The 57,671-nt window shown below is 41.2% G+C and carries 60 protein-coding genes, 1 tRNA gene, 1 other RNA gene and 1 pseudogene (1 of these 63 running past the window's edge); 32 read left to right on the forward strand and 31 right to left on the reverse strand.

Translation table 11 applies throughout. The annotated features are described in order from the left end of the window. The 9 genes and pseudogenes from PR834_RS06890 to PR834_RS06930 form a co-directional block, all read right to left on the reverse strand. Positions 1-212: pseudogene (locus tag PR834_RS06890) on the reverse strand (hypothetical protein); the annotation flags it as partial. A gap of 85 nt (positions 213-297) precedes the next feature. Next, the gene (locus tag PR834_RS06895; RefSeq protein ID WP_272536546.1) at positions 298-798 is read right to left on the reverse strand and encodes a hypothetical protein; all 501 of its coding nucleotides are present in this window, start codon (positions 796-798) and stop codon (positions 298-300) included. A 204-nt stretch (positions 799-1,002) separates the two neighbouring features. Next, positions 1,003-1,335, reverse strand: a complete 333-nt coding sequence (locus tag PR834_RS06900; RefSeq protein WP_180312120.1) for a hypothetical protein — start codon at positions 1,333-1,335, stop codon at positions 1,003-1,005. A 111-nt stretch (positions 1,336-1,446) separates the two neighbouring features. Next, a complete protein-coding gene (locus PR834_RS06905) occupies positions 1,447-1,773 on the reverse strand; it encodes a hypothetical protein (protein WP_272536547.1) in 327 nt (108 codons plus the stop codon). Continuing rightward, complete coding sequence (locus tag PR834_RS06910) at positions 1,766-3,535, reverse strand: S-type pyocin domain-containing protein (protein WP_272536548.1); 1,770 nt, start codon at positions 3,533-3,535, stop codon at positions 1,766-1,768. The genes PR834_RS06905 and PR834_RS06910 overlap by 8 nt, the downstream gene beginning before the upstream one ends. After that, positions 3,532-4,338 carry a DUF4123 domain-containing protein gene (locus PR834_RS06915; RefSeq protein ID WP_272536549.1) on the reverse strand — a complete coding sequence of 269 codons (807 nt, stop codon included), beginning with the start codon at positions 4,336-4,338 and terminating at the stop codon, positions 3,532-3,534. Before PR834_RS06915 ends, PR834_RS06910 begins: the two co-directional genes overlap by 4 nt. Beyond that, positions 4,335-6,464: a type VI secretion system Vgr family protein gene (locus PR834_RS06920; RefSeq protein ID WP_272536550.1), complete on the reverse strand. Its 2,130-nt coding sequence runs from the start codon at positions 6,462-6,464 to the stop codon at positions 4,335-4,337. Before PR834_RS06920 ends, PR834_RS06915 begins: the two co-directional genes overlap by 4 nt. 69 nt (positions 6,465-6,533) lie before the next feature. Further along, entirely contained in the window at positions 6,534-7,052 is a 519-nt protein-coding gene (locus tag PR834_RS06925) for an Hcp family type VI secretion system effector (RefSeq protein WP_004258066.1), read from the reverse strand. Positions 7,053-7,835: 783 nt separating this feature from the next. Then, positions 7,836-7,912 (reverse strand) — tRNA-Ile (locus tag PR834_RS06930). 411 nt (positions 7,913-8,323) lie between these two features. On the opposite strand from PR834_RS06930, the gene PR834_RS06935 reads away from it, so the two are divergent. Then, on the forward strand, positions 8,324-8,605 hold the full coding sequence (locus tag PR834_RS06935) for a hypothetical protein (protein ID WP_231136047.1): 282 nt from the start codon (positions 8,324-8,326) through the stop codon (positions 8,603-8,605). Here PR834_RS06935 and PR834_RS06940 read toward each other — a convergent pair. After that, the gene (locus PR834_RS06940) at positions 8,541-9,137 is read right to left on the reverse strand and encodes a GNAT family N-acetyltransferase (RefSeq protein WP_206277541.1); all 597 of its coding nucleotides are present in this window, start codon (positions 9,135-9,137) and stop codon (positions 8,541-8,543) included. The two genes, PR834_RS06935 and PR834_RS06940, sit on opposite strands and share 65 nt — an antisense overlap. 224 nt (positions 9,138-9,361) lie before the next feature. On the opposite strand from PR834_RS06940, the gene PR834_RS06945 reads away from it, so the two are divergent. The 3 genes from PR834_RS06945 to PR834_RS06955 all read left to right on the forward strand — a co-directional run bounded on the left by PR834_RS06945 (position 9,362) and on the right by PR834_RS06955 (position 13,002). Next, a complete protein-coding gene (locus PR834_RS06945; protein WP_187710060.1) occupies positions 9,362-11,383 on the forward strand; it encodes an NADPH-dependent 2,4-dienoyl-CoA reductase in 2,022 nt (673 codons plus the stop codon). A 151-nt stretch (positions 11,384-11,534) separates the two neighbouring features. Continuing rightward, positions 11,535-12,452, forward strand: coding sequence for a GTP cyclohydrolase FolE2 (gene folE2, locus PR834_RS06950; protein WP_272536551.1), 918 nt, complete (start codon positions 11,535-11,537; stop codon positions 12,450-12,452). Then, the gene (locus tag PR834_RS06955) at positions 12,442-13,002 is read left to right on the forward strand and encodes a carbonate dehydratase (protein ID WP_004258097.1); all 561 of its coding nucleotides are present in this window, start codon (positions 12,442-12,444) and stop codon (positions 13,000-13,002) included. Before folE2 ends, PR834_RS06955 begins: the two co-directional genes overlap by 11 nt. 75 nt (positions 13,003-13,077) lie before the next feature. Here PR834_RS06955 and sstT read toward each other — a convergent pair whose 3' ends face one another. Both sstT and PR834_RS06965 read right to left on the reverse strand, forming a co-directional pair. Beyond that, positions 13,078-14,331, reverse strand: a complete 1,254-nt coding sequence (sstT, locus tag PR834_RS06960; protein WP_004258100.1) for a serine/threonine transporter SstT — start codon at positions 14,329-14,331, stop codon at positions 13,078-13,080. Between the two features lie 263 nt (positions 14,332-14,594). Further along, complete coding sequence (locus PR834_RS06965; RefSeq protein ID WP_004258103.1) at positions 14,595-15,554, reverse strand: TerC family protein; 960 nt, start codon at positions 15,552-15,554, stop codon at positions 14,595-14,597. A gap of 614 nt (positions 15,555-16,168) precedes the next feature. On the opposite strand from PR834_RS06965, the gene PR834_RS06970 reads away from it, so the two are divergent. The 5 genes from PR834_RS06970 (at position 16,169) to PR834_RS06990 (ending at position 18,712) form a co-directional block, all read left to right on the forward strand. After that, positions 16,169-16,837 carry a DedA family protein gene (locus PR834_RS06970; RefSeq protein WP_004258110.1) on the forward strand — a complete coding sequence of 223 codons (669 nt, stop codon included), beginning with the start codon at positions 16,169-16,171 and terminating at the stop codon, positions 16,835-16,837. Positions 16,838-17,073: 236 nt separating this feature from the next. Next, positions 17,074-17,379 carry a DUF883 family protein gene (locus tag PR834_RS06975; protein WP_004258145.1) on the forward strand — a complete coding sequence of 102 codons (306 nt, stop codon included), beginning with the start codon at positions 17,074-17,076 and terminating at the stop codon, positions 17,377-17,379. A gap of 6 nt (positions 17,380-17,385) precedes the next feature. Further along, entirely contained in the window at positions 17,386-17,793 is a 408-nt protein-coding gene (locus tag PR834_RS06980) for a phage holin family protein (RefSeq protein WP_004258148.1), read from the forward strand. Further along, the gene (locus PR834_RS06985; protein ID WP_004258151.1) at positions 17,780-18,079 is read left to right on the forward strand and encodes a YqjK-like family protein; all 300 of its coding nucleotides are present in this window, start codon (positions 17,780-17,782) and stop codon (positions 18,077-18,079) included. The genes PR834_RS06980 and PR834_RS06985 overlap by 14 nt, the downstream gene beginning before the upstream one ends. 237 nt (positions 18,080-18,316) lie before the next feature. Further along, positions 18,317-18,712, forward strand: a complete 396-nt coding sequence (locus PR834_RS06990; protein ID WP_004258158.1) for a DoxX family protein — start codon at positions 18,317-18,319, stop codon at positions 18,710-18,712. A gap of 244 nt (positions 18,713-18,956) precedes the next feature. Here the strand turns inward: PR834_RS06990 and PR834_RS06995 are convergent, their stop codons facing one another. Then, the gene (locus PR834_RS06995; RefSeq protein ID WP_004258161.1) at positions 18,957-19,850 is read right to left on the reverse strand and encodes a LysR family transcriptional regulator; all 894 of its coding nucleotides are present in this window, start codon (positions 19,848-19,850) and stop codon (positions 18,957-18,959) included. 123 nt (positions 19,851-19,973) lie between these two features. On the opposite strand from PR834_RS06995, the gene PR834_RS07000 reads away from it, so the two are divergent. The 10 genes from PR834_RS07000 to dagF all read left to right on the forward strand — a co-directional run bounded on the left by PR834_RS07000 (position 19,974) and on the right by dagF (position 29,177). After that, entirely contained in the window at positions 19,974-20,681 is a 708-nt protein-coding gene (locus PR834_RS07000) for a pirin family protein (RefSeq protein ID WP_094961527.1), read from the forward strand. A 135-nt stretch (positions 20,682-20,816) separates the two neighbouring features. Then, positions 20,817-22,787, forward strand: a complete 1,971-nt coding sequence (locus PR834_RS07005; protein ID WP_004258168.1) for a BglG family transcription antiterminator — start codon at positions 20,817-20,819, stop codon at positions 22,785-22,787. A 482-nt stretch (positions 22,788-23,269) separates the two neighbouring features. Then, positions 23,270-23,608, forward strand: coding sequence for a transcriptional antiterminator (locus tag PR834_RS07010; protein WP_004258172.1), 339 nt, complete (start codon positions 23,270-23,272; stop codon positions 23,606-23,608). Between the two features lie 32 nt (positions 23,609-23,640). Continuing rightward, complete coding sequence (locus tag PR834_RS07015) at positions 23,641-24,006, forward strand: SFCGS family glycine-rich protein (protein ID WP_004258177.1); 366 nt, start codon at positions 23,641-23,643, stop codon at positions 24,004-24,006. Further along, positions 24,006-24,302 (forward strand): DUF4312 family protein, encoded by a 297-nt coding sequence (locus PR834_RS07020; protein ID WP_004258180.1) that lies wholly within the window; start codon positions 24,006-24,008, stop codon positions 24,300-24,302. The genes PR834_RS07015 and PR834_RS07020 overlap by 1 nt, the downstream gene beginning before the upstream one ends. Positions 24,303-24,328: 26 nt before the next feature. Then, positions 24,329-25,120: a DUF4311 domain-containing protein gene (locus PR834_RS07025; protein ID WP_004258184.1), complete on the forward strand. Its 792-nt coding sequence runs from the start codon at positions 24,329-24,331 to the stop codon at positions 25,118-25,120. 2 nt (positions 25,121-25,122) lie between these two features. Then, on the forward strand, positions 25,123-25,773 hold the full coding sequence (locus PR834_RS07030) for a DUF4310 family protein (protein ID WP_004258187.1): 651 nt from the start codon (positions 25,123-25,125) through the stop codon (positions 25,771-25,773). 426 nt (positions 25,774-26,199) lie between these two features. Continuing rightward, positions 26,200-27,339: an amidohydrolase/deacetylase family metallohydrolase gene (locus PR834_RS07035; protein WP_094961526.1), complete on the forward strand. Its 1,140-nt coding sequence runs from the start codon at positions 26,200-26,202 to the stop codon at positions 27,337-27,339. After that, complete coding sequence (locus PR834_RS07040) at positions 27,323-28,435, forward strand: DgaE family pyridoxal phosphate-dependent ammonia lyase (protein ID WP_196725309.1); 1,113 nt, start codon at positions 27,323-27,325, stop codon at positions 28,433-28,435. The genes PR834_RS07035 and PR834_RS07040 overlap by 17 nt, the downstream gene beginning before the upstream one ends. 1 nt (position 28,436) lies before the next feature. Continuing rightward, a complete protein-coding gene (dagF, locus tag PR834_RS07045; protein WP_196725310.1) occupies positions 28,437-29,177 on the forward strand; it encodes a 2-dehydro-3-deoxy-phosphogluconate aldolase in 741 nt (246 codons plus the stop codon). Positions 29,178-29,312: 135 nt separating this feature from the next. On the opposite strand, the gene PR834_RS07050 is transcribed toward dagF, so the two are convergent. From PR834_RS07050 to rsmI, 3 genes are all read right to left on the reverse strand, one after another. Then, on the reverse strand, positions 29,313-30,389 hold the full coding sequence (locus PR834_RS07050) for a 4Fe-4S binding protein (protein ID WP_262960762.1): 1,077 nt from the start codon (positions 30,387-30,389) through the stop codon (positions 29,313-29,315). Between the two features lie 311 nt (positions 30,390-30,700). Beyond that, an RNA gene (gene rnpB / locus PR834_RS07055) (RNase P RNA component class A) lies at positions 30,701-31,074 on the reverse strand. Between the two features lie 95 nt (positions 31,075-31,169). Then, complete coding sequence (rsmI, locus tag PR834_RS07060) at positions 31,170-32,042, reverse strand: 16S rRNA (cytidine(1402)-2'-O)-methyltransferase (protein WP_004258206.1); 873 nt, start codon at positions 32,040-32,042, stop codon at positions 31,170-31,172. A gap of 61 nt (positions 32,043-32,103) precedes the next feature. Here rsmI and PR834_RS07065 point away from each other — a divergent pair, with 61 nt between their 5' ends. From PR834_RS07065 to dolP, 4 genes are all read left to right on the forward strand, one after another. After that, the gene (locus PR834_RS07065; RefSeq protein ID WP_262960763.1) at positions 32,104-33,804 is read left to right on the forward strand and encodes a penicillin-binding protein activator; all 1,701 of its coding nucleotides are present in this window, start codon (positions 32,104-32,106) and stop codon (positions 33,802-33,804) included. A gap of 39 nt (positions 33,805-33,843) precedes the next feature. Then, entirely contained in the window at positions 33,844-34,224 is a 381-nt protein-coding gene (locus tag PR834_RS07070; RefSeq protein ID WP_004258211.1) for a YraN family protein, read from the forward strand. A 116-nt stretch (positions 34,225-34,340) separates the two neighbouring features. Next, positions 34,341-34,931, forward strand: a complete 591-nt coding sequence (gene diaA, locus PR834_RS07075; protein ID WP_004908326.1) for a DnaA initiator-associating protein DiaA — start codon at positions 34,341-34,343, stop codon at positions 34,929-34,931. A 9-nt stretch (positions 34,932-34,940) separates the two neighbouring features. Next, positions 34,941-35,516: a division/outer membrane stress-associated lipid-binding lipoprotein gene (gene dolP / locus PR834_RS07080; protein ID WP_272536552.1), complete on the forward strand. Its 576-nt coding sequence runs from the start codon at positions 34,941-34,943 to the stop codon at positions 35,514-35,516. Positions 35,517-35,579: 63 nt separating this feature from the next. Here dolP and mtgA read toward each other — a convergent pair whose 3' ends face one another. The 3 genes from mtgA to arcB form a co-directional block, all read right to left on the reverse strand. Beyond that, positions 35,580-36,302, reverse strand: coding sequence for a monofunctional biosynthetic peptidoglycan transglycosylase (gene mtgA / locus PR834_RS07085; protein ID WP_036958022.1), 723 nt, complete (start codon positions 36,300-36,302; stop codon positions 35,580-35,582). 8 nt (positions 36,303-36,310) lie between these two features. Continuing rightward, on the reverse strand, positions 36,311-36,961 hold the full coding sequence (elbB, locus tag PR834_RS07090) for an isoprenoid biosynthesis glyoxalase ElbB (protein WP_094961520.1): 651 nt from the start codon (positions 36,959-36,961) through the stop codon (positions 36,311-36,313). A gap of 232 nt (positions 36,962-37,193) precedes the next feature. Continuing rightward, positions 37,194-39,539, reverse strand: coding sequence for an aerobic respiration two-component sensor histidine kinase ArcB (gene arcB / locus PR834_RS07095; protein ID WP_165879525.1), 2,346 nt, complete (start codon positions 39,537-39,539; stop codon positions 37,194-37,196). 300 nt (positions 39,540-39,839) lie between these two features. On the opposite strand from arcB, the gene PR834_RS07100 reads away from it, so the two are divergent. Next, a complete protein-coding gene (locus tag PR834_RS07100; RefSeq protein ID WP_036958024.1) occupies positions 39,840-41,246 on the forward strand; it encodes an FAD-dependent oxidoreductase in 1,407 nt (468 codons plus the stop codon). Positions 41,247-41,318: 72 nt separating this feature from the next. On the opposite strand, the gene sspB is transcribed toward PR834_RS07100, so the two are convergent. The 5 genes from sspB to zapE all read right to left on the reverse strand — a co-directional run bounded on the left by sspB (position 41,319) and on the right by zapE (position 45,278). Next, the gene (sspB, locus tag PR834_RS07105) at positions 41,319-41,810 is read right to left on the reverse strand and encodes a ClpXP protease specificity-enhancing factor (RefSeq protein WP_172412237.1); all 492 of its coding nucleotides are present in this window, start codon (positions 41,808-41,810) and stop codon (positions 41,319-41,321) included. Between the two features lie 7 nt (positions 41,811-41,817). Continuing rightward, on the reverse strand, positions 41,818-42,459 hold the full coding sequence (sspA, locus tag PR834_RS07110; protein WP_004258227.1) for a stringent starvation protein SspA: 642 nt from the start codon (positions 42,457-42,459) through the stop codon (positions 41,818-41,820). 545 nt (positions 42,460-43,004) lie between these two features. Further along, a complete protein-coding gene (gene rpsI / locus PR834_RS07115) occupies positions 43,005-43,397 on the reverse strand; it encodes a 30S ribosomal protein S9 (protein ID WP_004258235.1) in 393 nt (130 codons plus the stop codon). Positions 43,398-43,411: 14 nt separating this feature from the next. Further along, entirely contained in the window at positions 43,412-43,840 is a 429-nt protein-coding gene (rplM, locus tag PR834_RS07120; RefSeq protein ID WP_004258237.1) for a 50S ribosomal protein L13, read from the reverse strand. A gap of 307 nt (positions 43,841-44,147) precedes the next feature. Then, positions 44,148-45,278 carry a cell division protein ZapE gene (gene zapE, locus PR834_RS07125; protein ID WP_136134914.1) on the reverse strand — a complete coding sequence of 377 codons (1,131 nt, stop codon included), beginning with the start codon at positions 45,276-45,278 and terminating at the stop codon, positions 44,148-44,150. Between the two features lie 346 nt (positions 45,279-45,624). On the opposite strand from zapE, the gene zapG reads away from it, so the two are divergent. The 3 genes from zapG to degS all read left to right on the forward strand — a co-directional run bounded on the left by zapG (position 45,625) and on the right by degS (position 48,990). Further along, positions 45,625-46,029 (forward strand): Z-ring associated protein ZapG, encoded by a 405-nt coding sequence (gene zapG / locus PR834_RS07130; RefSeq protein ID WP_004258244.1) that lies wholly within the window; start codon positions 45,625-45,627, stop codon positions 46,027-46,029. A 386-nt stretch (positions 46,030-46,415) separates the two neighbouring features. Further along, entirely contained in the window at positions 46,416-47,810 is a 1,395-nt protein-coding gene (locus PR834_RS07135; RefSeq protein WP_036958026.1) for a Do family serine endopeptidase, read from the forward strand. A 115-nt stretch (positions 47,811-47,925) separates the two neighbouring features. Next, positions 47,926-48,990, forward strand: a complete 1,065-nt coding sequence (degS, locus tag PR834_RS07140; RefSeq protein ID WP_004258255.1) for an outer membrane-stress sensor serine endopeptidase DegS — start codon at positions 47,926-47,928, stop codon at positions 48,988-48,990. Positions 48,991-49,088: 98 nt separating this feature from the next. On the opposite strand, the gene murA is transcribed toward degS, so the two are convergent. The 7 genes from murA to mlaF form a co-directional block, all read right to left on the reverse strand. After that, entirely contained in the window at positions 49,089-50,351 is a 1,263-nt protein-coding gene (gene murA, locus PR834_RS07145) for a UDP-N-acetylglucosamine 1-carboxyvinyltransferase (protein WP_096864408.1), read from the reverse strand. Between the two features lie 52 nt (positions 50,352-50,403). After that, on the reverse strand, positions 50,404-50,658 hold the full coding sequence (gene ibaG, locus PR834_RS07150) for a BolA family iron metabolism protein IbaG (protein WP_004258269.1): 255 nt from the start codon (positions 50,656-50,658) through the stop codon (positions 50,404-50,406). Between the two features lie 222 nt (positions 50,659-50,880). Then, positions 50,881-51,171, reverse strand: a complete 291-nt coding sequence (gene mlaB, locus PR834_RS07155) for a lipid asymmetry maintenance protein MlaB (RefSeq protein ID WP_094961515.1) — start codon at positions 51,169-51,171, stop codon at positions 50,881-50,883. A gap of 1 nt (position 51,172) precedes the next feature. Further along, positions 51,173-51,802 carry a phospholipid-binding protein MlaC gene (gene mlaC / locus PR834_RS07160; protein ID WP_004258271.1) on the reverse strand — a complete coding sequence of 210 codons (630 nt, stop codon included), beginning with the start codon at positions 51,800-51,802 and terminating at the stop codon, positions 51,173-51,175. Between the two features lie 35 nt (positions 51,803-51,837). Further along, positions 51,838-52,341: an outer membrane lipid asymmetry maintenance protein MlaD gene (mlaD, locus tag PR834_RS07165; protein WP_004258272.1), complete on the reverse strand. Its 504-nt coding sequence runs from the start codon at positions 52,339-52,341 to the stop codon at positions 51,838-51,840. Between the two features lie 3 nt (positions 52,342-52,344). Then, a complete protein-coding gene (gene mlaE / locus PR834_RS07170; RefSeq protein ID WP_004258277.1) occupies positions 52,345-53,127 on the reverse strand; it encodes a lipid asymmetry maintenance ABC transporter permease subunit MlaE in 783 nt (260 codons plus the stop codon). Positions 53,128-53,133: 6 nt separating this feature from the next. Next, the gene (gene mlaF / locus PR834_RS07175; protein ID WP_262960765.1) at positions 53,134-53,937 is read right to left on the reverse strand and encodes a phospholipid ABC transporter ATP-binding protein MlaF; all 804 of its coding nucleotides are present in this window, start codon (positions 53,935-53,937) and stop codon (positions 53,134-53,136) included. Positions 53,938-54,414: 477 nt separating this feature from the next. Here mlaF and kdsD point away from each other — a divergent pair, with 477 nt between their 5' ends. The 5 genes in view from kdsD to lptB are tightly spaced (at most 16 nt apart) and all read left to right on the forward strand, a layout consistent with a single transcriptional unit that may run on beyond the window. Beyond that, positions 54,415-55,383, forward strand: a complete 969-nt coding sequence (gene kdsD / locus PR834_RS07180; RefSeq protein ID WP_036958027.1) for an arabinose-5-phosphate isomerase KdsD — start codon at positions 54,415-54,417, stop codon at positions 55,381-55,383. Between the two features lie 14 nt (positions 55,384-55,397). After that, positions 55,398-55,958: a 3-deoxy-manno-octulosonate-8-phosphatase KdsC gene (kdsC, locus tag PR834_RS07185; RefSeq protein WP_004258291.1), complete on the forward strand. Its 561-nt coding sequence runs from the start codon at positions 55,398-55,400 to the stop codon at positions 55,956-55,958. A gap of 16 nt (positions 55,959-55,974) precedes the next feature. Beyond that, entirely contained in the window at positions 55,975-56,550 is a 576-nt protein-coding gene (gene lptC / locus PR834_RS07190) for an LPS export ABC transporter periplasmic protein LptC (RefSeq protein WP_262960766.1), read from the forward strand. Position 56,551: 1 nt separating this feature from the next. Then, positions 56,552-57,112: a lipopolysaccharide ABC transporter substrate-binding protein LptA gene (gene lptA / locus PR834_RS07195; protein ID WP_004908264.1), complete on the forward strand. Its 561-nt coding sequence runs from the start codon at positions 56,552-56,554 to the stop codon at positions 57,110-57,112. Between the two features lie 5 nt (positions 57,113-57,117). Beyond that, positions 57,118-57,671: the 5' portion of an LPS export ABC transporter ATP-binding protein gene (lptB, locus tag PR834_RS07200; protein WP_004908261.1), read on the forward strand. It continues 172 nt past the right edge of the window; only the first 554 of its 726 coding nucleotides appear in the window; its start codon is at positions 57,118-57,120; its stop codon lies off the right edge, out of view.

Below are 57,671 nucleotides of genomic sequence, written 5' to 3' on the forward strand. Positions count from 1 at the left end.
CCGGTAGGGGCTTGATACGCTTTTCCTTTAATTGCATCGATTGTCGCTTTTTTTATACTACTTACCTTTTCATGAACAATCTGCTCTAACTTAGGTTTGGATTGGACGTATTCACGCTCAACGCTTTGATTAGCAAGTATTACAAGAATACTAAAAGCTCCAATGATGATAGCAATTAAACTAAATCGATTATGAACCATAGACATAGTCATTAATATTCTCTATTAAACCATCCCCAATATAACATCCTAAATAATATTCATTTATTGCTAGTTTACATTATCCCCCTCATTCAGCTTATGAGTGACGCTTTAAAGATAAATAATGTTTTTCTAAATACTTATCGACATGCTTAGCAAGATTAATTAAATCCGCGTAGGCTACAGGCCCTAATTCTGGCATTTGTTCAGCTAGATATTTTTTAGTTGTTAGGCTTAATTTTTTCGATTCATCAATCACGCGCGGGTCTCGAAGTATTGCAGGCTCTACTCCCCAGTTATATTCTGGTGTATTCGTTTTTTGTCTTCCGGCTAAAACCCAATCAATTTTTCCGTGATAAGATTCAACAACCGCTTTTAAGATAGCAATAAAATCTTGATGATTGCGTTCATCTATGGGACGAAAAATTGTGGATGGCAACTCATTAATAGTATCAGCAACATAAAGCTCGCCATCAATAAAGTTAGTGGGGTCAATATACTTTTTCACAAAACGTCGGCTCGTTCTGTTCCACTCAATATCAATATATTTTCTGATAACAAGTATCAATTCACCGCCTTGGTTATTTTCAAGTGTCATTATTTTAATCCTGTAGGCTTGTTAGTAATCGTTAGCTTTCCGTCATTAATACCTTTGATGTGTTTCTCCCAATCCCCTTTAGGAAGAGCCTCAGTTGAAACTCTTGGATCATGTACATACACGTTCTTCTTCAAAGATGACCTATTAAAACAGATTCTGAGCATTTTTTAACTCAGAATCAGCTTAACATTTTAATATAATGTCTTAAAAATAAAAAAAGACTCCTGTTTTTTTATCTAGTGCAGTATTAACTAATAATAATATTGAATTAATTATACTCTCATTGTCTTTATTTGACACATTGTTTAAAATATCTCTTAAATTCTCTATTTTACTCATATCTTGCAAACTCTCATCCTCATAATCATCTATATTTAAGCCTAAATTAGAATTAATTAATTCAAATAAATTAACTTTATTTAATAGATACAATTGGTTATCATTTAAATCTAACTCTAGTAAATCTCCATCAACAGACTCATTGTAATCTAACCTATACATTGCTTCTTTAGAAAGAGGGATAGTGATTATTTTCATTGAGCCTCTTTTATTAGATGAGATTTAATCTTGGTAGACTATGTCTTGTTTGAAATATTTCACTTTATAAACCAACACACGCTAATACCATTAGCGTGTGTTGGTAATTATTTATGAGATTACATCTTCAAGACATTTGGCATTTCTATATATTATTATTCCAGAAAGGCCTACACTTGAGTCTATATAACATAGTAAATTATTTAATGGTAATGCTTTTTTTATTCCAAATTCTTCTTTAATCCACAAAGGAACTTCTTGATACTGCTTAATATCAAATATTATATTTTGTTTTTCAAACTCCGAAAAATCCCAATGTATAACTTGTTCAAATCGTAATTTTTTATTATTAGATAATAATAATTCAAGAACTTCCTCTTCTTCGATATAAAATATACCATGTATATTTACATCATGAAAATTAATGTTATTAATCATTGATTGTCTCTCCAGATTGAAGTGGTCTCCCTGCTGACCTTACTTTGTTTGGTGCAGAATTTGATGGGTATTTCCACTCATGGACATGTGGATCCCCTGCACCATGGTCATGACCATAATCTATATCTTTTACTGGTTTACCTTCTGAGTCATATTTCCTTACTTGAATTAATTCATTCGTTTCTGGATTTCTTTTTTCTAATATATCATCACTAGGGCCTAAATCTCCATTTTTACCTTCTGGTAGCCTATTCTTAGTTCTTTTCCCTTTAACTTGCATATAAACATAAATCACCGGTAATGATGGTATCGGGGTGATTAGAATATAGTCACGTAAATCTTTCGCATCCGGAACCGGTGTAATGTATATCTGTGGCTCACCTTCATGAATTGGAAAACCACCCGCAGAGGTTATATCCGCAGGCTCTGGGATCTGATTGCCACCTGTATGCGGTCTAATATCTAAAGGCGGTGACGGTGGATGTCCCGTATGAATTCGGCTTTCTCCCTCATGGATTTTCGATTGAACGCCCACAAAGTTACCGTTTTTCGCATAACTGATAAAAACATCATCCCCATCATCAGTCGTAAATTTGTACACCTCTGCTGTACTGCCTGCATATCGTAAGCCTTCTGATGCTTGATAGGCCGCCAATGAACGGACTTTTTGCGTCTCCGCTTCTGAAGCGAGTTCCATCATCCTAACAGGAACTTGGTCTTGCCCACTTTCCGTAGATGTATGATAGCCGACCACTTGGTCATCTTCATCGATACCCATGCGTATTCGTGTAGTCGCGGTTCCCTTAGCGAGAGCCTTTTCTTTTAAATCCTCATAAGTCAGCAAATCACTCGAGTCACTCGATTCTGTACGTGTAAATACCCCCGCATAGCCCATACCCACAAGGATACTCAGTGCTGATAGTGTTGAAGGAACGTTCACTTTTATTGAAGGTGGCTTATGAGATGTTGAGTAATCATCATAAAACTCATCCGAAGATTGCCAAGTATCTTGACTCTGAGCCGCACCAGCAGATATAGCCATTTGCTCTAACATCAATTTCTGCATGGTTATTGATATTAGAGGGTTCGCTTCAGCAGTCGAAATACCAAATAAAGACGCAATCGAAAATTCAGACGGTTTTGCTTGTTCAGATTGAATGAGCTTCGGCTGCATTTGATAAACAGATGTGGAACCAAAGTAGTTACTGATTTCAGGATGTTCGCCCGCATCCGTATTACCCTCACCACGCAACACCGATTTGGCAAACACCGGCTCTGCAATGCGTTTAATCGCAATCACGCGACGATGGTCATACGGGAACAACAGAGGATAGCCCTTATCACGTTGCTGATAGTGGGTAGAACGGCTTATTTGCCCCGCCGTCATGCGGTGGACGGTAGTGGGTACATTGAGGTTAAACGCCCCTGCGCGGTTATTTTCACTCAGGAGATACCCTTGCTCACGGCAATAATCACTCAGTGACTTATCGTTGCCTTGAATCGCTGCCGGAGGCGACAGCGTTGTCAGGGCATCGGCTAAGGGTTGCGGTTCAAGGCTCAGTGTATACGGACGAGCCGTTAAGCCTTCCGCTTTAATCAAGCCCTGTGGGTCGCTGCTGCCTTGCAACGTACGGCCTGTGCCTCGCTCGGCGAGCGAATAGGACACGTTGGCTAAGGGTTGTCCTTTATCATCAACCAATTGCAACTCTAACCAAAATCGATAGTTTTCACAGATAATGCACGATTCGACTTTCTGACTCATGACGGCTCCGTTGTCGTGGTTAGCCAGCCTTGTTGCTGGGCATAGTCCGTAAACTGTGTGGCGGTACGGGTATGGATATCCCCCGCTAGTGAGGGATGCAGGTGTAACCAATCCACTAAACGTCGGTGAAGTTGACCTTCCGGTGTGTCGAGGGATAGAGCGACCTCTGCGTGATTTTCCCACAGTTCACACGCCAGGTTTTCCGCTAACAGCTCGATAAACTGTGCAGAGTTTTCCCACGCAGCCTGTAAGTGTTCCCCCATGATGAACGGACGGGCTTGCAGTTCTGGAATAGGCAAAGGGTTATGGCGGGTAGGCGATTCAAAAAAAGCAGGGTCACTGGGTGTCTCCAACATCACCTCATGAACAGGGGTCATCAGCACAGACCAATCCACCGCACGCATTTTGGGAATAAGCACATTCGCAATACGTGTGTCCATTAAACGCAGCACCACGAGCTCTTCATTCAGCTCCACCCATTGGCGGTTTTGCCAATGACGTAACTGGTATTGCCAATCCAGCGAGCTGCGATACGCCCAGCCCCATGTGTTATCACTTAAGCCTTTACGGTCAAGCAGTTGCCCCAATGGGGCATACGCACTCGATTTTAACTTCACAAGCCACGGGCTCTGACCGATTAAATGGGCCAGTGCAGTGCCATTGTAAATAGGAAATGCCTGTTCAACCCAATCGTTGGCAAACAATAAGTCTGTCGGGTTGGGTGTGGCTAACGTATTAAGCAGTAAATAGATAGGGTCCGTATTGGATGCCGTTAACCATGTTGTCCAAGGGGTGAGTCTCATTGATTTCCCCCATTAGGCTTAATCACCCAACTGCCCGTCGCTTGGGCTTGCATCGCGCAATAGGGTTTAATCGGATAAGGCGGTGTCGCAAACGGGTCAACGCCATCCGGCAATTGAATGTCTACCGCTTGCCCTGAGCCTCCGGCACTGTCGCCAATCGCCACATTGCCTGACGTAAACACATTGCCCGGTGTCACTCGCACAAAACTGCCGCCCACTTTTAAGGTAATTTCCGTCGCCGCATCAATCACCACTTTCCCTTGGCTGGTGATGTGGGTCTCTTGACCACTTTCACTCACCAGTGCACCGTTAATTTGTTGGTGATAACTGCCAAGCACCTGTTCAGAGATATCACCTTCTATTTGAGCCTTGTGCGTCCCTTTAATGTGAAGGTGGTCATCCCCTTGAATGTCAGTAAAACGGTGTTGGTCAATGCGCTGTTTGACATCGTGTTGAACATGGGTGTGGCTATCATGTTGAATATGCACATTCATGTCACGCTGGGCATGAATATATACTTCTTCTTGTCCTGCTTGGTCTTCGAAACGTAATTCGTTAAAACCTTCCCCTTTATGAGTGCACGTTTTAAAGGTGGTGCGTGTTTTTTGGGTCGGTAAATCTAACGGAGGGGCATTGCGACCGTTGTACATGCATCCCGTAATGACGGGGCGGTCAATGTCGCCATTCAGATAACTGATTAAAACCTGCTGCCCAATATGGGGAATACTCATAAACCCATAGCCATTTCCGCTCCAGCCATGCATTACAGGTACCCAGCAAGAAGCACTGTGGTCAGGAATGCCACGCCTGTCCCAATGAAAATAGACGGTCACTTCCCCTTTGCTGTTCGTGTAAATTTCTTCCCCTTTTGGGCCTACGACTGTCGCAACTTCATCCCCATCGGCAAGCGGCTTATATCGGTAAGGCGGTCGCCACTCTTGAGTACTGGGGATAAAGGACAGCTGGTTGCTCAATTGAGTGCCTTCACCGCCACTGTTATCGGCAAGAGGTTGCACGCCATGATGAGAGACACTCACCACCTGCCATGTCGTATTCATTCGAGGGCTAGGATGGTTAGACAAAGTAAAAATACGCCCCGGTGCTAACTCAATGCAGTTCGTCGTGGCTGACCCCACTTGACGCTGGTTTTGCGATTGCTCGTAACGAATTTGATTTAAGGGTTTACCTTCTGCATCTTCTTGAAAGCGACCATAACTTTCAAACACTTCATGTTGTTGATGGACTTCGCCAGTAACTTGGTGGCTCAGTGGGTAAGAGGGGCGAAGTTGATTATAATCTTTATCCACGCGGATATCGCTGCACAACTGCTCGGCATAGCGCCATGTGGTGGCGGTACTGTCGGTGATATCGGTTTCAGATTGCGGATTATAGGTGAGCGATATCCCCGCTTTCATGCCTAAATGACGGTCACTGTAAAACAGTTGTGGGCCTTCTTCGAACCAGTAATTAATCCCTTCTTCGGCAGCGAGGCGGCACCAGAACTCATACATCGTTTCACGCTTTTGGGTGATATACTCGCGTTTTAGATGCTCTTCAGGGTGGTAAAACTGCTTATCAAATTTGATGTGAGACTCGCTTAATAGCGTCTCAAGAATGTTCGGCACCGTCATATTTTGGAAAATGCGGCTGTCTTGCTTAAGCGTCATCACCCACATTTCAGGGCGTATCACAAAGTGATACCAGGTTTTAACCCCATCGGTATTCCCTTGTTCAGCCCCCGCTAAAATCCCTTGTACCGTGCGAAGAATTTTTCCATCTCGCTTTACAGTCAACGAAGAGGCCACACCCAGTACCGTTTGAAAATCAATCTCGGGTAACGAGCTGACCGCCTGAATCGACAGTGAAAAGAGCTGGGAAAGCCCTTCTTGCAAATCAAACTGGGTCACTTGAAAGGTGTTTTCAGGTAACCCACCAATGGTACAGGTGAATACTAATCCCGTCCCCATTTCGCCATTCATAATACGCTCTAGCAGTTGCCCATGGGCTTCTTGCAAGGCTTGGTCTTGTGCATAGGTTCTGCCGCCGGTGTATCCGCCACCATGAATAAGCGGGTTATTTTCGGGGCTGCCAAGTCGTTTGTTTTTATTGGGGGCTGTCCAAGACATGGGAATTTCCTCTACGGGAGAAAAAGCTAAAAACGCAAACGAGCCTCTAAAGGCTCGCTAAATTTGAACTTACGCTTCGAGCGGCGCGCGCCAGTCATCGGCACCGGATGTGCCTGCAACGGTGTGTTCCCAGTCGATTTGACGGTAAGACAGAGACACTTCGATTAACTGCGTGAAATCGGCTTTCGCCGGGTCTTGGCAGTGTGGCATTTGGCAATCGATATTCACGATGGTTGCATCGGTCAGGGTAGTGGTGAAGAAATGCTCTTGCTTGCCTTCAACCGATGTGCGGTACCATTTCAGTTCCACTTTCGGCAACATTTCACCGGAGGCTAAGGCGTTATACAGCAGCGGAACCGCTTTATTTAACGCCACGGTAAAACGGAAGGGCTTGTGCGCACGTTGGCCTGAAGGCTGGCCGGATTGTGGGTCGGTCGGCACAGTCACGACGTGAGAAAACTCTTGCACTAACATTTGGTCTTCATGACCTTGCACATAGATGTTACCCACTGAATCGGCAGTAAATGCACCGGCAGTGATGTTGCCTTGGGTTTTTCCTTCAATGGAAATATAACATGGAGTTGGCATAGCGATATCCTTTATCCAGAATGACAAATTGGGTTAGGTCGACATAATTATCGATTAATTTCCGTCATCTCAGCCAGTGCGCACGGTAAGATTTACTTGAAGGATAATAAAATCTGATGAATGATATGTAAACCTGAGGGCTGGTTTGTATCTCTCTAGGATAAGTGACTTAGCGTAAACTGGTTGAAATATCGCTATATAACTCCAGAAAAACACCAAAAATGAATCATTATCGAATAATCATCGAGCAAAAAATAGACCAAACTGCGGTAAGCCCAGTAAGTTCTAATGTACATAGAAATAAACTATGTAACCAAATATTTCAAACAGAAAAAATGAAATAACCCATTGATTAATAAAAATAAAAACACACTATTAGATTAACATTTAATTCCACAGGGATTAACCGCCTTGGTCGTGTAGTGTAATATTCTTTAAGTGCATATTTAAAATATATTTTATTCCAGCACTTAGTATCTTATCGAATTAATATATAAAAAACATTTTTTATGTCCGTTTTCCATTTTTTTAGAATTTTTGTCGCCATTTACGTTATACACTCTTTATTCTTTCCCATTGCGGATAAAGTAGGATGGATAAAGGAAGAATACGTTGAACGGCAAAAACAATTTCACTGTTTTTCTAACGATAAGTGTTGAAATTGATTTTTAAAATGTTAAAACCGAAGGCTCACAGCCAGTTAGATTGTGAGTTAAACACTCACGATAATGAGGTGAAAACAAAAAGGAGTTAGATGATTAACATCTAACTCCTTGATAAATTTGGTGGCCCCTACTGGACTTGAACCAGTGACCAATCGATTATGAGTCGACTGCTCTAACCAACTGAGCTAAGGGGCCAAAGTGGGAAGGATTATACGTGTAGTTTTCGCTTAGGTCTAGTGTTTCGAAACCGTATGCTGAAATTGTGTTCAACTCAATCACTCTTCTTATAATTCAATGCGATAGCATAAGCAATTGCTATCATTTGAAAGTCGTTTTCTGCAATTTTAATGAGCCCTACTATTTTTTATTTAAATCAGTTTCTCACACCTTATCTATATTTAACTTTTACCAATATCAAATTAATAATAAAAACAACATCATAATGGCAACTAAATTTATTAAAAATTACTCATTCAAGCACTTGATGTAAAACAATATTTTTACATTACTGTTTTACTGCATAGTTTATAGATAATTCTCATATAGAACAAAAATGATGAAAAAAGTACATGCAGTTCAATATGGTTTTGGAAAAATAAGTAATTTTTGATCCGTTACTTGCAAGAACATGGTGCTGAAGTTGTGGCGGCTTTTGAAATCAATAAAGCGGTTATTGGCAAAAATATAGGCGAAATCACAGGAACGAGGCCAACAGAAGTAAAAGTACAAGCGCTACATAAAGCAGATAAAACCCTCGAAACGTTAAAGCTTGATGTTGGCATCATCGCCCACCTTTCGGTGGGCGACTTACCTACAGCTAACCTTAGCGCGGTTTCACCATCTGCCATTCTAAGTGGTGTTTTACTGACGGCCACTCTGACTCAATAATGCTATATATACAGCTATCACGCAGTTCACCCGTTTTAGTTTTCATATGATTACGCAAGATACCATCGAGCTTAGCCCCTAACCGTTCAATGGCTCGACGACTTTGGCTATTTAAAAAATGTGTACGAAACTCCACTGCAACGCAATTTAATTCCTCAAAAGCATGCTTTAAGAGCAAATATTTAGCTTCTGTATTTAATGCGGTGCGTTGTACTTCTATTCCATACCAAGTGGCTCCGATTTCAACCCGCCTTACTGCATGGTCCACACGATTGTAAGAAGTAATACCAACTGGTTTACCGCTTCGTTTATCGATCACCACAAAAGGTAAGCATTCCTTTTTCTGGAAATTTTCCAGGCGCTTTTCCACATCTTGAGAGAAATGCTCAGGCTCAGGAACTAAGGCATACCACAAATTATTCAACCCATCTCGTCGAATGATATCTGCCAATTCGACATCATATTGGTGGGATAGAGGTTCAAGGCGAACGTATTCACCTTCTAAAGTAATAGCTTGGCAAATCTCTTTCATCATGGTTTCCCCTATATCGTTCTTTATGCTGTGTGTCTCTTTTTTTAATCTCTGTTTATGACATAAAAATAAAAAAACACCTATTTTTTTATGACACTCAGCTATTTAACCGAAAACATATGATAAAAATCACAAAATTTTAACATCTTTACCAAATTTCAGCTTCATTACGCTACAGTTAACTCATCTGACCTGTTAATGAAATCCCGAATGGGAGTATAATAATGAGCAATTTTACACACCTTTTTACCCCGCTAGATTTAGGCCATACCGTGCTAAAAAACCGTATTTTGATGGGTTCAATGCATACTGGGCTTGAAGAGCACCCGCAAGGCAGCGAGCGGCTAGCGCATTTTTATCGCCTACGCGCTGAAAATGGTGTCAGTCTGATCATTACCGGTGGGATCGCCCCCAATCCAGAAGGGGCGCTTACCGCTCATGGCGCAGTATTAAACGATAAAAACCAGCTTTCATTTCATCAACAAATCACGGATGCCGTCCACCAAGCTGACGGTAAAATCGCCTTACAAATCTTACATGCAGGGCGTTATGGCTTGCATCCTAAATTAGTTGCACCAAGTCCTATTCAAGCAGAGATTATTCCATTCGCCCCCCGAGAACTCTCAACTGATGAAGTTGAAAAAACGATTGATGACTTCGTGACAACAGCCAAGCTAGCTCAACAAGCTGGCTATGATGGTGTCGAAATTATGGGATCCGAAGGTTATTTAATTAACCAATTTATCACCAAACGTACCAACCATAGAACCGATGAATGGGGTGGAAGTTACACAAACCGAATTCGTTTTCCCATTAAAATCGTACGGCGAATACGGGAAGCCGTTGGCGCTAACTTTATTATTATTTACCGGCTTTCCATGCTGGATTTAGTTGAAGATGGCTCAACGTGGGAAGAGATTGAATTACTTGCCAAACAAATTGAAAACGCGGGTGCGAGTATGATCAACACCGGTATTGGTTGGCACGAAGCTCGAGTACCGACGATAGCAACGCAAGTTCCTCGCAGTGCATTTAGTTGGGTTACGCAAAAATTAATGGGGAAAGTGAATATTCCACTGATAACCACTAACCGCATCAATGACCCTTTTGTTGCAGAACATATTATTGCCAATCACCAAGCGGATATGGTTTCAATGGCTCGGCCATTTCTAGCTGATGAAGCGTTTGTTCGTAAAGCCGCAGAAAATCGAGCAGATGAAATTAACACTTGCATTGGTTGCAACCAAGCCTGTCTCGACCTGATTTTTAGTGGAAAACTGGCCAGTTGTTTAGTTAACCCACAAGCTGTTAGGGAAATGGATTATCCCAACGAAAAAGCCGCACTGAGTAAATCCGTTGCGATTGTTGGTGCTGGGCCCGCTGGGTTATCTTGTGCAATTTATGCGGCAAAGCGTGGGCATCGTGTCACTTTGTTTGAAAAATCTAACCATATAGGTGGCCAATTTAACCTCGCTAAACAGATACCTGGCAAAGAAGAATTCCATGAAACCATCCGTTACTTTTGCCGCCAATTACAATTATTGAATGTTGATGTACGCCTTGAACAACAAGCCGATGTTGACTGTTTATCGGGGTTTGATGAAGTCATTATTGCAACGGGTGTCATCCCACGAAAAATCCAGCTCGAAGGGGTTGAGCACCATAAAGTCATTTCCTATATCGATGTCATCACCAAACAACGCTCTGTTGGAAAAAGTGTCGCTATTATTGGCGCTGGAGGGATTGGCTTTGATGTTGCTGAATTGCTAACCCAAGAAGGGAAAAGCAGCAGTTTAGATAATTCACTCTTTAATAAAGAGTGGAATATTGATACCACAATTCATTCTAAAGGTGGTGTATTCCCCCCACAAAAAGTCCCTATGGCATCAGCTCGTCAATTGTATTTATTACAGCGGAAAAACAGTAAAGTGGGAGCAGGCCTCGGTAAAACAACCGGTTGGGTACATCGTTTATCACTAATGAAACGCGGTGTTCAAATGCTAAATGGCGTGGAATACATGCGAGTTGATGACGAAGGGCTCCATATTCGCTATCAAGATAAAACACAGTGCCTGCCTGTTGATAATGTCATTTTGTGTGCAGGGCAAGAGCCTTACCGCCCATTAAAAACACAACTAGCAGAACACGGGATCAACGCCCATGTGATTGGCGGTGCAGATGTTGCTGCAGAACTGGATGCCCGCCGAGCAATTGAGCAAGGGATGAAAACCGCATATCAGATTTAGCCTCTTCATATCCCCCTAAGGTGAGCCTTTTATCTGAGGGGGAACTGCACTCCTTAACCTAACTGATATTTATACCTCTTTTTCTTCACCCTAAACAATTGTTATGTTATAACATAACCACTATTTGTAAATTAAGAATGGCTGAGGGGTTATGACAGTATCAACTGAATTACGTTGTTCATCTTTACCGGATGCGCAAAAGGAAAATGATATTTATAGCAATATCAAGCTAGACTGGGTCGGTATGACAGGGATTGCTTTACCTATTGAGATAGCGGGTCGTCCAATCAACGCACTTGTTGATGTCGGTACTGATTTACAAGGACAGAAAGGAATACACATGTCCCGGCTGTATCAGGCCTTAGATGGACTCACACAGCATGAACTAACCCCCAATTTGATTCAACAGGCTCTAGAGCAGATTTTAATATCCCATAGCCATGTATCATCGAAGTCATCTCTTCGACTTTATGGCGATATTTTATTATCTCGCCCTTCTTTAGTTTCTCACCAGCATGGATGGAAAGCATATCCATTTGAAATAAATGCAAATTTCAACAAATCATTTATTATCTGTTTAAAAGTTGGGGTTCCTTATTCATCGACATGTCCTAGTGCCACGGCACTCAGTACCCAAGTAATTCAACAACAATTTGCTATTGAATTTGAGGACGAGACACAACCATTATATCCCCCTCAAGTTTTCAACTGGCTAGCTAAAAATGGGTTACCCGCTACACCACATAGCCAACGCAGCTGGGCATGGGTAACCATAGCGTTGAAAGCTAGTCATAAAATATTTCCCATCATTGAATTAATTAATCAAATTGAAAACGTGCTTTCAACACCTGTACAAACTGTTGTTAAACGTAATGATGAACAAGCTTTCGCTATCGCAAATGCCCAAAACCTGATGTTTTGTGAAGATGCAGCGAGAAAACTAGTCATGGCTTTTCGTCATCAATGTCACTATGACGAAGTGAACATTAATATAGAGCATCAAGAAAGTTTACATGCACATAATGCAGTTGTTCACACGCACTGGAAACGGAGTACTCATGCTGCGTAAAAATCCATCAGGACACTCCCCTGTTATTTCAGAAAAAGCCTATATCGACCCTACCGCAATTATTTGTGGCAAAGTCATTGTTGAAGATTACGTGTATATCGGCCCATATGCAGTCATCCGAGCTGATGAACTCAATGAAGAGGGGGATATGTCACCGATAGTAATAGGCCCACATTCAAATATTCAAGATGGTGTTGTTATCCATTCTAAAAGTGGGGCTGGAGTACAAATTGGCTCACATACTTCAATAGCACATCGTGCCATTGTCCATGGCCCTTGTAATATTGCTACACGAGTATTTATTGGTTTTAATAGCGTTCTATTTAATTGCAAAATTGGGGAAAACTGTGTTGTTCGCTATAACGCTGTTGTTGATGGTTTAACGCTACCCCCTGCTTTATATATTCCATCCTGCGTACATGTAAATGCCCACAGTGATTTATCTCAGTTTAAGCAAGTTGACCGCGCCTCTTTGCAATTTTCAGAAGAAGTTGCCGCAACTAATGTGCAGTTAGTCGAAGGTTATCGCCGCTTACGTAATGAGTTTTAACTCAATAACCCACTAAAATAAGGGCAGAGTTCACTTTCGCTGTCTCTGCCCTTTCAAAATATATTTAATTAACAATTAATCACGATGAGATAGCCGCGCTTCAGCGTTAGCCAGTTTCTCATCTTCCGCTAAGCACACCGCTGCCGTAAATAACACGTCAGTTGAAGAGTTAAGCGCCGTTTCTGCTGAATCCTGTAATACGCCAATCATCACACCAACCGCGACCACTTGCATCGCAATTTCATTTGAAATACCGAACATGTTACAAGCTAATGGGATCAGTAATAGTGAACCGCCGGCAACGCCTGATGCGCCACATGCACACACCGCAGCAACCACACTTAATAACAGTGCCGTTGGGATATCAACTGGAATACCTAGAGTATGTACGGCGGCTAACGTCAGTACTGTAATCGTTACCGCTGCACCAGCCATATTAATGGTTGCACCTAATGGGATAGAAACAGAGTAAGTATCTTCATGTAGATTCATGCGGCGACACATCCCCATATTCACAGGGATATTTGCTGCTGAACTACGTGTAAAGAATGCTGTTACCCCGCTTTCACGTAAGCAAGCGAGAACTAATGGGTATGGGTTACGTTTCATTTTCCAGTAAACAATCAATGGGTTAACAATGAAAGCAACAATCAGCATACAGCCAATCAATACTGCGAGAACGTGAATATAGCCTTTTAAGGTTGCAAAGCCTGTCGTTGCGATAGTGGAAGCAACCAAGCCAAAAATCCCTAAAGGCGCTAAACGGATCACAACACGTACTAGTTGTGTTACTGCATTAGAAAAATCATGAACTAAAGTTTTTGTGGTTTCATTTGCATGGCGCAGTGCAATACCCAGCCCGATCGCCCACGCTAAAATACCAATATAATTGCCCTTAATCAGTGCGTCGATAGGGTTCGCAAATATATTGATTAGCAAGCCTTTTAACACTTCAGCAATATTACCCGGTGGATTTAGCTGTGTATCACCTACCGCTAAGACTAAATTTGATGGAAACAGGAAAGAACCAATAACGGCGACAACCGCGGCAAAAAATGTTCCTAAAATATACAACACCAGTATAGGTTTGATATTGGTTTTTTGCCCTTGGCGGTGGTTAGCAATGGATGACATTACTAACACCCAAACCAGTACAGGAGCAACAGCTTTTAACGCACTAACGAATAAATCCCCTAACAACCCGACATTTTTTGCAGCAGATGGCCATAACCATGCAAGCAAAATACCCGCTATCAAGCCAACCAGTATCTGTTTGACTAGACTACCTTGGCTAATAACTCGCCATAACCCTGTTTTATTTGTATCCATAATAGACCTATATTATTTATCTTTATTAGGAATTAAATGTGTTTGCACAGCAAGTATAAGGAATAATAGTCGCCTGAAAAGGCAATTATTCAAAATATACACAATGATTGACTTTGTTTAACAAACATTTTACATAACTGTGATCTCAATAGAGTTTTGTTTCTTATAGTAGAATGGGATAAACAAAATGGTTGAGCGTTTTCAGGGGGTTAAAAAAAATCCCCTGCTTTTACAGCAGAGGATTTAAAAATAAAAAAGATAAATTAACTTTTTGCTTCGTTGCGTTTATTAACAATTGCATTAATGATTAACGTCACGACTAAAATTGACGCAATCACACCCAACGAAATCGGTGTTGGGATATGGAAAATATCAATCAATAGCATTTTTATACCGATAAAGCTTAAAATTACCGCTAAACCGTATTTTAGCATTGAGAACTTTTCAGCAACCCCTGACAACAAGAAATACATGGCACGTAGGCCTAAAATTGCAAATAAATTCGATGTTAAAACAATGAATGGGTCAGTCGTCACCGCAAAAATAGCGGGTATACTGTCCACCGCAAATATCACGTCACTAATTTCAACTAAAATCAGCACTAAAATAAGTGGGGTCGCAAATAGGACGCCATTACGTTTAATAAAGAATTTTTCACCATGTAATTCATCCGTCATACGTAAATGAGAACGAACCCATTTTACTAGCGGTTTATCCGTTATTGGCGAGTCATCTTCTTTGGCAAAAGCCATTTTCAAACCAGTAAATAGCAAGAACAAGCCAAATACATACAAAATCCAGCTAAATTGTGTGACTAACCAACTACCTGCAAAAATCATAATCGTACGAAGTACGATAGCGCCTAATACTCCATAAACCAACACACGACGCTGTAAAGTTGCAGGAATGGCAAAATAACTAAATAACATCAACCAAACGAATACGTTATCAACAGCTAATGCTTTTTCTAATAAATAACCCGTTAAGAACGCCATGGTTTGGCTATCAGCAAACTCACGCCCTACGTTCTCATTAAGATACCACCAAAAACCCGCTGCAAAGAGAAGCGAAAGCGTTACCCACACGATACTCCAAGCCGCAGCTTGTTTCATCGACATTGCTTGGCCTTTGTGTTTCCCTTGCCAGAACAAATCAATGAGTAACATAAGTAAAATAATAACGGCAAAACTACCCCATAAAATCGGGTTACCAACTGAGTGCATTTTCCTTTCCCTTAAAAAACAAAAAACGGCTGATATCCAGAAGACATCAGCCGCTTAAAATTCGTTAACCACAAGCTATTTCTTTTGGTTGTAAATTATGAGCAAACCTCGCCTTCTGGCAAGGTCTCACTTACAACACAAATAACCTAAAAATAGGTAACTGTGGTGCTCGGCTACCGGGTGTAATGTGTACACCGTAATGACGATAAACCGACAAGAAGAAGTTACTCCCCTTTGCTATGGCGATAAGATACGGTAAATAGTCTTAAAATGCAATAATTAGCCTTTATTGTTTTATCGTTATTTTTTTACATTAAAAGATAAATTAACAAGTATATTTCGCATACTCTCGGTAAAAAGCGGGTTAAACGCCATTTTTAAGCACTTTACATCGTTCCATGCCGCGCAATAAATCGTAAAAATCGGCCAAAACTTAAATGAATTCTAAAAATAAGCTTAAAATTTACTGTTTAGTTATTTTCTGTTTTGTTAAAGTGAGCGTGCTTTACACTAACAGCCTGAGGAAACACTACTTTCACTTTGGCATTCACTTAATCCATTTCTCCCTGCCCAACAACAAGTTTGTTGCTGTTATTGCCGTTTAGGAAACATTAATGGAATTAGTTAAAGAACTTTTTTTCGCCCTTTGGCACCAAGATTATGTCACCCTATCTAACCCATCGTTAGTGTGGTCGATTTACTTCATGCTGTTCGCTATCTTGTTTCTTGAAAACGGGGTGTTGCCTGCAGCGTTTTTACCTGGCGATAGCTTATTGATTTTAGTTGGTGTTCTCATCGCTAAAGGCACATTAAGTTATCCGCTCACTATTGTAATTTTAACCGCTGGCGCCAGTTTAGGCTGTTGGGTTGGTTATATACAAGGGCGATGGCTGGGGAACACACGAATAGTTAAAGGCTGGCTTGAGCACTTACCTGAACACTACCACCAACGCGCTTATGGCTTGTTCCACCGTCATGGCCTCGCAGCCTTGTTAATTGGTCGTTTTTTAGCTTTTGTCAGAACACTACTTCCAACAATAGCAGGGCTAGCTGGCTTGCAAAACGGTCGTTTCCAAGTATTCAATTGGTTAAGTGGCCTACTGTGGGTGTTAATTTTGACTGCAATTGGTTATGGCTTTGGTAAAAGCCCGATTTTCCTACAATATGAACATCATATTATGAACATTTTGATGTTGATCCCTGTAGGGCTACTGATCCTTGGCTTAATTGGTAGCATTGCTGTTGTCGTTAAGAAAAAATTCTCAAATAAAAAAGCGAATTAATTCTCCATGCGGGAACTCTCAGTTCTCGCATTTTCATTTTTACTTAATTTTACGTCTTAGTATCCCCACTCCCCGCAATTAAATTAACCAACTGATATTTATAGAATTTTTATAAATACTGTTTTTTACATTTTTTCTTAACCCCTAATTTATTATTGAATAACTCATTGCACTTAATGCAAAAACAGTTATTGTTAATACAGTGAAGTTTCTTTTCTATTGATAGGAGGTTCTATATGTCATCAAATCATTCATCAGAAGACCTACGCGCAGAACTAAAAGCGTTAGCAGATTCTCTTGAAGCCGTATTGAATGATACAGGCGAGAAGTCGAAAGAAGAGATTGAAAGCTTGAAATCCAAAGCGAAAGATGTACTTTACTCATCTCGCGCTAAACTCGGTCAAACCACCGAAAGGATCACTGAGCAAACTAAAGAAATTGCGGGCCGTGCAGACAACTATGTCAAAGAAAACCCATGGACTGGTATCGGTATCGGTGCTGCTGTTGGTGTGGTTCTTGGCGTACTTCTCGCGAAACGTTAATTGCTTATGGAACAAAATCAACAACGTCAGGGCCCCGGTAAAGGGGTCCTTGAAATACTGCAACGCATTGCCAGTATTACCGTTAATATTGTTGAAACTCGCCTTCAACTCATTGCCGTTGAGCTCGAAGAAGAGAAAGTTAATTTTATCCAGTTGTTATTGTTAGTTGGACTAGCGCTTCTTTTTACTGCTTTTGGCCTAATGTGTTTAATTGGTCTTATTTTTTGGTCTGTTGACCCTGTTTATCGTTATCAAGCACTTGCTATAACAACAGGGTGCTTAGTCCTACTCGCCATTACCTTTGCTATTTGGGCTCTCAAAAAAGCAAAGCAGTCTACCTTATTGAGCTCCACACGGGAGCAATTAAGCCAAGACGCGAATGCATTAGCAGGTAAAGATAATGACCAGAAATAAACGCCAATTACTTGCCGCAAAAAAACAACGGTTACTCAACAGAATTGAGCAGCAACGGAGCGACCTTGCTGCAAGTTCTGAAGATTGGCTACGAGTGACCGCTCCTTATGACCGTACATGGAAAACCTTCGTTACCTTCCGTCCTTTATTTATTGCGGCAACAGGCCTGCTTTCGATTTATTCACTGAAAAAACCCAAACGCATACTTCAATTAGGGAAAAAAGCCTTCACAATGTGGGGTATAGCAAGGACAATTCAAAGTACGATCAATGCAGGAAAGAAGTAATTTCAATTAAAATCAATATGCTAAATTAAGCCTCTTCACTTTAGCTAGCTCCCCTTCATCACCATTCAATTTTTTTGACTATCTTTGTTAATAAGCTTTGCTTTTTATTGAATAAGCAAATGACTATTATAAGCCCATCAAATGTTTTCTTACCTATTTGTGCTGAAAACAACATTACAAAGCGACACATATCGCAAATACTTTATATTTAATGGCTTATTAGTCTGGAGAATCTTAATGAAAAATTTAGAAAATGGTGCGGTATTGTTAGCTCGTATTATGATGCCAATTCTGTTCATTGTTGCTGGGTATGGAAAACTGGGAGATGCATACGCAGGAACACAACAATACATGCAAGCAATGGGTGTTCCAGGCTTTTTATTACCTTTAACCATTTTATTAGAACTTGGTGGCGGTTTAGCCATTCTATTTGGTTTCTTAACACGAACTGTAGCCCTATTTACTGCAGGCTTTACCGTATTAACGGCGCTACTGTTCCATATCGACTTTAGCGTTGCACCAAATAGTTTAATGTTTATGAAGAACTTTACTATCGCAGGCGGTTTCTTACTATTAGCAGTAACCGGCCCAGGGAAATTTAGTATTGACCATTTATTAAATAAAAAATGGTAATTCCGATTTCATTATCACCCTTATTACCTTATTGACTTTATTTGTTTGTCCAACTTATACCTCCCTTGGGAGGTATTTTTTTATTTAAATCTTTTGAATCGCTACCAGCAAACCCTACTCGTAAACTCTAAATAGTTTAAGTTGTAGGTAGGCGGCAAATTGAGTCATCCCGTGAGCATACATAAGTATGTGACTCGGGTGACTCAATGAAGCCAACACCCCTACGGCTCAAAATATAACGAGTTTACACTCTAAATAATTTGGGGATTTCTCGGAGACACCACGACTTAGCCTCCCCCATACTATCCCGCCGCCACGCCATAATAATATTCGTCTCATGGCTAAACTCTGCGCCAACCACCTTTAAACGCCCTTCGCGAATATCTTGTTCAACCATTGGGTACGGCATCGTCGCAACACCAAGGCCGGCCAACAAGGCTCTGTGTTTATCCTCAATCGTTGACACCGTCAATCGTTGTTGTTTATCCAACAACTGCACCGTGATCACAGGCCGCTCACGAGCGGTATCAGCCACTGCAATTCCACGGTATTTCACTCGAGTCGCATCAGATAACGGCTCAGGTTCTTGGTGAATGGGATGATCCGGGCTCGCTACATAAATATGATTAACGGTATATAACGATTTAGAGTTAATTTCTGAAGAGGATCGAAAATGCATATCAGGAGCAATGACTATATCCGCTTTACCGCTTTCAAGACGTTCCCATGCTCCCGCCAATACTTCAGTAATTAACGATAACTGTGTTTCTGATTTTTCCGCCAATCGTTCCACCAGCGGAAAAAGTGAATGAACAGGAACTAAAGCCTCACACACGATGGTTAAATGCGTTTCCCATCCTTTTGCAAGCGCTTCCGCATCAGATGTTAGCTTATCAGCGGCTTCAAGTAGGATCCTTCCTCTATCAAGTAGCATCCTACCGACATTGGTAAACTTAGTTCTATGCCCTGAACGGTCAAATAAAATGACATCGAGCTCTTCTTCTAATTTTTGCATGGTATAACTCAGCGCAGATGGGACTCGCCCCAACTCTTCAGCGGCTGCAGCAAAACTACCACGGCGGTCGATTGCATCCATAACCCTTAATGACTCAAGCGTTAATGCTCTCTCTTTACTCATGAAGTTTCTCTTTCAGGAAATTTGAACAAAGGAAACAGATTAACTGGCTAACAATTCAACGTCCAGCTATTTATTATAACAATAGATTATTAACTTATTTATTTTCAATGAGGGTTAACCATTATGATGACATTAAGACCCGCTAACCATTGCGGAAAAGCTGATTATGGTTGGCTACAAGCGCGTTATTCCTTTTCATTCGGCCATTATTTTGACCCAGACTTTATGGGTTTTAAAACTCTCAGAGTGCTGAACCAAGAAGTTATCGCACCACAAAATGCACTACAGCCAAGAACCTATCCACATGTCGATATCTTAAATATCATCCTAAAAGGGCATGCAGAATATCGAGATAGCCTAGGTAACACCATCCAAGCAGATGAAGGTGAGTGTGTGCGTTTTTCACCGCGCCCAGACCTAAGCTACAGCGAACAAAATGTGTGCCCAAAAACACCGTTGACACGTTTACAGCTCTGGCTAAATGCTTGCCCACAGCAAGAATCTTTGCCTTTGCAAAAAATAGCCATTAGTGAAAATGAGAACAAACTTATCGCATCTCCTGACGGGGAAAGTCAAAGCATTCAGTTACGTCAACAAATTTGGATCACCCAAATTCATTTGGCAACTAATGAGTCAACAGCGATCACGCTAAAAGGAAAAAACTCATTCCTTCAGTCTATACATGGTGGAGCGACATTGCGTACACCAAAAGGCGAGCAGTTAGAAATGAATTGCAATGATGGGGCTTTTATCCAAGACGACAATCAAGTCATCATTAGTGTAAATAAACCGTTTAGAGGGCTATTAATCGATCTTGGAGAGCAAAGCTAGCCCTTTTCCTGCTATAGCAGAGTGAATTTTGCGAACGGATTCGCAAATTTTATGATTTACATATCCTACATATTGACATGCTTGTGTTAGAGTCCTGCCATTAGCGAGCAAAAAACAAGTCATTTTCTTGCTCAAATGCTTTTTCGTTTTGATTTTAAAGGTGTTTCCGTGGCTCTATTCACTCAACAGCGACATAATCAAATTTTTGCTCAAATTCTCAATGAGGTAGTGCCTCAAGACGAGTTAGCCAAAAATTTCTCCGTTTCTACTCGAACTATTCGTTCTGATATCAATGAAATCAATGAATTGATACAGCCATATAGTGCTCATATTGTATATGAGCGAGGTCGCGGTTACCGACTAAAAATTGAAGACGAAGCCCTATTTGCTACCTTTACTCAACAAAGTGATGAAGACAATCAGATTCCTCGCACTAGCAAAGAGCGCATTGATGCCCTGCTATTAAAACTCTTGATGTTATCACTCCCCGTAAAACTTGATGATATCGCTGAAGAGTGGTTTATCAGCCGTGGCACTTTACAGCAAGATATGGGTGCGGTGAGAGAACAGCTTCATAAATACCAAATTGCATTAGAAAGTATCCCTCATCAAGGCATTCGTTTGAACGGTAGCGAGTGGGCAGTTCGAGCTTGTATGACCGAAACTTTATGGCGCCGCTATTCCGCACAGATAACCCCTGATTTAACCACTTTCCGCCCTGATTGCCTTGATAATTTAGACCTGACATATATCGATAAAGTTTTACATAACAGTATGAATCGCTTTGATATTCGAATTAGCAACGAAGGGCATTTATACCTGGTTTTTAATTGTGCGGTGACTATTTTGCGTATCACTCGTGGTCATGAACTCACCACCTCCGTCAAAAATGATGACAGTGAAGAAGTGATCCGCAAAGCCTGTGATGAAATATCCAAAGGTTTAATCTACTTTCTTGGCAATGACCTTTCAGGGGCAGAACTTAGCTATTTGCATGACCAAATCGTTGCCCAACGCATTAGTAACCAAGACTCTAGTACGCAAAAAAGTGGTACTCATAATGAGCTATGTGAATATATTTTAAATTATATTAATGAATTATATAATTATGACTTACGGAGCGATGAAAAACTCAAAAAAGATCTCAATACTCATCTTGCATCGCTGATCACCCGTTTGCAGTATCATATTTCCACACCAAACCCGCTATTATCTGATATCAAACAATATTACCCGTTCGCCTATGATGTCACACTGAGCGCGTTAACCAGTGCAAGTAAGCAATTACTCCCCCACCCAATCAGTGAAGATGAACTAGGTTACCTTGCGGTTCATATTGGAGTCAGCCTCGAACGTAACTATGGCGCTGGCTCCATTCGCCAAACAGAAGTACTGGTAGTTACTGATGCAGGGAACTCCACGTTTCGCGTGGTTGAATCTAAAATCATGCGTGAATTTCCACAGCTCAAATTTAGCCGAGGGTTAACGTTACAAGAGTATGAATCCTTGGATGAAGTCTCTGAAGATTTCGTGATTACCACTGTACGAATTTCAGAGAAAAATAAGCCTGTTATTAAAATTGCGCCGTTCCCAACACCCTATCAACTAGAGCAAGTTGGCCGCCTCGCCATGGTTGATCAAACTCGCCCTTATATTATCGAGCGCTTTTTTGATGAACGGTTCTTCATGGTAATTAATGAAAAAATTAGCCAAGAAGAGCTCTTTCAAATGGTTTGCAATAAATTGCAGCAAGAAGGCTACGTCACACCTGATTTCTACCCTTCACTACAAGAGCGTGAATCAATTGTTTCCACCTTGCTCGGGGAAGGTATCGCATTGCCTCACTCTTTAGGGCTACTTGCCAATAAAACAGTGGTTGCAACCGTTGTCGCCCCGAAAGGCATTGAGTGGAATAAAGAAACCAAAGAAAATGCTTATGTCATTTTCTTATTAGCTATCAGTAAAACAGACTATGAAGAAGCGATGGCTATTTATGACCTTTTCGTTACCTTTGTAAAAGAAAAGACAACACGTCGCTTAGTGAGTGTCAAAAATTTCAATGAGTTCCAAGTAATAGCTAAAGATAGCTTAGCGCGTATCCTCTAACTTGATAGCAATTTCCACTTTGTAGTGGAAAAGTGGAAGTTGCTGACTTTTACGTGATCCTAACCACAACTCTTATAAATATTTTCCTATCCTAAACTGTCTATTTTACGGCCAAAGTGACTAAATGGAAGCGAGTACAACCCACGCAACATCATTTCCATTTATAGCTTCCACTTCCCTTTCCAGTTCCTTTTTTTGTTTCCATTTTTTAATTAAAAAAATAGTCAATTGATAAATAACATATTTTATCCAAAGTATTGTTATTCACATCTTATTTAGATAGTTGACTGATGTCAATTTTTCCACTTAATTTCCAAATAGAGCAAAAAACACACCAAAAATACATTTATTAATTTCCAAACAATTTCCACTTATAAGTGGAAATTTCCTGCCTGCAAAAATGAACAAGAACAGACTAAGGTATTAAGCATGAAGGAACAGAGTAGTCTAACTTGCAATATTACTTTGGATTTTAAATAGTTATGAGTGAATCAGTTGTCGTTTTTAAAATGTTAGAACATAACCTTGATATTGATGAGGTGACACAAAAACTGCTAGCAGTGATTACTGACTGGCTCAAGCAGGAGGACTGCTACACCACAGATGTACAACAACAGATGTTGGAGTCTCATTTACGTGCCATGGTCGGTAGAGCAAAAACGGGTGAAGCCTTACCAGAAGTCGATATCAGCTTATTCGATGAAATTTCTGAACATTCGATAGTGCTCGCACAACGGGTTGTTGACACACTTCCTGGATTAGCACCTGAAGAGACTTATTTACTCTCTGTTCACTTTGAAGTCGCACGTTCAAATGATTAATTACTAATTTGGTAGGATTTGGAGAATATTTTATGAAACAGATAGTTGTTGTTATCGGTGACCGTTTAGGTAAAGGCCAAAAAGTGGCTGCGGGTGTTGAAGCTGCGGGTGGCAAAGCCGTTGTTGTTCCGGGGGTCGCTGCTGATATGAAACTCGGTGATGTCATGAACGCAGAACAAGCCGATTTAGGCATCTCATTTTGTGGTAGTGGTGGCGCTGGCGCAATTACCGCTCAAACTAAATATGGCTATAAAGCTCGCTATGGGATGCGCTCTATTGAAGAGGGAGAAACCGCGATTGCAGACGGTTGCAATGTATTAGGTTTCGGTTTTATGGACAAGGAAGAGTTAGGCGAGCGCTTGGTAAAAGCATTCAATAAAAAATACGGCAACGCTTAATGAAAAAATCTATCGAAACGGTTGTACGGGTTACAGGGCAAGGCGACACTAAGCAAAAAGCAATAGCTGACGCCTTAAATTCAATTCAAAAAACCGTACTGAAGAACAGCACAGATATCATCCTACGGATAGAACCAAAGGATGTTGAAGTGATTAGTGCTCACTCTCATTCGCGGACAGAAAAATTTCTTTTTCTCTTTTTGCCACGCAAACGTGAACATTTTCGTGTTGTACTCGACGTTTCGCTGGATGTCACTTTACTTTCTGTCAACGAAATACCATTTACAGAACAATAATAGCAATCAGGTCTGGAGTTAATTCCATGAGTGAAACTGCATCTTTTTTAGAAATATTGGGCATGTCCCTGATCATCGGTGGGCTCTGCGGCTTTGGCTTAGGCGCAGGGGCTGCGCGTATGTTCCACGCACCAACCGTACAAGGTATGGGGGCATTCCGTACATTGGGTGAGCTGAACGCTTGTGAAGGCGACCCAGCGTCTCATTTTTCTTTCGGCTTAGGGTTCTTCTTTAACGCATGGGCATCGTCAGTTGCTGCTGGGGCATTTACACAAGATGTTGACCACCGCATCATCCCAAACTGGGGCGCGGCTGCACTATTAACCAAAAACCGTAGTGTCGCTGACACACTGCATAACCCGAAAAAAATGGCTATCGCTTGTGCCATCATTGGGGCATTAGTTGTCGCCTTCTTAAACACAACCGCTTCCGCAGTTCCTGCTGCACTACAAACGACAGCCATTAACGTACTAGTGCCTGCCGCAAACTTGTTAGTTAATACCGTGATGCCAGTCATCTTCTGGTTAGCCGCCATGGATGCAGGGCGTCGTTCAGGTTTCTGGGCAACATTATTTGGTGGTTGTGCTCAGCTAATCATGGGGAATGCTATCCCTGGTTTAGTTTTAGGTATCTTGATTGGTAAAGGCGTTGATGACAACGGCTGGAACCGTATCACTCGTACAATGATGATAACCGTGGTTCTCCTGTTCGTTCTCAGCGGCTTCTTCCGTGAATTCGACCTAAAGATGATCACCTCTTTCAACCTAGATAAACCATTGTGGCTTGAATACGTCCACGGTCTGCTGAGCGGGAAATAATCATGACAACAGAAATTAACAAACAAGATTTTTGGTACGCAGAATGGTCCTTCCCGATTTTTGTTGGGTTGCTTTCCGCAGGGATCTTCGCAGGTACCCACATGTATGTCGTCTACGGTTTTGGGGCATTTAACGAAGTGGCTTTCGTCGCCATGTTACGTGCAGGGTTAGATACCGGGGTTTATGGCGCAGTCGCAGCATTTGGTGCAAGTTTCTTATTTGCTAGGATCATCGAAGGTTCATTGGTCGGTATTTTAGATATCGGTGGCGCACTGCAAACCGGTATTGGCCTCGGTGTTCCCGCCTTATTTTTAGCCGCTGGTTGGGATTTTTTAGTCACTAACTTCTGGATGTCGTTACTAACTGGCTTATTCCTTGGCGTATTAATCGGCTTACTGATTGTATTTGCACGTAAATTCACGATTGCTCAGGCTAACTCAACCTTTGGTGCTGACGTCATGATGGGCGCGGGTAATACCTCCGGCCGTTTCTTAGGCCCATTGATTATTTTAGCCGCGATGGCCGCATCCATTCCAATCGGAATTGGCTCTTTAATTGGCGCATTGATTTTCTATGTATGGCAAAAACCCGTTGCCGGTGGCGCCATTTTAGGTGCTATGTTGTTCGGTTATTTCTTCCCAATCGTCGCTTAACCAACACTCTCCCGGGGCATATGCTCCGGGTTACTGAATAGCATAAATTAAAAACAGACTCGAAATAGTTCAAAGAGTAGCGGAAGTGCTGCCAACAACGCTGCGGTTGACATCATTTAGAATGCGCACTTAGGCATACTCTAAATAATTCAAATTGCAGCTAGGCGGCAAACGACGATATCCCTAGGAGCATACAAAAGTATGTGACTAGGGTAGCGGAAGTGCTGCCAACAACGCTGTGGTTGACATCATTTAGAATACGCACTTAGGCATACTCTAAATAATTCAAATTGCAGCTAGGCGGCAAACGACGATATCCCTAGGAGCATACAAAAGTATGTGACTAGGGTAGCGGAAGTGCTGCCAACAACGCTGCGGTTTGAAGTATGACGAGTATGACGAGTATCGAGTATCGAGAGGACAACTATGTACACTTTAATCATCAAACAAGGTAAGCGTATCGATGGCTCGATTATCGACATTCTTATTAAAGATGGAAAAATCGAAGCGGCAGGCCCTGAATTAGCGAATAATCAGCAAGCCGACAAAGTCATTGACCTACAAGGAAAAACTTATGTCAGTGCTGGGTGGATTGACTCTCATGCTCATTGCTTTGTTGAGTCACCTATTTACTTCGATGACCCTGATTTAGCAGGAGCCGCTGGCGGAGTTACCTCACTGGTTGATGCAGGTAGTGTCGGTGCTGATGATATTGATAAATTTTATCAGCTCACCCAGAAATCAAAAACGAATGTCTTTTCTCTGTTAAATATTTCACGTATTGGCATCATTGCGCAAAATGAATTGTCGGATATGAACAACATCAATGAAGCCTGCTTTCAAGACGCTATCGAACGCCACTCCGGCTTTGTTGTTGGTATGAAAGCCCGTATGAGTAAAAGCGTGGTTGGTGAAAATGGCATTACCCCACTGGTTAAAGCTAAAGAAATGCAGAAAAAACACCATCTTCCACTCATGGTGCATATTGGCAACAACCCGCCGGATATTGATGAAGTCGCTGATTTACTGACGCGCGGCGATATCATCACTCACTGCTTTAATGGCAAACCCAATAAGATTTTAGGCGAAGATGGCTACCTAAAACCATCAATTGCTCGCGCACTCGCACGGGGTGTCATATTAGATGTTGGACATGGCGGTGAAAGCTTTAGCTTTAAAGTTGCAGAGCAAGCGATGCGCATTGGCACTTACCCTGACATCATCAGTTCCGATATTTACCACCGCAACCGCGTTAATGGCCCTGTTTATAGCCTCGCTTTTGTGATGACCAAATTTCTGTGTATGGGCTTTAGTGCGGAACAAGTGCTTCGCTGCGTTACCGAAAAAGCCGCCAACTTCTTATCGTTACCCGCGAAAGGCTATTTAAGGCCGGGCTTTGACGCCGACATAACCCTTTTTGACCTTAAAGAAGAGCAAACAGAGCTCACGGATGCAGAAGGCGAACACCGTATAGGCACTCACCGCTTCGTACCATTGGCTGCTATCGTCGGTGGAAAACACATTATTCATGCACAAGGTGAATCAGAACATGCAATCGATTTATGATAAATATCAGTTAAAACACGTTATTAATGCCTCTGGCCGCATGACAATTCTGGGTGTTTCAACGCCAACTCCAGAAGTTGTTGAACGTGTTGCTTATGGATTAAATAATTATTTTGAAATTAAAGACTTAGTTAATAAAACTGGCGAATATATTGCTAATCTATTAAATGTTGAAGCTGCGATGGTTGTGTCTTGTGCCTCTGCTGGTATTGCACAAGCTGTTGCAGCGGTGATTGTACAAGATGATGATGATTTACTGCTCAATTTGCATTCATCCAACAAAGTTGTTCCACGTGAAATTATTTTACCTAAAGGCCATAACGTTAATTTTGGTGCTCCTGTGGACACAATGGTAAGCTTAGGTGGCGGTAAAGTAGTCGAAGCGGGTTTTGCTAATGAGTGCAGTGCCGCTCAGTTAGCAGCAAAAATCACCCCCAATACAGCCGCTATTTTGTACATCAAATCACACCATACCGTGCAAAAAAGCATGTTAACCGTGGAACAAGCCGCCAAAGTGGCTCATGACCACCAGCTCCCCCTGATCGTTGATGCCGCAGCAGAAGAAGAACTTACCGCTTACTACCAAGCCGGTGGCGATATTGTGATTTACAGCGGAGCAAAAGCAATCGAAGGCCCAACAAGCGGTCTGGTTATCGGTAAAAAACAATATATTGAGTGGGTAAAACGCCAAAGCCAAGGTATTGGCCGTGCGATGAAAGTAGGTAAAGAAGGTATTTTGGGGCTCACACTCGCTATCGAACAGTACCTGACTGCTACCAAAGAAACAGGCGCAGAGATGGTTAATCGAATGAGTCAATTCATCAGTGATTTAAATGCCATTAAAGGTATCTCTGCTCGAGTCGTCTGGGATGGTGCAGGACGTGATATTGCCCGTACCGAAATTAGCTTTGATGAAAAAATGATAGGCAAAACCACTTACCAAATCATGGCTGAGCTAAAACAGGGCGATACCGCGATTTACTTCCGTGAGTACAAAGCCAACGAAGGAAAAGTAGAGGCTGACATTCGTAGTGTTAGCACTGAACAACTTGATGTTATTTCTAAGAATATTCGTTTGTTAGTAGAAGGAATTTAAGATGAAATTGTCACCGAATTTTTATCGTGACCGTGTCTGTTTAAACGTACTGGCAGGCAGCCATCAGAATGCAAAAGATATCTATGCCGCAGCAGAAACCTTTGTTGTTGTTGGTGTTTTATCTAAAAATTACCCTGACTTAGAAAGTGCCATTGCAGATATGCGCATTTATGCACAAGAAACCGATAATGCATTATCAGTTGGTCTCGGTGCTGGCGACCCAAATCAGTCAACCATGGTATCGCTGATTTCAAAAGAAGTTCAACCACAGCACGTTAACCAAGTCTTTACTGGCGCACCAATTAGCCGTGCACTATTAGGCCAAAATGAAACCTTCGTGAATGCGCTCATATCACCCACAGGCACGGTAGGTATGGTGAAAATTTCTACAGGCCCACTAAGCTCTCAAGCGCCAGATGGCATTGTTCCGGTTGAAACTGCCATTATGATGCTTAAAGACATGGGTGCTGACTCAGTTAAATTCTTTAATATGAAAGGATTAACATATATTGAAGAATATAAAGCCATTGCCAAAGCTTGCGCTGACTTTGATTTTTCTTTAGAGCCTACAGGCGGCATTGATTTAGATAACTTTGCTGAAATTTTGCAAATTGCCCTTGATACAGGCGTGAAAAAAATCATTCCTCATATTTATAGTTCCATCATTGATAAAGAAACGGGCAACACTCGCCCAGAAGATGTACGTCAATTATTGCAGATGGTTAAGCAAGCGGTTAATTGATGTGGTAGTAAGCAGTAAGTGAGAAAATAAATATAAGCGAGTAAATAAGTATAAATAAGCAGTACAAAATCTGTCATCATGACAAAACAACAAGTTGCCCCGCTCATCATCTGTAGCGGGGCTTTTTATTGTGCATCAATGACCTATCATTCTTGCATTTGGTATAATATGAAACCAATAATTATCAGGTACTGGGCTATCCCAAACGCCAAAATACATAGCAATACCAATAATAATAAATAAAACTGCTAAGGTTAGAATTGCCATCATCCAACCCGATAAGCGAAATTGACGTTTTTTTGTTGGCACTTGCAATGAAAAATCCAACGTTGATGCAACAGGGCAAGATTCAACGCAAGTCATACATCCCGTACATTCCACCGTTCTTACAGTAATTAACTTATCGACAGGTATCCGTGATGGGCAGTTCTTGGCACATTTTCCGCAATCAATACAACTTTCCACATTTCGCCGAATTTTAAATGGCGAAAATAACGAAAAAATGCCTAACAAAGCGCCATAAGGGCACAAATAACGGCACCAAGCATTACGAATAAACAAGCTTGCTATCACTAAAATGACCACAGTAATAAGCGCAAACAAGCTAATATAACGAAAAAAATCCAACATTTTTACGTCAATAATGATCCCATAAGGCGACATCATAAAATATTGGATCATCTGTGCAGACATGGAAAATGCAATATAAAGAAAGAAACCTAATAACAAATATTTTAGGCCCCTTAAAGGGATATCGAGCCATTTAGGTAAGCTAATTTGGTTTTGATAACGAAAGACTTTTTTCCCTAACTTACCAGTGTACTCTGATATTGTGCCAATCGGGCACATCCATGAACAAAATGCTTTTTTGAACAGTAAGCTAATCACAATAAAAGAGACTAATAAAAACATTGAGGCCGCATGAATTGGCGGAAAACTCCCCGTTTCCAAGGTATATTTTAAATTCATTAACCCCGCAATCGGCAGCCAACCTTCAATTCCACCAGGGCGAGGAAGGTGAATTGTCGCCCCTCCAGTTTCGTAATATCGTACCCAGTAATAGAAGGTAACTCCAATATAAATATTGATCGCCAATAGCGTGAACTGTACAAATTTACGCCATGTTGATGCATTTCGCCAATCATTCCAAGGGAGTTTTCCCCCAGTTGTACCTGGGCGGCGTTGGTACCTTACACGTGTTTTTTTTATCATGCCCAAAGATCTCTTTAACATGCATTTAAAATACCACTATTTTATTTACATATTCACAGAGCGCATTGATTTGCATCAGAGCGTGACGATATTGATGATTTCAGAAAAACGAGGTGACAAGATTAGCTTGCGGCAATAAACAGCTCTAAATAGTTCAGCTTGTAGGTAGGCGGCAAGGGAGGATATCTCTAGGAGCATACATAAGTATGTGACTAGAGTAGCCGAGAGCAGCCAACACCCCTACAAGTTGAAATATGACGAGTAATAAAAAAGGCTATAGCAATAAAAGTGCTATAGCCTTTTTTATTTGTCTGTGGAGTTGGCCGATAAGCCGGGTTCTGTCATGGACAACCATTCATCTAGGCCAGCACTTGCGCACTGGCTCCAGCAACCTACCCGAGTTCAATGCGGGCCGCACCATATGAACCCCTATTTGGTCTTGCTCCGGGTGGAGTTTACCGTGCCACGAACTGTTGCCAGTCGCGCGGTGCGCTCTTACCGCACCCTTTCACCCTTACCTGATCCTGTAAACAGGCCATCGGCGGTTTGCTCTCTGTTGCACTAGTCGTAGGCTCGCGCCTCCCAGACGTTATCTGGCACCCTGCCCTATGGAGCCCGGACTTTCCTCCCCTCTACCCGTCTCCCGAAGGGACTACGATAAAGCAGCGGTTGTCTGGCCAACTCCGCGGCGAATTATAGGCACTTTGTTGTTGCTTGTACAGACTCTAACGTGGGCAATTTACCACTTATATCAATCAAATCGTGGTATTTGCCCAAAAATCATTCATCACTTTGATTATCAAGCATCAACTTATACAGCATATTTTTCTTGAGACCATAAATTTCAGCCGTGATTGCAGCCGCTTTTTTAGGGGGTAATTCTTTTTGTAATAAATTTAATGTTCTCACCACTTCAGGGGAAACTGCGGAGTCATCAGCTGGCTTTTTATACCCTTCGACAATCAACACCATTTCGCCACGGTGACGGTTTTCATCTTCTTTTACCCAAGCGAGTAATTCCCCCACTGGGCGGCCTTCAATGGACTCCCACGTTTTCGTAATTTCACGTGCTAAAACAACATGGCGATCCGGTCCCCAGACTTCCACCATATCTGCTAAACTGTCTAACAAACGGTGGGTTGATTCATAGAAAATCAGCGTGCGAGTTTCTTGTTCGAGAGATTGTAAAACATCTTTACGCCCTTTTGTTTTAGCGGGTAAAAAACCTTCATAACAAAAACGGTCTGAGGGTAAACCCGCTGCTGATAACGCGGTAATAGCAGCACAGGCACCCGGTAAAGGTACGACACGAATACCCGCTTCGCGGCAACGATTAACTAGATGATAACCTGGATCATTAATTAAAGGTGTACCCGCATCGGAGACTAATGCGATACTATCACCTTGTTGAAGTCGACTAATTAATTGATCTGCCTTTTGCTGTTCATTATGATCATGCAGAGCAAACAACCGCGCATTTATCGCAAAATTCTGTAATAGAATGCCTGAATGCCGAGTGTCCTCTGCTGCAATAAGGTCAACATGTTTAAGAACATCCAACGCGCGTTGCGTTATATCCCCCATATTACCAATTGGGGTAGGGACAATATACAGCGTGGATGCCATAACCACAGCTTGATTAGGTTGGTTCATTGTTTCATCCGAATAGCCGGTTTAAAATTAAGCAATTGAAAAATACACCATTGGATACAGTATGCGTCCTTCAATTTTTTTGCATTTGAAAAAAGGGTTAATCTGCACAGCAATGCTGTCCACATTTGCACTGTCAGGGTGCCAAATTGTCTCGGAATACTTTCCGTCAACCCAAAAAACGCCTGAGCAAAGCACATCTGATGATGCTAGCCGTTACCAAGCAATCATTGATGCTGCACAAGGTAAGCCTTCAATGGAGGCGATAAGGGCCTACATTAGCCAAGAACCTTTATTAAAAACAGCCGCTGAACGCCAAGCTAATATTGATGGGTTATGGCAGATGTTAACACAGTTAACGCCAGAACAAATTCATGGAATTGGGGCAGATGAAAATATTCTCCAAGGCTGGGTCGATCTTTTAGATATTTATCAAAACAACCGAGACGACACAGATGCTTTACTTGCAGGCTATAACGATTGGAAAATGCGTTACTCGAATAACCCTGGAGTGATGACAACGCCGACTCTTTTGCAACAAGCCATGATACCTCAAGTGGGCAAAAACCCTAAGATTGCATTGTTTTTACCCATGAGTGGGCAAGGACAAGTATTCGGTCAAGCGATTATGCAAGGCTTTATGGATGCACAAAAAGGCCTGCCTCAAGGGCCCGCTACTCAAACAGCCATAACACCGCCACCAAGTAGTGGAAATGATGTGCTTGACCAAATTTATGAACAAGTTGCAGCAACAACAGGTAATGCTCCCACTTCTAGCGATAGCGACGTGGTGACATCAACTTTGCGTATTGATGCCGCCCCTGTGAATACCCAAAGCGTCAAAGTGTTTGATACCACAAACAAGCAAATGCCTGAGCTTATTGAACAAGCGAAAAATGAAGGTTTCAATCTTATTGTTGGGCCATTATTAAAAAGTGACGTTCAAGTTATTACCCAAATGGGAGCGCCTGTTAGTGTGCTCGCCCTCAATGAGCTTGATGCGAACCAATTACAGCCTCGACCTAATCTTTGCTATTTTTCATTATCGCCAGAAGATGAGGCACAAAATGCTGCCGCTTACATGAAAGCTGAAGGTAAGCAAATGCCATTGGTACTAGTTCCCGCTAATACTTTCGGTGATAGGATAGCCAAAGCCTTTGCACAAGGGTGGCAAGAAAAAGGCGGCGGGACCGTTTTAATGCAAACCTTTGGGTCTGTCCCTTCTTTAAAAGAGTCGATTAATCGCGGCGCAGGTATCCGTATGACAGGAACGCCTGTGAATACCGGAATACAATCGATAGACTCACAATATGTCGATTCAGTTGGTGCGATTGACGGCGTTTATATTGTTGCCACCCGTGATGAGCTGACCTTAATCAAGCCAATGATTGAAATGGCAATTAGTTCTCGTTCTCGTCCTTCGCTTTACGCAAGCTCTCGCAGTAACCAAGCTGGATCTGGCGCAGACTACCGCTTTGAAATGGATGGCGTTAAATTTAGCGAAATCCCTTTACTCGCAGGTGCAAACAATAACTTACGTAAACAAGCCCAACAAAAGCTGAACAATGATTACTCTTTATTCCGCTTATATGCCATGGGTATTGACGCATGGTCTTTAGCCAACAATTACGACAAACTACAGCAATCGGGACAATTTCGTATCAATGGTGCATCAGGAACCTTGAGTACTACACCAAACTGTGTAGTGTTCCGAGAATTACCTTGGTTGCAATTTAAACAAGGCAAAGTGGTTTCCTCACAATAACATCACTGAATACTTCATTTTTTTTCAGACAAGGACGTCATGAAAATTATGCCAAAAGCCATACAATGGTTAACAGGCCGGTACTATGAAAATCAAGTGCTCGCATTCCTGAAACAGCAGGGATTAACATTTGTTGAACGTAATGCAAGGAACCGAGGCGGAGAAATCGACCTCATCATGCGAGATAATACAGGTTGGGTATTTGTTGAAGTTCGGTTTCGCAAGAATTGTGATTACGGAGATGCACTTTTATCAGTAAACTGGCACAAACGTCGAAAACTATTAGCTGCTGCCAAATATTGGCTCTCACAAAGGCAAGAAAGTTTTGAAACCAGTGCATGCCGTTTTGATATCTGCGCCATCACGGGAAACCAATTTGACTGGATACAAAATGCATTCAACGAAAATGATATTTATTAACAAATGATATAATCAGTTTTATACGCTGATCATGCAGTCAACAAAGCTATAATTCAAATATAATGGCAATATACAAAAATAATTTGAATTATATCGAGGCGACAAAGGAAAAACTCGTGCTAGACCGAATAAAAGTTTGCTTCACTGAAAGTATACAAACTCAAATAGCAGCTGCTGAAGCGCTGCCTGATGCCATTTCAAGAGCCGCGATGATGATGGTTCAATCTCTACTCAATGGCAACAAAATTTTATGTTGTGGTAATGGTGCTTCTGCCGCTACTGCACAACGTTTTGCTGCAAGTATGATCCATCGCTTTGAAACCGAACGCCCTAGCTTACCCGCTTTAGCACTTAATACAGATAATGCAGTGTTAACTGCGATTTCGGGTAGTAAGCAGCCTTCTGAAATTTATGCGAAACAAGTTAGAGCATTAGGGCAACATGGTGATGTTTTGATGGCAATTTCAACCCATGGTAATAGTAGCGATATCATTAAGGCAGTTGAAGCAGCCGTGACTAGAGACATGACAATTGTCGCCCTAACAGGTTATGACGGAGGGGAACTCGCAGGTTTACTTGGCCCCCAAGATGTTGAAATTCGTATTCCATCCCAACGAAGTGTTCGAATTCAAGAAGTTCACCTTCTTACTGTAAATTGTCTATGTGACCTCATAGATAATACTCTTTTCCCACATCAGGACGATTAAGGAGATAAAATGCGATTAATTCCGGTTTTTGCCATAGTCATTAGTACTATTCTATTACAAGGTTGTATTGGTGCTGCTGTAGTCGGTTCCACTGCTGTTGCAACAAAAAGCGCAACTGACCCTCGTACAGTTGGTCAACAAGTTGACGATGGCACCTTAGAAGCTCGAGTTAGTGGGCAACTGAACAAAGATAAAGAAATTACGGGCAAGGCTCGTATCATTGCAACCGCTTATAAAGGAAATGTTCTGCTAACAGGCCAAAGCCCTGATATGGCTTGGGCTGAACGAGCAAAACAAATAGCCTCTAACGTTGATGGTACCATCGCAGTTTATAATGAAGTCCGTAGTGGTGAGCCTGTTGATTTAGGTACAGCCTCAAAAGATACTTGGTTAACAACCAAAGTTAAATCTAAAATCCTCGCGAGTGATAGCGTTAAATCTGGTAGTGTGAAAGTCATTACTGAAAACGGTGAGGTTTTCTTGCTAGGTGTATTAACAAGGCAAGAAGGAGATGCAGCGGCGAAAATCGCTAGTGAAACAGATGGTGTTCGTCGAGTAACAACTGCTTTCACTTATCTTAATTAATCATAAACAATAATATATTGTTATAAAAACAAAAGCCGTGGGTTAAAAACCATGGCTTTTTTCTTATTCGTTCATCAACTGGTTTATTTTCAGATAATTCTTACCTCCCAATAAGTGCATTTGGTTCAAGATCCAAGCTTGCCTTTTGAGCACATAGGAAGATGGGTTTTTTACACTATATCTATGAGGATTAGGCAAAACCGCAGCTAATAGTGCAGCCTCGCTCATTGAAAGCTTGCTAGCAGGCTTATTAAAGAATTTATTTGCAGCCTCTTCGACCCCAAAAACACCATCACCAAACTCTACTATATTAAGATAAACGGTCAGTATTCTTTTCTTTGACCATAAAAGCTCCATAACAGGAGTCATTACTGTCTCTAAGCCTTTTCTTAACCAACTTCTTCCATCCCATAACCACACATTTTTTACTGTCTGCTGTGAGATAGTTGAAGCCCCTCTAATTGTTTGTTTATTACTCAAATTATGTTTGTAAGCTCGCTCAATTGCATCAAGGTCGAACCCCCAATGATGAGGAAAATTTTGATCTTCCGCTGCAATTACTGCTAAATAGATATACGGAGAAATGTGATTTTCATCTACCCATTCAGAATGAGACACATAAGAAAAATTTAAGTTTACCCATGCGCTAACTTGCCGTTCAATCATCACTGCAGAAAAAGGCACTGGTATGTATTTAAATAAAATGACTGAACAAATCCACACCACAAGTAATGAAAATGTGATCTTCTTTAACCAGTGCCATAATCTAGAAACAATAGTTCGCATTCAAATAATCACGCCATTTCCAATACTTTCTTAACAAGCTTATTAATACCCGTATTTGCTTCAGAAATTGATTGAGCTAGCATATAAGCAGGTGTTGTAACAACTCGGTTAACTTCATCAATTACAATATCATCAACAGCACATTTAATATGTTTCCCCCCCATAATTTCTATTTGAGCAATCGTTTCACTATCATCTCCAATAGTTAGTTCTACTGATGTATTTAACATTTTAGGAAGCATCACTGGAGCAATACACATCAGCCCTAGCGGCTTTTTCTGTTGGTGCATTTGGCGTACTAAACTTAATAGTTCTTTATTAATTTCACACTCGCTTCCTTTAACTGCGAAATCACATAAATTTTTTGCCGCCCCAAAACCACCAGGAATAATGAGGGCATCTAGCTTTGAAGCATCAGCTGATGATAAAGGTGATATTTTCCCACGTGTAATACGTGAAGATTCTTCCATTTGGTTACGCTTTTCTGTTTTCAATTCTCCATTTATATGATTTATAACAGTAGGTTGTAACTCATTAGGCGCAAAAAAATGAACTTCAGCATTATATTGACTCAAAGCTAGCATAGTTAGCACTGACTCATGAATCTCGCTTCCGTCAAAAACACCGCAGCCACTTAAAATAACCGCAATTGATTTCATATCTTCCTCCATTTGTAGTAAATTATCTCTCAGGCGCTAAGGTGCATAAACATCAATCTTCATCACAGATTTTAATGAATCTTGTAACAGATTCGCTAAATTTTGGTATCTTGATGTTGCCCTTTACAGTGATATACCTAATTTTATGATTTGCAAAAAACAAAAAGCATATGCAAATCAACGATTTCCCTGGTGTTGGCGCAGTATTCGCGCACCCCAACTTCGGTTGGGGTTATTTTTTTGTACGCTCATCAACCCAGTTTCTCAAAGTTTCTATATCTGCTTTCCAATCCTGTTTTAATTCATCGACCCATTCTTGCACATTGTCCCACCATGCAGGTAAATCAGGAGATTGAATCTGTTGTGCAATTTTCTGTAAGTTCTTTAAGCCAACAGAACCTGCTGCGCCTTTGATTTTATGAGCTTCCTCAACAATCCCTTTTTGGTCTTTAGCCACCATATTTGAATCAAGAATAGCTAAGTAACCCGGCAGCATTTTTTCAAAGACATCTAGGCCATCATAAATAAGCTTAGGGCCAACTAACTCAATATACTGTTCTAGCATATCGCAATCGAGCCTAGATTCATCAACACTCGAAGTCTCATGCTCACCCGATATTTCTTCAGGTTGAGTAGATTGTTCCCCCCAAAATTGCTCAATAATTTGGGTCAATGCTGGAACTGATAATGGTTTACTCAATACCCCATCCATACCTGCATCAAAGTATTCTTTTTTATCTTTAAGAACATTTGCCGTTAAAGCAATCAATGGTGGTAAGTCTTGCTTATCATACTGCTGTTTGAGTTGCCGAGAGATATCTAGGCCTGTCATATCAGGTAATTGGATATCCAATAAAACTAAATCATATTCTCCAGGGGCAAACATCTCGAGAGCATCTTTCCCATTCATTGCCACATCAACCGTATTTCCTAAATTTTCTAATACAGAACAAGCAACAACAACATTCAGTTCAATATCTTCTACGAGTAAAATATGTAATGCAGGCAATGGGTAATCCTCTTCACTATCTTGCTGTTCAATAACATTACTTTCAACAACAGGCGCTGTGATAGATAAAGTAAAGGTGGAACCTTGGCCTATTTCACTTTCAACTTGTATATCGCCTCCCATATTTTGTGCTAAGCGACGAGAGACAGAAAGCCCAATACCCGTTCCAGTTGCAGGTTTACCTCCAGCAGAATCTGTTACTTGGTAATACATTGCAAAGATTTTATCTAATTCGCCCTTAGGTATACCTATGCCACTATCCTGAACCCTGAAAAACAGTTTATTTTCAGCTTCTTGCCAAATACTAAGCTTCACTTCACCTTTTTGCGTGAACTTAACTGCGTTACCAATTAAATTCCACAATATTTGCCGCAAACGGGTCCCATCAGTTAACACCGTTTTCGGTAATGCAGGGGCAACATCCATGACAAATTTAAGCCCTTTTGGCTGTACCAATAATCCACTTAAATTCTCTAAATCATTCACAAATTCAGATAATGTGATGGGCTGGTTATCTAACTGAACTTTACGGCGTTCAATTTTATCCATCTCAATAATATCATTGAATATATTACCTAACGTAACGGCACTTACATGAATAGTTTTTAAATAGCTAGATTGTTCCGAAGTTAAATCTGTATCTAATAAAATTCGGCTCAAACCAACAATGCCGTTAAGGGGGGTACGAAGCTCGTGGCTGATTGTAGAAATAAAGGTGGTTTTCTCCCTACTCGCGCTCTCTAACGCCTCCTGATAGCGTTTACGCTCCGTTATATCGCGCCCAAAGCCCATCAGACCATGGCGTTTACCAACGCGATCATAAAAAGGCACTTTACGAAGTTCAAAACAGGCTTTACGACCATCTGGATATACCAACCATTGTTCATAAGTGAGAGAAACATTATGACGAAATACTTTTTCATCGGTTTCCATAACCTTAGAGGCAATTTCAACATCATAAATATCTAATGGAGTTAACCCAACTAAGTGTTTTTCACTTTTTCCAGTCAATAGTTCCATTGCCCGGTTACACCCCGAAAACTCATTATTTTCGTTGCGGTAATAAACTAAATCAGGTGAGGCATCGAGGAATGAACGAAGTAAAACAGATTGCTGCTCAAGTTCAATTTGCGTCTGCTCACGGTACTTCATTTCTTGTTTTAATTGTTCCAGAAGTTCTAAATGAGCACGCTCTGCTTTTTCTCGCTCTAGAATTTCAAGGTTAAGCTGTTCAATATTTCCCTGTAACTGAGTGTTTAAATCAGCATCACGTTTTCGCATAACTTCAAGTTTATCAACCATTCGCGATAAACGCTGCCGAGACTCTTCAAGCTGCTCAACCACCACCGATAAAAAGTAAACAGCTAATGGGGTAATAATTAACCCAAAGAAAATTGACCCCACCATATCGAGGCTATCAACATGCCCTCTTAAAACAATTGTCACTGCCATTTGCATTATCATGGCGAGAACAACGAGTGCAGATGCGAGTAACAGAGAAAATCGCACCAGCCCGAGCTTCATCATTAAATCGACATAGTATTGCGCAAGGCCGCGAAGTACTTTCATAACCACCCCTTAGTTAAATTCTCTTTGAATCATATATCAAACAAGGCAGTTTCGGATGATTATTCACTCGAAATGTCGATCCTGCTCATTCAATAGCCATTTTTTACTATTAATGATAAAAAACAATCAGGTATTTTCTTTGTGTTAGATAAAGTAAAAATTTATTTTGGGTGTTTTTTAATCAAAATCACATAAAAATCAAAACAATAACGCTACTGTTTCTTGTGGAAGGCCGCTAAAATCAAAGTAAAAGCCCAAGCTATCTCAAGTAAAATCAGACAAAATTCAGTAAGGAATGCCATGAGTTCAAATATTTTCGGTCCCCAACGTTGCGAGCCCCCTAAAAAAGCGCTGGAAATCCGTAAAATAGAGTTTACTGAAGCCTATGAATCCAATAATGCCGTCGATGCACAACAGCAAGCCAGCCGCTGTCTCTCTTGCGGTAGCCCTTTTTGTGAATGGAAGTGCCCACTACATAATCCAATATCGAAGTGGCTCAAGCTTGCTGCTGAAGATAAAATTATCGAAGCGGCTGAATTATCTCACCATACCAATAGTTTACCTGAAATCTGTGGGCGCGTTTGCCCACAAGAAAAACTCTGCGAATTAGCATGTGTACTTCATGATACAACAGGTTCTGTGACTATTGGTCATATTGAGCGGTATATTAATGATACTGCTTTTGCGATGGGGTGGCGGCCAAACCTTTCCCATATTAGCTCTGTAAACAAACGTGTCGCCATTATTGGTGCAGGCCCTGCGGGTCTTTCTTGCGCAGATGTACTTATTCGAAATGGTGTAAATGTCGTCGTTTTTGATAAACACCCTGAAATAGGGGGCCTACTAACCTTTGGTATTCCGTCATTTAAGCTAGAAAAGAAGCTAATGGTCCAAAGACGGGAAATATTTACAGAAATGGGTATTCAGTTTCAATTGAATACTGAAGTAGGGACAGATGTCTCTCTAAACGAGCTTCTTTCCAATTATGACGCTATTTTTATTGGTACTGGTACTTACCAAGCAATTCGAGGTAACTTACCTAAAAAAGCGATTCAGGGCGTTTTTGAAGCACTTCCCTATCTAATCGCAAATACACGCCATTTAATGCAACTTTCCAACCCTAATGACGAACCCTATATTAATTTACATGCCAAAAGAGTTATCGTATTAGGAGGTGGGGATACTGCAATGGATTGCGTGCGTACTGCTATTCGCCAAGGAGCGAAGCAGGTTAGCTGTTTCTATCGTAGAGATGAACAAAGTATGCCAGCCTCACGAAAAGAAGTCGCTAATGCATTAGATGAAGGAGCCCAGTTCCATTTTAATATGCAAGTCACTGAATTTGTGATTAATAAACAGCAACAACTTATGGGAGTTTATGCCGCTCGTACGCAAAATGGCGAATTAGAAAATGGTCGTTATCAAGTAGAACTAATTAAAGATTCAGCTTTTTTTATCGAAGCCGATGCCATAATTGTGGCTTATGGATTTATTCCTCATAACCAAATTTGGTTAGATAAACCGTTAATCCAGCGCGATAAATATGGTCATATTATAGCAAACCGTAACAGTCCCTTTCCTTATCAAACCTCCCATGAAAAAGTGTTTGCCGGCGGGGATACAATAAGAGGCTCAGATCTTGTTGTGACTGCTATTGCTGATGGGCGCAATGCTGCTGAAGGGATTTTATTATTTTTAGGGGTTTAATGATTCATTATATAAAAAACAGAGGGTTTATTCCCCTCTGTTCATTCATTAACTGCTAACCCGGCTAATGGATTATTTGACAACCCTTAACGAAGGCCGACCTTTTGGTGGTCGTGGTGGTTCATCCCCTGATGGCTCATGCGAATTTTCATCCACAGATTCAGTTTCATGAACTAAAGAAATGTTGTCTTCAAGCTCTTCGACCTGTTCAAAACCTGCTGATAACTCTGCATCATAAGCAGCTTCAGGCTCAAACATCATTCCAGCCCCATTTTCACGTGCATATACCGCCATAATTGCGGCCATTGGGACATAAACTTGGCGAGGTATCCCACCAAAGCGAGCATTAAAACGCACTTCTTCGTTGGTTATTTCAAAATTACCAACAGCTCTTGGCGCAACATTCAATACAATTTGCCCATCTCGAGCAAATTCCATCGGAACGTTAACCGCTGGAACGGTGACATCAACCACCAAATGCGGAGTCATATCGTTATCAAGCAACCACTCATAGTGGGCACGTAACAAATAAGGGCGACGTGGTGACATTGCTGTCATTTCCATCATTCTTTTAGCCTCTTGTAGACAAACGCATTTCGCGCTCAGATTCAGTCAAAGATGCTAAGAATGCGTCACGTGCAAACACACGTTGCATATATAATTGCAGATATTTGCTGCTAGATGGGTTCAATTCAATACCGAGTACAGGTAAACGCCATAGCAACGGAGCCAAATAGCAATCTACGAGACTAAACTCTTCACTCATGAAGAATTCCATTTCAGCAAAAACAGGAGAAACCGCAATCAGTTCTTCAGAGAGTTGGCGACGAGCGTTTGCTGCCTCTTGCGCACTACCATTCTCTATTTTGCTCATTAATGAATACCAATCATTTTGAATGCGGTGCATCAATTGACGGCTAGTCCCACGTGCAACTGGATAAACAGGCATTAATGGCGGATGAGGAAAACGCTCATCAAGGTATTCCATGATAATGTGTGGGTCATACAGAGTCAGGTCACGATCAACTAATGTTGGAACGCTTTGGTATGGGTTGAGATCAATCAGATCTTGAGGCAGATGACCGGGTTCGACATGTTCAATTTCAACACTTACCCCTTTTTCAGCCAAAACAATCCGTACCTGATGGCTAAAAATGTCAGTAGGGCCAGAGAACAATGTCATTACCGAACGTTTATTAGGAGCGACAGCCATTAAAACCTCCAAAATACAAAATGGACGAAATGTAATTAATTTTTAATTACCCATTACCCATTTTAAAATCCCCTGTGTTTAACTCTCATTTATCCATACTGAAAGTCAACACAACCCTCCCGCACAGTAAAGGCGAGAAATGTGAAATAAAAAAACAGGGGCATATTCTAACAGATTTTGTACAACTTAGGGGGAACACACCGAAAAAATCACAGATTTATTTCATTCTTAGGTTCAAAAAGATAAAAATTCAGAGTTTTTTAATGAAAAAGCAAAGATAAATAGAATAAAAAACCTAAAGTAAACTCTAGGGTTCGGGTTATATTTAGTAGAATTATCCCAATATTGTTCCACTAATAATTATTTTTGATTTTAGACTAAATTATTATTTTTCTCTTTAATTATATTCATTCTTTTATAAAGTATCATAATTAGACACAGCTATTCTAGCATCAATAATAAAAATGTAAGTAAAACAATAGGCAATAAAAAACCCGCCATTAAGACGGGTTTTTTCATCAATTTTATACCCAAAGGGTAATAAATTAACGTTTGGAGAACTGTGGACGACGACGTGCTTTGCGCAGACCCACTTTTTTACGTTCAACAGAACGCGCATCACGGGTAACGAAACCAGCTTTACGCAGATCAGAACGAAGAGTCTCATCATAAGCCATCAGTGCACGAGTAATACCGTGACGGATTGCGCCTGCCTGACCTGAAATACCACCACCTTTAACAGTGATGTACAGATCCAATTTTTCCAACATTTCAACCAACTCTAACGGCTGACGAACGACCATGCGCGCAGTTTCGCGACCAAAGTATTGTTCCAGTGTACGTTGATTGATTGTGATGTTACCGCTACCCGGCTTAATAAAGACACGAGCAGATGAGCTTTTGCGGCGACCAGTGCCGTAGTATTGATTTTCAGCCATTGCTATAATCCCGATTAAATGTCAAGAACTTGCGGTTGTTGAGCCGCGTGGTTGTGCTCATTACCTGCGTAAACTTTCAGTTTACGGTACATTGCACGACCCAGAGGTCCTTTTGGCAACATGCCTTTAACCGCGATTTCAAGCACACGCTCAGGACTGCGAGCAATCATTTCTTCGAAAGTTGCTTGCTTGATTCCACCTACATGGCCAGTGTGGCGATAGTAGATTTTGTCTTCGCGTTTATTGCCGGTAACAGCAATTTTTTCTGCATTCAGAACGATGATGTAATCACCAGTATCCACGTGCGGAGTATATTCCGCTTTATGCTTACCGCGCAGACGGCTAGCAATTTCAGTTGCAAGACGGCCTAAAGTTTTGCCATCTGCATCAACAACGTACCAGTCGCGTTTTACGGTCTCTGGTTTAGCTGTAAAAGTTTTCATTAAAACTTACCCAATATTGAAGTTACACGTTGGTGAACACTCATGTTCATAAGCTTTCTGAGGTTCACACGACTCTTTGTCCAGTAAACCTACCCCTTCGAGCAGCCTAACTGGCATTAATGCGTTATTTTTTGGGAAATAAAAAACAACGCTGTAACGTGGGGTCGCAAGATTATAGAGAAGTCAGAAACAAAAATCGACCCCAAATGCATTTTTTTTACGTTTGCTCAAATAAACATCGTATACTGTACTTAAATCATGCAATTCAGGTAACTTGTTCGCTAACAACCCTGCTTTGTCGTTTACCTTAAGTTAAATGAGGTATTTTCAGGTACTCTTCACTTTGCATTTCTTGCAATCGAGACAAGCAGCGTTGGTACTCAAAAACCAAAAGTTGCCCTTGATACAGCGACTCCATTGGCACTTCAGCATTAATGACTAATTTAACTTTTCGTTCGTAAAACTCATCAATTAACGCTAAAAAACGACGTGCTGGATTTTCATCTGTTATTCCCATCACGGGGACATTGTACAGCAACACAGTGTGGTAGCAATTTGATAGGTAAATGTAGTCATTTTGGCTACGAGGCTCTTCACACAGAACTTTAAACTCGATGGCTAGCACCCCTTCCGCAGCATGAATGGCTTGCATCTTACGATGATTAACCTCTAAAACGGGATTTTGCTCCCCTTGCTTACCCGCCAATTTAACGAAAACATCATCTAAATGCTGACGATTTTGAGAATTAATTGGGGATAAAAAAAGATGCGCTTGAGTTAAAGTTCTTAAGCGGTAATCAATGCCTGCATCGACATTCATTACATCACAGTATTTTTTAATTTGCTCAATAGCAGGTAAGAAACGAGCTCGCTGCAAACCGTTACGATAGAGATTATCAGGGATGATATTTGAGGTAGCAACCAGTGTGATACCTCGAGCAAATAGCCCTTCGAGTAAAGTGCCAAGGATCATAGCGTCGGTAATATCTGACACAAAAAATTCATCAAAACACAACACATCTGTTTGTTTTTTAAACTCATCCGCAATAATATCCAGCGGGTTCTCTTGCCCTTGTAATGCCATCAAATCTTCTTGTACTTTCTTCATAAAGCGATGAAAATGTAAGCGAATTTTACGGTTACCCGGTAAACTTTCGTAAAACATATCCATCAGCCATGTTTTTCCACGCCCTACTCCGCCCCACATATATAACCCTCTTACTGGGGTAATTGGTGCTGTCGATGCTTTACCAAGAAGGCGGCTAAAGCGTTGCTTTAAACCTGAGGGCTTATCTTGTAAAGTGGAAGAAGTTGTATTAACAAGCTGCTGATATATTTTATCTAAGCGTTCTACAGCGAGCTTTTGTACGTCATCTGGCTGGTAGTTTCCATCAGCCAGCGCTTGTTGATAACGCATTGTAGGGGTCATCGGCGACATTAACTGAATAATCCTTAAAAATTTTTCGGTTTTTTTACCGTTATTTGATATACACTGCCTTTATTATAACCAGATTCAGTTATCATTTAACTTTCGGTTAACGAGCCGCTATAGAGTAAGGAAATTCGATTTAAGATTCCACTCTTAATAAGTTGTTGACTAATTTAACCTACCTACTCAGGGCTTGTAGATTTTGTCATCACTTAACTAGCCAAATTACAATATGTTAAGACGCTTTACTTGACGCTTACATGCAACTTGAATTATTTAAGGTATAGTAACGGTAACAACATTTAATTTCTGCGAACATTGAATCTGTGAACATTGAAGTAATGAAGGAGTCAGCATGACCTGGGAGTATGCATTAATCGGATTGATTGTGGGTTTTATCATCGGTGCATTAGTTGTGCGCTATGGTAACCCAAAGCTTCGCCAACAAAAAACAGCGCAAGCTGAGCTAGACAAAAAAAGTACTGAACTCGAAGAGTACCGTAAAGAACTTGTTAGCCATTTTGCTCGTAGCGCAGAATTATTGGATAAAATGGCGCGCGATTACCGCCAGCTTTACCAACACATGGCACAAAGTTCATCTGAATTAATGCCTGATATGCCAGCACAAGACAACCCATTTAACTATCGTTTAACCGAATCTGAAGCAGATAACGACCAAGCGCCTGTTAAAATGCCACCAAGAGATTACTCAGATGGTGCTTCGGGTCTTTTCCGTCCTATTGATGAGAAAGAAAAGTAAATTTTTATCTTTTATCACCAGTAAGCAGTGCTTACTGGTGATTTCCTAATTTCCTATAAAACCTACTAAATTTTATCACTTTCCGTGTGTCTTCCATTATTAAATTTTTAGTTAATAATTCTGAACAAGATTTCCATCCAAATATAATTTAATAATTTATTTATCTACTGTATAGAAGTTAAAGTTTCACTTAAGGTACGTGTAAATAGATGTAAAAGAGTGGATATTCGCTACCCGTCATGGGAACTTTTGCGCATAATCGGTGGTCATAGTCATCAGTAAAATTGAATCTGATACCAACCAATATTATTTCAACGCATTGTGTTTCTTCTAAAACTGCATTCACAGTGAGTTGATAACTTATTCTTGAGAGAATCGACTGAATTATGAAAAGAAAAAACTTTTTTCTTACCGCAGTAGCAATGAGTTTAGGCTTATCTTTAGCGGCTATTCCTGCGGTTAGTAGCGCAGCATTGCCTGCCACTTTACCTGCAACAGCACAAAGCCAGAACATGCCTAGCTTAGCTCCAATGCTTGAAAAAGTATTGCCAGCTGTAGTGAATATTCATGTGTCTGGTACTCGCGTACAGAACCAACAAATTCCAGAAGAGCTTAAATTCTTTTTTGGCCCGAATATACCACAACAGCAACAAAGCGTACGTCCATTTGAAGGCTTAGGTTCTGGTGTCATTATTGATGCTCAGCAAGGTTATATTTTAACCAATAACCATGTGATTGATGGCGCTGACAAAATACAAATTCAATTAAACGATGGCCGTGAAATTGCCGTTAACTTAATTGGGAAAGACCCACAAACCGATATCGCGTTATTGAAAATAAGCAATGCAAAAGATATCAAAAACTTAACTGCTGTTAGTATTGCAGACTCTGACAAATTGCGTGTAGGTGATTTTGCGGTTGCAGTCGGTAACCCATTTGGTTTAGGGCAAACAGCAACATCTGGCATTATCTCAGCATTAGGTCGTAGCGGCTTAAACCTTGAAGGCCTAGAAAACTTTATCCAAACCGATGCTTCCATTAACCGTGGTAACTCTGGTGGTGCTCTCGTTAACCTAAACGGTGAATTAATCGGTATTAACACGGCGATTTTGGCACCTGGCGGCGGTAATATCGGTATCGGTTTCGCGATCCCAAGTAATATGGCGAAAAACCTTAGCGAGCAGTTAATTAAACATGGTGAAGTAAAACGCGGGATCTTAGGCATCAAAGGTACTGAAATGAACTCCGATATCGCTAAAGCATTTAATATTGATGCACAGCGTGGTGCCTTCGTGAGTGAAGTTTTACCTAAATCATCTGCAGCTAAAGCGGGTATTAAATCCGGTGACGTGTTAGTTTCCGTTGATGGTAAACGCATTAATAGCTTTGCAGAGTTAAGAGCCAAAATCGGTACCAGCCAAATTGGTAAAGAGATCACTATTGGTTTAATCCGTTCAGGCAAACCGATGGAAGTCAAAGTGGTTCTTGAGAACGATGAAGGCTCAACAACTAAAGCTGAAAAGTTGAGCGAATCCTTATTAGGTGCAACGATTTCTAATGCAACCGTTAGCAATACTAAAGGTGTACAAGTTGATAGCGTGGCACCAAAATCGCCAGCTGCCGCCATTGGCCTCGTAAAAGGCGATTTAATCTTTGGTGTTAATGACGCTCGAGTTGAGACTATTGAACAATTCCGTAAGATTATTGATGCTAAACCTCCTGTATTAGCAATGAAAGTATTACGTGACGGTGAAACCTTATATTTACTGATGAAAAATTAATTCATCAAAAACCATCTGAAAATCAACAAAACAGGTACAGTATCACTCTGCTGTACCTGTTTTTTTATGTTATGCTCTGAACATGTTTAAGCAATAACTAAATATTCTATATCCTATGGTGAAGAAGCTAACCTTATCTGTCATGCTTGGCCTGTTGACTGCATTGATTATTATCGTTGCGGTTCCTTCGTTGCGCCCTCAAGGTTTAGCCGACTTATTATATGGTAAAACAAATAGCGAGCCCGTCAGTTATAATAAAGCAGTACGCCGTGCTGCGCCTGCAGTAGTCTATGTTTACAGTAGCTCAAAAGGTAGTTTTTCCCAGTCAGGGCGTGAATTAAAATCCCTCGGTTCGGGTGTGATCATGAGCCCAAATGGCTACATTATCACGAATAAACACGTCGTTGATAACCCAGACCAAATCTTAGTCGCTTTACAAGATGGTGCTATTTTTGATGCCTTACTGGTTGGCTCGGACCCATTGACTGATCTCGCCGTACTGAAAATTGACGCTGATAACCTACCCGTTATTCCAATTAATACGCAACGGGTCACTCATGTTGGTGATGTCGTACTCGCTATTGGTAACCCTTATAACATAGGCCAAACCGTAACTCAGGGGATTATCAGTGCAACGGGTCGCGTAGGGTTAAGCTCTACCCGTCGGCAAAATTTCCTGCAAACCGATGCCTCAATCAACTCGGGTAACTCTGGCGGGGCATTAATTAATACCGAGGGGGAGTTAGTTGGCATTAACACACTTTCTTTCACAGCAGGCCAAGGCATTAGTTCTGAGGGGTTAAGCTTTGCCATTCCAACCGCCCTTGCCACTAAAATCATGGATAAGCTAATCCGTGATGGCCGAGTGATCCGTGGTTATATTGGTATTACGGCGCGTGAACTGCCTCAAATTAGGTCAAATAACAATAATATTAACCAAATACAAGGCTTGCGGGTTTTCCAAGTTGCCCCAAATGGGCCAGCAGCTAAAGCGGGCATACTACAAGGGGATATTATTTTATCGGTTGATGGCAAACCTGCCATTTCAGCCGCAGAAACTATGGATCTAGTCGCAGAAATTCGCCCTGGAAGCAAGACCGCAGTGCAAATCTTACGAGATGGCGAAATTAAAAATATTGATGTGATTATTGAAGAAATTCCTGATGAGCAGGCAGGATAATCATTGATAAATACTCTTTCGTAAAAAAAGGTTGCTCGATATCGAACAACCTTTTTTGATTCGCTGAATGGAGGAGCCCCATTCACCCTACCAATGCATTAATCATCTGAATGTACGCGCTGAATATCGGCACCTAAACCACGTAGCTTATCTTCGATGTGCTCATAACCACGGTCAATATGATAAATACGGTCAACTGTCGTTGTCCCTTCAGCAATGCAGCCCGCAATAACTAAACTTGCAGATGCTCGTAAATCTGTTGCCATTACCTGCGCACTAGTTAATTTTTCAACACCGTGACATAACACAGTATTGCTTTCAATTTCAGCATGAGCTCCCATACGGATCAGCTCAGGGATATGCATAAAACGATTCTCAAAAATCGTTTCAGTGATCATCCCCGCCCCATCAGCAACAAGATTAAGTAAGCTAAACTGTGCTTGCATATCAGTTGGGAACCCTGGGTGTGGTGCTGTACGTAATGTCACCGCTTTTGGACGCTTGCCTTCCATATCTAGGCTAATCCAGTCACCACCGATTTCAATTTTAGCCCCAGCTTCACGCAATTTAGCTAGCACCGCATCCAGTGTATCTGGGCGAGCATTACGGCAGATGACTTTACCGCGTGAAACCGCAGCAGCAATCAAGAATGTTCCCGTTTCAATACGGTCAGGCAGTACTTTATAAACTCCACCACCTAAACGTTCAACACCTTCAATTACAATGCGGTCAGTCCCTGCCCCAGTGATTTTTGCACCTAGGGTATTTAGGAAGTTAGCGGTATCTTCAATTTCAGGTTCACGTGCCGCATTTTCAATTATTGTGGTTCCTTCAGCTAAGGTTGCCGCTGTCATAATAGAGACTGTCGCCCCCACACTGACTTTATCCATCACAATGCAAGCACCTTTTAAGCGACCATCAACCGTTGCTTTCACATAACCATCTTCTAAAGCAATCTTTGCGCCTAATTGCTCTAAGCCAGAAATATGTAAATCAACAGGGCGAGCACCGATAGCACAACCACCTGGTAAAGAAACTTCACCATGACCAAAACGAGCGACCAATGGCGCTAAAGCCCAGATGGATGCACGCATGGTTTTAACGAGGTCATAAGGCGCGCAGTATGTCGTTACCGTGCTTGCATCAACATATACTGAGCCATTGCGTTTTACTTTAGTACCAAGTTGATTTAATAATTTAATCGTTGTGTCAATATCCCTCAAATGAGGGACATTCTGTATTTCTACTGGCTCTTCGGCCAATAGAGCAGCGAACAGGATTGGTAATGCCGCGTTTTTTGCGCCAGATATCGTGACCTCACCCTCTAAGCGGGTTGGTCCTTTAACTAAAAACTTATCCATTCAAGTATTCTCGTATGTCGAATTTTACAGTCTGTTCGCTTAGGCTTTGAAATCAAAGGCCACTAAGTTTACGATCGCGCTCCCATTGCGCAGGGGTGTACGCTTTAATAGACAAAGCATGAATGCGGTTATCCGCAATATACTCCATTAAAGGTGCATAAATTGCTTGCTGTTGCTTAACACGGCTCATGCCGTCAAACATGTCACCGACAGCAATAACCTGAAAGTGGCTACCATCACCAGTAACAATAGCCTCATTCAGAGACAATTTTTCCATCAATACTTGCTTAATTTCGTTGGTATCCATAATGACTCAATTTATTAATTATTTGTGATTTATAATTTTACTCTAAATAGTGCAAATTGCATGCGTTGCATACAGAAACATCGCAATAAGAACAGCCAGAGCTTAATCCTCTATCCTAAAGGATTAGGCTTAACACTTAAACCAAAGAAAACGCCTCTCGTGCCGAAAAGCACATAGAGGCGCTCATTTTTACATAACTTGACCCAATTTAGGATATTTAACCTAATTGAGAATAACCTCTTGAACCCCGTATAGCTCAATCAATGTCTTCAAGTTATCACTGACACCAGTAATATTCAGTGAACGGTTTTTAGCTTGGAATTCACCTTTTAAGCGAACGAGCATCGCCAACCCTGTTGAGTCCACATGTTTAAGACCAGAAACATCTATACTTTCAGTATGTTCTAGCGATGACTCTTTTCTATTCCAAAACGACATAAGCGAATCACGGTCTAATGTCCCGTTGAAATATAGCGTTGTTTCAATGAGTTCCCATGCTAACAACTGACTCATATTACTTATTCTCTTCTAAAGTAATAGGTGCTTTTGCACTGATTTCTAACTGTTTTGTTAAACCATCAACACCTTGCTTACGTAAAATATCACCCCATTCATTTTGCTTAGTTGTGATCATACTCACACCTTCTGCAATCATGTCGTAAGCTTGCCAGTAGCCAGTTTTACTATTTTTACGCCATTGGAAATCTAAACGTACGGGAGGGCGGCCGTTGGTATCAACAATAGTCACACGAATAGCAACAATGTTTTTATCTCCCAACGGTTGCTCTGGTGCTATTTGATACGTTTGACCATGGTACATGGCCAATGCTTGACCATAAACTTGCTCAAGGTAATCTTCAAACGCTTTGAAATAAGCCTCACGCTGTGCTGGAGTTGCCCCTTTATAATAGGTTCCTAACACCAAAGCCCCTGCATATTTAACTTGTACATAAGGTAATAATTCCTCACGAACAATTGTTCTAAGGTACTCAGGGTCTTGCTTAATTTTAGGTTGCTCTGATTTCAAGCGGTTAAACGTTTTCGCCGCCGCTTCATCCATTAATTTATAAGGGTTGGTTTGGTCTACTGCCATGGCAAATGGCGCAATTGCCAACATAGCAACCATCATTAAACGTTTAAACATAATTCATTCCTTTATTCTTCAAAGGGAGCATCAAATTACTGTGCAGTTGACTCTGGCTCTGCACCTTGGCTATCACCACTTTTATATAAAAACTGGCCAATTAAGTCTTCTAATACCATAGCTGGCTTAGTATCTTCAAGACGCCCGCCATTTTTTAAGATTGCTATACCTAATTCTTCATCATCTGGGCCGATATTCATTGCAATATACTGTTCACCCAACAAACCTGACGTGCGAATTGACAGCGAGCTTGAATCAGGAATATTGTCGTATTCGCTCAATAAATCAATTTTAACTTCAGGAACATAATTCTTTTTATCTAGTGTGATACTGGCAACGCGGCCAACCACCACACCACCAACTTTAATTGGTGAGCCTTCTTTTAAGCCACCAATATTTTCAAAAGAGGCTGAGATTTGATAGGTGGATTGGCTTCCTATCGATTTTAAATCAGCGACTTTTAAACATAAAAAGATAATTGCGGCAATCGCCAGCAACATAAAACAACCAACCCATATTTCACTTTTTTTACTTTGCATGACTTAGTTCCCAAACATCAGTGCGGTAAGTACGAAATCCAGTCCTAAAACAGACAATGACGCATGCACAACTGTTCTTGTTGTAGCTTGGCTTATCCCCTCCGAAGTTGGGATGGCATCATAGCCATTAAATAATGCGATCCAAGTCACTGTGATAGCAAAGACTAAGCTTTTAATCACACAGTTGACTAAATCTAGCCGCCAATCGACGGAAGATTGCATTGAAGCCCAGAAAAAGCCCTCATCAATCCCCTTCCAGTCAACTCCAACTAGTGCGCCACCTAAAATACCGACAGCAACAAAAATAAGAGATAACAACGGCATACTAATAAAACCAGCCCAAAACCGTGGGGCTATCACACGCCTAAGCGGGTCCACTGCCATCATTTCAAGGCTAGAAATTTGTTCAGTCGCTTTCATTAAGCCAATTTCAGCTGTTAATGCAGAACCCGCTCGTCCAGCAAACAACAAGGCGGTCACAACAGGGCCTAATTCACGTAATAGTGAAAGTGCCACCATCATACCTAAGCTAGCTTCAGCACTAAACGTAGTGAGAACCAAATAACCTTGTAACCCTAAAACCATCCCAATAAATAACCCTGAGACAGCGATGATCAGCAATGACTGCACTCCAATGGCGTACAATTGCTTCATCAATAATGGCCATTGTTTACGAAACTCTGGTTTGCCGAGTAAGGCGCGAAACAGCATGTAACCTGCTCGACCAAACGCGGAAAATATATCAATCCATCGGCGTCCGAAGGCTGCTATCGCCTTTATTATCATCTTATTTTACCCTAATAAATCAGCTAGATAATCATTGGCGGGAAAACGGAATGGAACAGGCCCATCCGCAATACCATCAAGAAATTGTCGCACACGAGGGTCTTGGTTTTCACGTAATTCCTCGCCTGTTCCCTGAGCAATGACGTGCTGCTGTGCAACAATATAAGCATTATCTGCGATGCTCAATACTTCTGGAACATCATGGGAAACCACGACACAGGTCACACCCAGTGCTTGATTAAGCTCATCAATCAATTTAACCAAAACCCCCATAGTAATCGGGTCTTGACCGACAAAAGGTTCATCAAACATGATTAAATCTGGGTCAAGTGCGATAGCACGCGCTAATGCAGCACGCCGTGCCATACCACCTGACAATTCGGATGGCATTAATTTTGCGGCGCCACGTAAACCAACGGCCTCTAATTTCATCATTACCGTAGTGTGAATCAGCGATTCAGGCAGATTCGTGTGCTCACGTAGAGGGAAAGCCACATTATTGAATACGTTCATATCCGTAAATAGCGCCCCTGATTGAAACAGCATGCTCATCTTTTTACGGGACTGATACAGCTTTGAGCGTGACAGTGTTGGAATATTGTCACCATCAAACCAAATTTCACCTTCGTTTGGCCGTAATTGGCCCCCAATCAAGCGCAGTAATGTGGTTTTACCAATCCCTGACGGCCCCATAATTGCCGTAATTTTCCCACGAGGAACGGTCAGATTAATATTCTCAAATATTCTCCGATTTCCTCGAGTAAAGGACATGTTCCGTACTTCAATTAAGTTGTCTGTCTGTGCTTGCATTGTTAAATAACTCGTTATACACCACGCGTAAATGTTTTTATCCGTTCAGATGTTACCGAAAGATAAACTGAAAATCGTCAAATATCACAACAAAATAGAATTTATAGTATTATAGCGTCGAAAATATGACTTTTAGAATTACAACTCTGTTTTTATCAAAAGGAAACAGAGAAAAAACAATGTAATTTATTTATAGTCAGCAAAAACTATCACTATTAACAGCAGATAGCTCTTAGAATGTTGTGATTACCTAACTTGAGGATACGCGAATTTGCATATCTGTTTTTGGTTCAAGATGCTAATAAAACCATCTTGTACATATTAAATTCTACATCGAAGCACCCTAAAATACTCATTAAGTATAAAACTAACATTAAAAAGTGCTTAACTGACAAAATACTTACTGATACTAAGTATTCGTTATACAATTTGATTTCGCTAATCCGATTAACTTAAAAGCTACGCATGGAACTAGAAATGTCAAACTTCGATTTTCAGAAAGTAGGTAAAGAAGTTCTCCATATCGAACACGAAGGTTTAAAAAACCTAGAACAATATATCAATACTGACTTTGACAACGCTTGCCAGCTTATTTTTAACTGTGAAGGCAAAGTCGTCGTAATGGGAATGGGGAAATCGGGGCATATTGGCCGTAAAATTGCCGCTACACTAGCAAGTACAGGAACGCCATCATTTTTTGTTCACCCAGGGGAAGCTAGCCACGGTGACCTTGGGATGATTACTCATAAAGATGTTGTGTTAGCTATTTCAAATTCTGGCGAGTCTGGGGAAATTTTAGCCTTACTTCCTGTTTTAAAAAGAATTAAAGTGCCTTTAATCTGTATGACTAACAACCCTGAAAGTAATATGGGAAAATATGCAGATGTCCACTTGTGTATCAAAGTACCTCAAGAAGCCTGTCCTTTGGGGCTAGCACCGACCACGAGTACAACAGCGACACTTGTAATGGGAGATGCATTAGCTATTGCCTTATTAACTGCACGCGGGTTCACGGCGAATGATTTTGCGCTTTCGCATCCAGGTGGCGCACTTGGGCGCAAACTTTTACTCCTCGTTCGTGATTTAATGAATACGGGTGATGAAATCCCCCATATTCCTAAAAGCGCGTCTTTACGTGAGGCTTTAGTGGAAATCACCCGTAAAAAACTGGGGATGACAGTCATTTGTGATGATGACATGAATATTGAAGGTATTTTCACTGATGGGGATTTACGCCGTATCTTTGATATGGGAATCGACTTAAATAACGCTAAAATTGCTGATTTAATGACCCCCGGTGGAATTCGGGTATCACCAACAATGCTAGCGGTTGAAGCACTAAATTTAATGCAATCTCGGCACGTGACTTCGTTATTAGTCGCAAATGATAATAAATTAGTCGGTGTGCTACATATGCATGATCTGCTACAAGCCGGTGTTGTATAACATAAGGAAATACCATGACGTCTACCTTTTTGGAAACCTGCTATGGCCCTGTTGCCAATACTGTTTTAAATAAAGCAGAAAAAATCAAATTACTGATCTGTGATGTTGATGGTGTCATGTCAGATGGCTTGGTCTATATGGGGAATAATGGCGAGGAACTCAAAGCTTTTAATGTCCGTGACGGCTATGGGATACGCTGCTTATTAACTTCCGGTATTGAAGTCGCCATCATAACAGGAAGAAAAGCGAAACTTCTTGAAGATAGGGCTCAAACATTAGGCATTACATATCTTTACCAAGGTCAAAGCGATAAGCTTTTGGCGTATTACGAACTGTTAGATACACTACAATTATCAGCTGAAGAAATAGCTTATATTGGAGACGATCTGATTGACTGGCCTGTTATGGCCAAAGTAGGCTTATCCGTCGCCGTCGCTGATGCCCATCCTTTGTTATTACCGAGAGCTGATTACGTGACTCGTATTGGTGGGGGAAAAGGTGCAGTCCGCGAACTTTGTGACCTTATTTTGCTTTCTCAAGACAAACTGGAAGAAGCAAAAGGTTTATCAATATAACGAATAGATTGAATTCATGAGCAATGCGAAGAAGTGGTTAATTGTTATTTTATCCTTAGTAGTATTAGGCCTTATCGGCTGGAATTTAGCGGGTAATGATTCCGACAGTGCAGAGGATAAAGTAATTAATGATGGGCAACCTAATTATCAAACTGATGATTCAGTGACTTTTGTCTATAATCCAACGGGTAATTTAGCGTATAAACTCGTTTCAGAGAAAATAGATAATTATACTGAAGGAAAAATCACGTGGTTTTCGAAACCAGTTCTAACCACTTATAACGAAGCTGGCGAGCCAACCTGGACGGTTAAGGCTTTCAAAGCACGGTTAACGAACGATAGAATTCTCTATTTATATAGCGATGTTCAGGTTGATAGCTTAACCAAAGAGTCGCAGATCCAACGAATTACAACTGAGAGTGCAGTTGTCAATTTGACAACACAAGACGTTTCATCTGATGATAAAGTGACCATTATTGGACAAGGTCTCAATTCTACCGGTATGAAAATGAAGGGAAACCTTCGTACAAAAACGGCTGAATTAATCGAAGATGTAAAAACTCATTATGTGTTACAACCAGAAGAGCATTAAAATGAATCAAGTAACTAAGAAACGTTTTATTCAAGGAGCTGTTGCCAGTGCAATTTTGGCTCTTAGCCTACCTGCGATGGCATTAAAAAGTGATACGCAGCAGCCAATGACGATTAATTCGGTCAAACAATCTCTTGATTTAGAAAAAAACGTCACCACCTTTACTGATGATGTTGTTATTAAACAAGGTTCTATTGATATCAGAGCCAATAAAGTGGTTGTAACACGTCCAAGTAGTGACTCGGATAAAATTGTGATTGAGGCCTTTGGGACCCCGGTTACCTTTTACCAATTACAGGATGATGGTAAACCGATTAAAGGCCATGCCAGCAAAGCCCGTTATGAGGTTGATAAACAACTCGTCACATTAACAGGTAATGCCTATCTTGAGCAGTTAGACAGCAATATTCAGGGTGACAAAATTACCTATTTAGTTCCAACGCAACAAATGGAAGCATTTAGTGATAAAGGCAAACGCGTCACCACCGTGATACTGCCGGCACAATTGCAAGAAAAAGGCCCTGCGGCAAATAAAAATTCATCAGCAAGTAAGAGTAAATAACTGTTATGGCGACACTAACCGCTGAAAATCTAGCTAAAGCCTATAAAAAACGTAAAGTCGTTGAAGATGTCAGCTTGGAAGTTAAATCAGGTGAAATCGTTGGCTTATTGGGGCCAAATGGTGCCGGTAAAACAACGACCTTTTATATGGTGGTGGGTATTGTTCAGCGGGACGCTGGCAAAATTATGATTGATGGTGAAGATATCAGCCTTCTACCGCTGCATGAACGTGCACGCCGCGGAATTGGCTATCTTCCTCAAGAAGCCTCAATTTTTCGCCGCCTCAGTGTTTATGATAACTTAATGGCTGTGTTAGAAATTCGCGAAGATTTGAGTTCCCAACAACGTAAAGAACGTGCTGAAGAACTGATGGAAGAATTTAGTATTACCCATCTTCGCGACAGCATGGGGCAGTCGCTATCTGGTGGGGAACGCCGTCGTGTTGAAATTGCTCGTGCACTTGCTGCTAACCCAAAATTTATTTTATTAGACGAACCTTTTGCGGGTGTTGACCCTATTTCCGTCTTAGATATCAAAAAAATTATTCAGCACTTAAGGGA

This window comes from Providencia sp. PROV182, assembly GCF_028480325.1.
Taxonomy (GTDB): Bacteria; Pseudomonadota; Gammaproteobacteria; order Enterobacterales; family Enterobacteriaceae; genus Providencia; species Providencia hangzhouensis.

Bases quoted from the DNA above. Each gene is read 5' to 3' on its own strand.
- PR834_RS06895 (WP_272536546.1), bottom strand. From the start codon at position 798: ATGACACTTGAAAATAACCAAGGCGGTGAATTGATACTTGTTATCAGA.
- PR834_RS06900 (WP_180312120.1), bottom strand. From the start codon at position 1,335: ATGAAAATAATCACTATCCCTCTTTCTAAAGAAGCAATGTATAGGTTA.
- PR834_RS06905 (WP_272536547.1), bottom strand. From the start codon at position 1,773: ATGATTAATAACATTAATTTTCATGATGTAAATATACATGGTATATTT.
- PR834_RS06910 (WP_272536548.1), bottom strand. From the start codon at position 3,535: ATGAGTCAGAAAGTCGAATCGTGCATTATCTGTGAAAACTATCGATTT.
- PR834_RS06915 (WP_272536549.1), bottom strand. From the start codon at position 4,338: ATGAGACTCACCCCTTGGACAACATGGTTAACGGCATCCAATACGGAC.
- PR834_RS06920 (WP_272536550.1), bottom strand. From the start codon at position 6,464: ATGTCTTGGACAGCCCCCAATAAAAACAAACGACTTGGCAGCCCCGAA.
- PR834_RS06925 (WP_004258066.1), bottom strand. From the start codon at position 7,052: ATGCCAACTCCATGTTATATTTCCATTGAAGGAAAAACCCAAGGCAAC.
- PR834_RS06940 (WP_206277541.1), bottom strand. From the start codon at position 9,137: ATGAAAGAGATTTGCCAAGCTATTACTTTAGAAGGTGAATACGTTCGC.
- PR834_RS06945 (WP_187710060.1), top strand. From the start codon at position 9,362: ATGAGCAATTTTACACACCTTTTTACCCCGCTAGATTTAGGCCATACC.
- folE2 (WP_272536551.1), top strand. From the start codon at position 11,535: ATGACAGTATCAACTGAATTACGTTGTTCATCTTTACCGGATGCGCAA.
- PR834_RS06955 (WP_004258097.1), top strand. From the start codon at position 12,442: ATGCTGCGTAAAAATCCATCAGGACACTCCCCTGTTATTTCAGAAAAA.
- sstT (WP_004258100.1), bottom strand. From the start codon at position 14,331: ATGGATACAAATAAAACAGGGTTATGGCGAGTTATTAGCCAAGGTAGT.
- PR834_RS06965 (WP_004258103.1), bottom strand. From the start codon at position 15,554: ATGCACTCAGTTGGTAACCCGATTTTATGGGGTAGTTTTGCCGTTATT.
- PR834_RS06970 (WP_004258110.1), top strand. From the start codon at position 16,169: ATGGAATTAGTTAAAGAACTTTTTTTCGCCCTTTGGCACCAAGATTAT.
- PR834_RS06975 (WP_004258145.1), top strand. From the start codon at position 17,074: ATGTCATCAAATCATTCATCAGAAGACCTACGCGCAGAACTAAAAGCG.
- PR834_RS06980 (WP_004258148.1), top strand. From the start codon at position 17,386: ATGGAACAAAATCAACAACGTCAGGGCCCCGGTAAAGGGGTCCTTGAA.
- PR834_RS06985 (WP_004258151.1), top strand. From the start codon at position 17,780: ATGACCAGAAATAAACGCCAATTACTTGCCGCAAAAAAACAACGGTTA.
- PR834_RS06990 (WP_004258158.1), top strand. From the start codon at position 18,317: ATGAAAAATTTAGAAAATGGTGCGGTATTGTTAGCTCGTATTATGATG.
- PR834_RS06995 (WP_004258161.1), bottom strand. From the start codon at position 19,850: ATGAGTAAAGAGAGAGCATTAACGCTTGAGTCATTAAGGGTTATGGAT.
- PR834_RS07000 (WP_094961527.1), top strand. From the start codon at position 19,974: ATGATGACATTAAGACCCGCTAACCATTGCGGAAAAGCTGATTATGGT.
- PR834_RS07005 (WP_004258168.1), top strand. From the start codon at position 20,817: ATGCTTTTTCGTTTTGATTTTAAAGGTGTTTCCGTGGCTCTATTCACT.
- PR834_RS07010 (WP_004258172.1), top strand. From the start codon at position 23,270: ATGAGTGAATCAGTTGTCGTTTTTAAAATGTTAGAACATAACCTTGAT.
- PR834_RS07015 (WP_004258177.1), top strand. From the start codon at position 23,641: ATGAAACAGATAGTTGTTGTTATCGGTGACCGTTTAGGTAAAGGCCAA.
- PR834_RS07020 (WP_004258180.1), top strand. From the start codon at position 24,006: ATGAAAAAATCTATCGAAACGGTTGTACGGGTTACAGGGCAAGGCGAC.
- PR834_RS07025 (WP_004258184.1), top strand. From the start codon at position 24,329: ATGAGTGAAACTGCATCTTTTTTAGAAATATTGGGCATGTCCCTGATC.
- PR834_RS07030 (WP_004258187.1), top strand. From the start codon at position 25,123: ATGACAACAGAAATTAACAAACAAGATTTTTGGTACGCAGAATGGTCC.
- PR834_RS07035 (WP_094961526.1), top strand. From the start codon at position 26,200: ATGTACACTTTAATCATCAAACAAGGTAAGCGTATCGATGGCTCGATT.
- PR834_RS07040 (WP_196725309.1), top strand. From the start codon at position 27,323: ATGCAATCGATTTATGATAAATATCAGTTAAAACACGTTATTAATGCC.
- dagF (WP_196725310.1), top strand. From the start codon at position 28,437: ATGAAATTGTCACCGAATTTTTATCGTGACCGTGTCTGTTTAAACGTA.
- PR834_RS07050 (WP_262960762.1), bottom strand. From the start codon at position 30,389: ATGATAAAAAAAACACGTGTAAGGTACCAACGCCGCCCAGGTACAACT.
- rsmI (WP_004258206.1), bottom strand. From the start codon at position 32,042: ATGAACCAACCTAATCAAGCTGTGGTTATGGCATCCACGCTGTATATT.
- PR834_RS07065 (WP_262960763.1), top strand. From the start codon at position 32,104: ATGCGTCCTTCAATTTTTTTGCATTTGAAAAAAGGGTTAATCTGCACA.
- PR834_RS07070 (WP_004258211.1), top strand. From the start codon at position 33,844: ATGAAAATTATGCCAAAAGCCATACAATGGTTAACAGGCCGGTACTAT.
- dolP (WP_272536552.1), top strand. From the start codon at position 34,941: ATGCGATTAATTCCGGTTTTTGCCATAGTCATTAGTACTATTCTATTA.
- mtgA (WP_036958022.1), bottom strand. From the start codon at position 36,302: ATGCGAACTATTGTTTCTAGATTATGGCACTGGTTAAAGAAGATCACA.
- elbB (WP_094961520.1), bottom strand. From the start codon at position 36,961: ATGAAATCAATTGCGGTTATTTTAAGTGGCTGCGGTGTTTTTGACGGA.
- arcB (WP_165879525.1), bottom strand. From the start codon at position 39,539: ATGAAAGTACTTCGCGGCCTTGCGCAATACTATGTCGATTTAATGATG.
- PR834_RS07100 (WP_036958024.1), top strand. From the start codon at position 39,840: ATGAGTTCAAATATTTTCGGTCCCCAACGTTGCGAGCCCCCTAAAAAA.
- sspB (WP_172412237.1), bottom strand. From the start codon at position 41,810: ATGGAAATGACAGCAATGTCACCACGTCGCCCTTATTTGTTACGTGCC.
- sspA (WP_004258227.1), bottom strand. From the start codon at position 42,459: ATGGCTGTCGCTCCTAATAAACGTTCGGTAATGACATTGTTCTCTGGC.
- rpsI (WP_004258235.1), bottom strand. From the start codon at position 43,397: ATGGCTGAAAATCAATACTACGGCACTGGTCGCCGCAAAAGCTCATCT.
- rplM (WP_004258237.1), bottom strand. From the start codon at position 43,840: ATGAAAACTTTTACAGCTAAACCAGAGACCGTAAAACGCGACTGGTAC.
- zapE (WP_136134914.1), bottom strand. From the start codon at position 45,278: ATGTCGCCGATGACCCCTACAATGCGTTATCAACAAGCGCTGGCTGAT.
- zapG (WP_004258244.1), top strand. From the start codon at position 45,625: ATGACCTGGGAGTATGCATTAATCGGATTGATTGTGGGTTTTATCATC.
- PR834_RS07135 (WP_036958026.1), top strand. From the start codon at position 46,416: ATGAAAAGAAAAAACTTTTTTCTTACCGCAGTAGCAATGAGTTTAGGC.
- degS (WP_004258255.1), top strand. From the start codon at position 47,926: ATGGTGAAGAAGCTAACCTTATCTGTCATGCTTGGCCTGTTGACTGCA.
- murA (WP_096864408.1), bottom strand. From the start codon at position 50,351: ATGGATAAGTTTTTAGTTAAAGGACCAACCCGCTTAGAGGGTGAGGTC.
- ibaG (WP_004258269.1), bottom strand. From the start codon at position 50,658: ATGGATACCAACGAAATTAAGCAAGTATTGATGGAAAAATTGTCTCTG.
- mlaB (WP_094961515.1), bottom strand. From the start codon at position 51,171: ATGAGTCAGTTGTTAGCATGGGAACTCATTGAAACAACGCTATATTTC.
- mlaC (WP_004258271.1), bottom strand. From the start codon at position 51,802: ATGTTTAAACGTTTAATGATGGTTGCTATGTTGGCAATTGCGCCATTT.
- mlaD (WP_004258272.1), bottom strand. From the start codon at position 52,341: ATGCAAAGTAAAAAAAGTGAAATATGGGTTGGTTGTTTTATGTTGCTG.
- mlaE (WP_004258277.1), bottom strand. From the start codon at position 53,127: ATGATAATAAAGGCGATAGCAGCCTTCGGACGCCGATGGATTGATATA.
- mlaF (WP_262960765.1), bottom strand. From the start codon at position 53,937: ATGCAAGCACAGACAGACAACTTAATTGAAGTACGGAACATGTCCTTT.
- kdsD (WP_036958027.1), top strand. From the start codon at position 54,415: ATGTCAAACTTCGATTTTCAGAAAGTAGGTAAAGAAGTTCTCCATATC.
- kdsC (WP_004258291.1), top strand. From the start codon at position 55,398: ATGACGTCTACCTTTTTGGAAACCTGCTATGGCCCTGTTGCCAATACT.
- lptC (WP_262960766.1), top strand. From the start codon at position 55,975: ATGAGCAATGCGAAGAAGTGGTTAATTGTTATTTTATCCTTAGTAGTA.
- lptA (WP_004908264.1), top strand. From the start codon at position 56,552: ATGAATCAAGTAACTAAGAAACGTTTTATTCAAGGAGCTGTTGCCAGT.